Source organism: Serratia sp. 121840015-1 (assembly GCF_053627655.1).
Window position 1 is genome coordinate 2,531,215 of sequence record NZ_JBSEYF010000001.1, and the last position, 54,175, is coordinate 2,585,389.

Below are 54,175 nucleotides of genomic sequence, written 5' to 3' on the forward strand. Positions count from 1 at the left end.
ATCTCGATATAGGGCACGTCAAGCCGCTCCGCCAGTTGACGCGCCAGGGTGCTTTTACCGCTGCCGCTGGTGCCGACGACGTTAATTTTCATCACTCGCCACTCATAGAGAGGGGATAATCTCCCTACTGTAACTGCATCAATTACGGCTATCAATCTGAATAGGCTTAAAATTAACACCGCGATAACAAAGTGGATATTCTTCTGAGGCCGGCATGCTCAATGAAAATAAAATAACAGGGATAAACCGTCACTGCGGTAAATAATAAACCTGCAACAAAAAATAAAAAAACCAATAAAAATCAATTTCATTAATCAAAAACAAAAGCCACATTAAAATATTGCCATTAGGCTAATCCTATTTGTGCAATAGCCATTTTCGTACGGCAAAAATAAATACCCCTGCTATAATTGATCCCGTAACGAAATAGGACAACGACTAATCAAGAGGATATCTGATATGAGTACCGCTAAACTGGTGAAAACGAAATCTTCTGATCTGCTGTATACCCGTAACGATCTGGACGAAAAAGTCAAACTGGCCGCCATCAAGGCGCTGAACCATCAGGTCGTGCAATTTATCGATCTTTCGCTGATCACCAAACAGGCGCACTGGAACATGCGCGGCGCGAACTTCATCGCGGTCCATGAAATGCTGGACGGCTTCCGCACCGCCATCATCGAGCATCAGGACACCTTCGCCGAGCGCGTGGTGCAGTTGGGCGGCGTCGCACTGGGCACTGTACAGGTGGTCAACGATCGCACGCCGCTGAAAAGCTATCCGACCAATATCCACAGCGTGCAGGAGCACCTGAAAGCGCTGGCCGATCGCTACGGCGCGGTAGCGAATGACATCCGTAAGGCGATTACCGAAGTGGAAGACGAAGACACCGCCGACATGTTCACCGCCGCCTCGCGCGATCTGGACAAGTTCCTGTGGTTCATCGAATCCAATATCGAATAACGCGAAAGCGTTGCCGAGCGCCCGTCGTTCCGGGCAGAACAGGCTGGGCTTTGCCCGGCCTGTTTTCTTTTGCGCGACCGTTGCATTGTACGAAAAACGCCCCATATTAAACGGTAGGGTTCCCTTGTCAGGAGGTTATGATGGCCAGCGGCTGGGCGGCGGACGGCGCCGTACAAGATCAGATTGACTCCACCGTCGACGATGCGGTGCAGCGCGCGCGTGAAGCGCTCGGGCACGGCGAGAGCGAACGCTATTGCCAGGAATGCGGAGAGGCGATCCCCGAGGCGCGCCGCAAGGCGCTAACGGGCGTACGTTTTTGCCTCGCCTGCCAGACCGAACAAGACAAAAAACACGCGGCCGCCAGCCTGTACAACCGGCGCGGCAGCAAAGACAGCCAGTTGCGCTAGCATTATCTGCTCACCCTTTTGCACCCTCGCGGCCCCGCTTGCACCGTCAGTGCATCATGAAAGTTAGAGTTAGTTATCAATATTGAAGCAAAAACGTTAAAGAACGGTTGTTTCACAGCCAAAATTTGGTTAATGATAGCCCCGTGCACCAAGATAATTCTTACGCACCATTTTGGTGCCTCACCTTGGTGCATAACCATAACAATTCGCCTTTCCGGCACAACATCACGCACTAACTCTTTGTTTTTATAGTGGTTGAAAACATGGCACGATTTTTTCATGGCACCAACTGCAATATAAAAAATGGGTAATCCGCAACCTGTACAGGAATTCCTCTCATGAAGTCGATTTTTAAAGTCTCCCTGGCCGCACTCTCTCTGGCCTTTGCCGTAAGTTCCCACGCAGCAGACAAACTGGTGGTCGCCACCGACACCGCTTTCGTTCCTTTTGAGTTCAAACAAGGCGACAAATACGTCGGCTTCGACATCGACCTGTGGGCCGCCGTCGCCAAAGAGCTGAAGCTGGACTACACCCTGAAACCGATGGACTTCGGCGGCATCATTCCGGCGCTGCAGACCAAAAACGTCGATCTGGCGCTGGCCGGCATCACCATCACCGATGAGCGCAAAAAGGCCATCGACTTCTCCGACGGCTACTACAAGAGCGGCCTGCTGGTGATGGTCAACGCCGACAACAACAGCGTGAAAAGCATCGACGATCTGAACGGCAAAGTGGTGGCGGTGAAGAGCGGCACCGGCTCGGTGGATTACGCCAAGCAGCACATCAAAACCAAGGATCTGCGCCAGTTCCCTAACATCGACAACGCCTACATGGAACTGGGCACCAAGCGCGCCGATGCGGTGCTGCACGACACGCCAAACATCCTATACTTCATTAAGACGGCCGGCGCCGGCAAGTTCAAAACCGTAGGCGATTCGCTGGAAGCACAGCAGTATGGCATCGCCTTCCCTAAAGGCAGCGACGAGCTGCGCGAGAAGGTGAACGGTGCGCTGAAAACCCTGCGCGCGAACGGCACCTATAACGAGATCTACAAGAAGTGGTTCGGCACCGAACCTAAGTAAGCTGTGAATTTGGCAAGCTATTAACTTAAGCACAGGGGGTCGCTTAACCCCCTGCGCTTCGTTGTATCTGATACCCACGTTTGGGATCACCGGGAGAAATATCATGCAGTTCGACTGGAGCGCCATCTGGCCCGCCATTCCTATCTTGTTAGAGGGCGCCAAAATGACCCTGTGGATTTCGGTCCTCGGTCTGATTGGCGGCCTGATCATCGGCCTCGTCGCCGGCTTTGCCCGCACCTACGGCGGTTGGATCGCCAACCACATCGCGTTGGTGTTTATCGAAGTAATTCGCGGCACGCCGATCGTGGTACAGGTGATGTTCATCTACTTCGCCCTGCCGATGGCATTTAGCGACTTGCGCATCGATCCGTTCACCGCGGCGGTGGTAACCATCATGATCAACTCCGGCGCCTACATCGCGGAAATCACCCGCGGCGCGGTGCTGTCGATTCATAACGGTTTCCGCGAGGCCGGCCTGGCGCTCGGCCTGTCGCGCCGCGAAACCATCCGCTACGTCATTATGCCGCTGGCGCTGCGCCGCATGCTGCCGCCGCTGGGCAACCAGTGGATCATCAGCATCAAAGACACCTCGCTGTTCATCGTGATCGGCGTGGCGGAGCTGACCCGTCAGGGTCAGGAAATTATTGCCGGTAACTTCCGCGCGCTGGAAATCTGGAGCGCCGTGGCGGTTATCTATCTGATTATTACCCTGGTGCTGAGCTTCGTGCTGCGTCGTCTGGAAAGAAGGATGAAAATCCTGTGATTGAATTTAAAAACGTCTCCAAGCATTTTGGCCAAACCCAGGTGCTGCACAACATCGATTTGAAGATCGACAAAGGCGAAGTGGTGGTGATCATCGGGCCGTCGGGCTCCGGTAAATCCACCCTGCTGCGCTGCATCAACAAGTTGGAAGAAGTCACCAGCGGCGATCTGATCGTCGACGGCCTGAAAGCCAACGATCCGAAAGTTGACGATCGGTTGATCCGCCAGGAAGCCGGCATGGTGTTCCAGCAGTTCTACCTGTTCCCGCACCTGACGGCGCTGGAAAACGTCGCCTTCGGCCCGATCCGCGTGCGCGGCGCGAAGAAGTCCGATGCGGAAAAGCTGGCGCGCGAGCTGCTGGCCAAGGTCGGTCTGGCGGAGCGTGCCCACCACTACCCGTCCGAACTGTCGGGCGGCCAGCAGCAACGCGTGGCCATTGCGCGCGCGCTGGCGGTGAAGCCGAAAATGATGCTGTTCGACGAGCCGACCTCCGCGCTCGATCCGGAGCTGCGCCATGAAGTGCTGAAGGTAATGCAGGATCTGGCCGAGGAAGGCATGACGATGGTCATCGTCACCCACGAAGTCGGCTTTGCCGAAAAAGTGGCGTCGCGCCTGATCTTTATCGATAAGGGCCGGATTGCCGAAGATGGCAACCCGCACGATCTGATCAACCATCCGCCAAGCCCGCGTCTGCAGGAGTTCCTGCAGCACGTGTCCTGATCCCGGCGGTTTAACGGCGGGCGCGCCACGCGCCCGCCGCTTTCATTCCGCACGCTCTCCCACGCCCCAGCGCGCCATCTTTCCTACTATATTGATTGTTTTTCATCGTATTGCTTTTACATCCGCCGATCACAGAACGCCAAAGAGAGGAACAATGCCGCCAAACGCAGACTCCCGACGAGGTTCTCATCTGCGAGAACACCTGCTTTTCCTGCTGCTGTTGCTGACCCTGAACGTCTTCGCACCACCGGCCCTGGCGCAAAACGCGCCGCCCACGCCCGCCGACAAGAGCGAGCAGCAGAAAGCCGCCTACGCCGCGCTGGCCGATCTGCTGCAGGACGACAAAGCGCGCGCGGAACTCATCAACCACCTGAAACAGGCCGCCGGCGACGCCCCCGCCACCGCCCCGGCAACGCCGGTGGAATCAACGCCGGCGACCCTGAGCGACAGCCTGAACTCGCTGGCGCAGGAAGGCATCGGCACCTTTAACCAGAAGCTCGGCGCGCTGCAAAAGCTGATCGATTCCGGCCCGAAGCGCGTTTTCAATCCCGCCGGCTTTTTCCGCGCGCTGGGCTACTTTCTGCTGACGGTGGCGGTCACCTTTGCGCTGTTCCACCTGATCCGGCGACTGATCGCGCCGCTGTACAAGCGCATGGGCAGTTGGGGGCACAACGCCCGGCTGCAGCGTGGCCCGTGGTATAAACGCCCCGCCGCCATTCTCGGCGCTTTCGCCGTCGATCTGCTGGTGCTGCTGCTGGCGCTGGCGGCGGGCAACCTGTTCGCCCGCCACGTCCACGCCGACAGCGCCACCATTCTGCGGTTGCAGACCCTGTTTCTCAGCGCCTTCGCGGTGATTGAGTTCTTCAAGGCGGTGCTGCGGCTGATTTTCGCCCCCAACTTCGACTACCTGCGCCCCTTCCCCTTCAGCGACCCGAGCGCGCGCTACTGGAACTCGCGCCTCGCCTGGCTCAGCGGGCTGATCGGCTACGGCCTGATGGTGGTGGTGCCGGTGGTGGCGGTGCAGATCAGCTACCCGGCCGCCGCCGCCGTCAACCTGGTGGTCATGCTGGCGCTGACGCTGTATGCCATCTGGCTGATCCTGCACAACCGCAAGCCGATACAGCAACAGATCAACCTGCTGGCCGAACGGTCGATGGCGTTTTTCAGCGTGATCCTGCGCGGCCTGGGGCATATCTGGCACCTGCTGGCGATCGCCTATTTTCTGGTGTTGTTCGTGCTGTCCCAGTTCGACATCGGCAACAGCCTGCGCTTTATGATGAGCGCCACGGTGAAAAGCCTGCTGGTGGTCGGCGTCGGCGCTCTGCTGTCCGGCATGCTGACCCGCTGGATTTTCCGCCGCATTTCGCTGCCGACCGACGTCAATCTGCGCTATCCGATGCTTGAGCGGCGCATCAACTCCTATATTCCCAACGGGTTGAAGATACTGCGGGTGATGGTGGTGCTGGCGGTGACGCTGTTCCTGCTTGACGCCTGGCACCTGATTAATCTGTACCAGTGGGCAGGCAGTGAAAATGGCCAGCGGACGCTCGGCGGGCTGGTGCATATCCTGCTGATCCTGCTGATCGCCGTCTTCAGCTGGACGCTGATGGCCAGCATCATCGAGCACCGTCTGGCGTTGGAGCTCAGCAACGGCGTGCGGCCGAGCGCGCGCGAACGCACGCTGCTGACGCTGTTTCGCAACGTGCTGGCTATCGTGATCAGCACCATTACAGTGATGATCGTGCTGTCGCAGGTGGGGCTGAACATCGCGCCGCTGCTGGCGGGCGCCGGCGCGCTGGGGCTGGCTATCAGCTTCGGCGCCCAGACGCTGGTGAAAGACGTGATTACCGGCGTATTCATCCAGTTCGAAAACGGCATGAATACCGGCGAATACGTCACCGTCAGCGGCATCACCGGCACCGTGGAGCGCATGACCATTCGCTCGATCGGCCTGCGCGACGACTACGGCGTCTACCACATCGTGCCGTACTCCTCGATCACTACGCTGGCCAACTATGCGCGTGAGTTCGGGGTGTATCGCGCCAACTACACCGTCAGCCGCGACGAGGATATCGATCGGGTCAATGAGGTGCTGCATCAGGCCGTCGCGGCGCTGAAGCAGGATGAGCAGGTGAAGCATTTCCTGATTGGCGAGCCGGTCTTCAACGGCGTGGTGGCGCTGGGCGACCGCTCGTTCACCACCCGCGTGACGGTGCGCACGCAGGCGCTGAAACAGTGGGTGGTGCAATACGCCCTCGATCGGCTGGTGAAAATCCATTTCGATCGGGCCGGCATCGGCATGCCTCAGCAGGCGATGCAGATCTCCCGCGCGCCGCAGCCGCACGAAGAACAGGCACCGCCCGCGGCTCCCGGCAGTTAGCGCCCGCGCCCGCAGGGCTGAGCGGCCAGGAAGGCCGCCACGTCCTGTCGGTAGGCGTCGTATTGCACCGAGCGCGGCGCAAACAGGCCCACCACGTTGATCAGCCACGGATGGCGGGCGAACAGCGGTTTGATCATCACGTGGTCGGCTTCGTCGATGCGCGTTACCGTCAGCAGCGAGGCCGGGATCGTTTGCCGATACACGCGCTCGGTTTCGTCCGCGTCCACGTTGACGTCGCGCCCGCCCAGGATCAGGTGCACCGGCGTGTTGAAATTCCGCAATCCCGCCGTCGCGTCGCTGGCCATGTTGGCGCGGATAAAGCGCCAGCGGTCGGCGCCCAATGCGGCGGCGGCGCCATACTCGCGGCGGTACTGCGCGTAGCCGTCCGGTTGTTCGAGCAGCGTCTGAATGTGGCGCCAATGCGCCTCGCGCGCCTGGATTTGTGCTTCATCATCCCCCGCGGCCGCCATCGCCGCCCGGGTGTTATAGCGCCCCTGCCGCAGCCAGTTGATCGCCGGCGCCAGCGCCAGCGTGAAGGCGATGTCGGGGCGTAAACGCGCCACCTCCGGCATCACCCACCCCGCCTGGCTGGTACCCCATAGCCCCACGCAGCGCGCATCGAAGCGCCCGTCCCGCCGGGCCCAGTCGATGATATCGGCGGTTTCCCGCGCGCGATCCGCCATGGTCTGATGCAGCCAGTTGCCGCCCGAGCCGCCAACGCCCAGCTTATCGAAGGATAAAACCGCGTAGCCCTGCTGCGCCATCGCCTCCCAAATGCCGTAATAGCCTTCGTCGCGGCTGGCGTTAGCCGGCCCATCGCCGTGCACGAACACCACCACGCCGGGCTTGACCGGCGCATGCTGCGGCAACACCAGCGTGCCGGTCAGCCGGTTGCCGCCGGCGGTCACCGTGACCGGTTCGGTGACGAAGCGAAAGTCGTTGACGAAAATGACCCACCCGAGCGCCAGCAGAAACAGCACCACACTGCACAGTCCTATTTTGCGCACGTCGCCTCCCCGCAGAGTCTCTCCATCAACACCCAGTCGGCCTGACCGAACAGCCATCCCAACGCAGCGTAATGCTCTTCTCGCCGCACCTGAAAACCACAGCGCCGATACAGGCGCAGCGCATCCACGTTGCGCCGGCTGACGTGCAGGCTCAGGCGCCGCCCCGAACCCTGCCCGGCAGCGTAGTCGTTCATCCACTGCAGCAGCCGCTTGCCCACCCCTTTGCCGCGCTGATTCTCGGCCACCGCCAGGTAAGAGAGATACAGTTCATCGGCCGCCGGGGTGTGCCGCAACACCGCCATTTGCAGATACATGCGCCAAACGTTCAGCCAACCATAGCGGCGGCACAGCCGCCAAATCGGCAAGGCATGCGGACGCCGCCCGGCGTTGTTCTCGCCAGCGGCCGCATTGAGGGCAAAGGCCGCCACCACCTGTTCACCCTGCTTCACCACGAAGCTGCGCTCCCGGCTGCCGCCTTGCTTCCAACGCCACAGCCGATAGAACAGACGCCACTGAAGGCGGGGGCTCAGACGGCGCGCGCGCTGAAACTTGTCGCAGAACGCGGCGTAGATCAGCGCCGCCGTTTGCAGGCGGTCAGCATCGTGGTACGGCTCAATGTGCAGCATATCCACCTCGACTAGGGATGCCGGTAGAGCAGCTGTTCCAACAGCCGCACCGGCGTGGTCTCCTCCGGCGCGGACGACGCAAAGATCGCCTGCCGCCAGGCCTGACTTTCGATCACGTCCAACACCAGCTGCGCAAGCGGTAACGGCGCTATCGCCGGTGCAATCTCACCGGTTTGCTGAGCTTCGGCGATAACCGTCGCCAGCGCCTCAATCAGCTGCCGCTGGTTGGCGCCGAACGGCTCGGCCAACGCCGGGTTGCGCGCCACCTCCGCCACGATCTCCGCCGACAGCTGCACATTGGCCGGCTCAGCGACAAAAGCGTGATAGGCGGTAAAAAAGGCCGACAGCGCCTGCTTCGGCCGCTTTCTCTCGGCCCGCAATCCGGCGGCAAACTCGGTGAATACGCCGTTTTCCAGCAGCGCAATCTCGCCGATCAACGCCTCCTTGCCGGTAAAGTGGTTATAGAGGTTGCCGACGCTGACGCCCGCCGCCTGCGCGATATCCCGCATGCTGGTCTGGTGAAATCCCTTATGGGTAAAGCTGTGCAGCGCGGCCTTGACAATCTTTTCTCGATTTCCCATCGACAACTCCCGAAACGGTGAAGGGGGGCGCCTGGCGCCATCGAATAAACATTAATGAACGAACGTTCGTTCACATTTAAGGATAGCATAGGCCGGTAAAATTGAACCACGGCTCAACGGCGTGTGAATCGGCGGGAAGATAAAAACGCCGCCCCTGTTTTCGGCGGGCGGCGTGGTGAAAACTCAGTGCAGCGCGTCGCCCTGCTTCACCGACGTAAACGCCTGCATCAGTTTCACGACGTCGTGCATGCCGATGTTGACCTGGTTGATCACTTCCCCGGCATCGTGGGTCAGCGCCACGCCGCCGCCGGCCTGCTCTACGCAGGTTGCCATGCCGGCAATCGCCGCCGCCACGCCTTGCTGGATAGACTTGGTCATGCGCTCAATCTCGGTCGCCGCCTTACGCGACTGTTCCGCCAGCGTGCGCACTTCGTTGGCGACCACCGCAAAACCGCGCCCGTGCTCACCGGCATGGGCGGCTTCGATCGAGGCGTTAATCGCCAGCAGGTTGGTTTGGGAGGCGATTTTACGAATGGCTTCGACGATGGTGCCGATCTGCTGAGAACACTTACCGAGCTCGGTGACCACGTCCGAGGTTTCGCGCGCCGCCGCTTCGACCTGCTGCATGCCTTTCACCGCCTGCTGCACGATGATCGCGCCCTGCGCCGCCTGCCGATCGGTATCGAGCGACAGATGATGCGCGTTACGCACCATCTCTTCTTCGTGCTGCTGCTGTTGCATCAGCCGGGTGATGTCCTGGGCAATCTTCACCACTTTCACCACCTGGCCTTCGTTGTCGAGGATCGGGTTATAGCTGGCCTCCAGCCATACCCGTTCGCCGCGCCGGTTGAGACGCTCAAAACGCCCGGTAATGAACTCGCCGCGCGCCAGGCGCTGCCAATGCCGCCGATAATCGTCGGAAGCGGCGAACTCCGGCGGGCACAGCACCGCATGCGACTGCCCGCACGCCTCTTCCAGCCGATAGCCCATCAGCGCCAGCATATTGTCGTTGGCGCTGACAATGGTGCCCTGCGGCGTGAAAGCGATCATCGCCATCGAGCGATTCAGCGCCGCCAGCAGGCTGCGGTGTTCCTGCGCCTGGGTCACTCGCTCGGTCACTTCGCTGGCGATCTTGACGATTTCCACCACCTTACCCTGTTTATTCAGCACCGGCGCGTAGGTGCCCTGCAGCCATACCGCCTCGCCGTTTTTCGCGATGCGCTTTATGGTGTCCGTGATGGGTTGCCCCTTATTCAGCGTCTCCCAATGCTTGCGATATAACGGGCTGGCGACATAGTTCGGATCGCAGAAAATACGGTGATGCCGGCCAATCACGTCATCGCGTTGAAATCCCAGCGTGCTGAGGAAAAGATCGTTGGCGCGCAATACCGTGCCGTCGGGCGAGAAGACGATCATCGGAACGGCGTGTTCTATCGCGCTCAGCTCGGCGCCTTTGTGGGTAGTTAACTGACTGAATCGTAACAGCATAAGGTGTAGTCCTTGTGGCAGAAGATGGCGCTTTTCTTATTTTTGCCTGGCCACATGCCGCGCCCACACGCAGACGTGCCATCGCGGAAGGAACGGGCAGCGCCGTTCCTTCTGGTTATTGCTATTAACCGGATTAAATTTATTTATTCAGTAAAGTAATTATTAGAATTTAAATAAACTAACAGCCTAAGATTTTTATTACTAAACCCGTATTGAGAATAACGTAAGTGATGAAAATTGAAAGGTAAAATGCGGATTTTTGTCGGCGCCGGCAGGATAAGCGGCGCCGGAAGGGTTAGCGCCAGCGTTCGGCTGCCCAGGCGGCCTGTTGCTCGGCGTCGTGGAAGGTCCAGGCGACGAAGCGGCTGATCTTCTGCCCTTGCGCCATCTCGATGGTGCGTACCTCGGCCGCGCCCGCCACGTTCAACGCATGGTAGATGGCCGGCAGCGTGGTGTTTTTCGAGATGAGTGAGGTGAACCACAGGCAGTTGTTGGCCTTGCCGACGCTCTCTTCCACCATCTTGCGCACGAAGGCCTCTTCGCCGCCTTCGCACCACAGCTCGTTGTTCTTGCCGCCGAAGTTTTGCACCGGCTTGGCGGCCACTTCCCCTTTGCCCAATTTGTGCAGCTTGCGGCGGGTGCTGGCGCGCGCTTCCTGCTCGGACGCATGGAACGGCGGGTTGCACAGGGTGGCGTCGAATTTCTCGGCCGCGCCGATGATGCCGCTAAAAATCAGCTCAGGCTGTTTTTGCAGCCGCAGACGCACGCTGTTACGCAGCGTCGGGTTCATCTCGACGATCATCTTGGCCGAGTTGAGCGACACCGGATCGATTTCAGACCCGGTGAAACGCCAGCCGTATTCGCGCAGGCCGACGATCGGGTAGATGCAGTTGGCGCCGACGCCGACGTCGAGGATCGCCACACCCTTGCCGCGCGGGATCTCGCCGCCGTTGCTGGTCGCCAGCAGATCCGCTAGGTGGTGCAGATAATCGGCGCGGCCGGGGATCGGCGGGCACAGGTAGTCCGCCGGAATATCCCAGTGTTCAATGCCGTAAAAGTGTTGCAGCAACGCACGGTTGAGCATTTTCACCGCCGCCGGATCGGCGAAGTCCACCGAGACATCGCCCCAGGCGTTCGGCTTCACGAACGGCGCCAGCGCCGGGCAGCTGGCGATCAGCGCCGGGAAGTCGTAGCGCGAACGATGACGGTTGCGCGGATGCAGGCCGCTTTTCTGCTGCGGGAAGGTTTTCTTTTTTTCCACCGTGACGGGCTCTCTTGAAGGTATTTCCGATGCGTAAGATAACACATCCCGCCCGCAATGGCGCAGCGGCGGGAAACCCGGCACAATGAAAGCTTCATCGATTGCCACAGGGTCCCCCATGAGCCGTGAATCTCGTTATTATTATGAACCCGCCGCCGGCCACGGCCTGCCGCACGATCCGCTGAACGCCATCGTCGGCCCGCGCCCCATCGGCTGGATCTCTTCCCGCAGCGCCGCCGGCTTGCGCAATCTGGCGCCCTACAGCTTTTTCAACTGCTTCAACTATCGCCCGCCCATCATCGGTTTCGCCAGCACCGGCTGGAAAGACAGCGTGGCGAATATCGTGGAAACAGGCGAGTTCGTTTGGAATCTGGCGACGCGCCCGCTGGCGGAAGCGATGAACAACAGCGCCATCAACCTGCCGCGCGGCGAGGATGAATTCGCCTTCGCCGGCGTCACGCCGCTGCCCGGACGCCGGGTCAAAGCCGAGCGCGTGGCCGAAAGCCCGGTGAACTTCGAATGCCGCCTGACCCAGTGCATTCAGCTGCAAACCGCCGCCGGTGAACAGGTGGAAACCTGGCTGGTATTGGGCGAGGTGGTGGCGGTGCACCTCGATCCGGCGCTGCTGGACGAACACGGCGTCTACCAGACCGCCGCCGCCGAACCGATCCTGCGCGCCGGCGGCCCGACCGCCTACTATGGCATTTCCGAACAGCACCGTTTCGATCTGGCGCGCCCGACGCGCTGATCGTCTCCCCCCGTTTAGGCAGAAGATGAACGGGGGAGTAAACAATCAAAAAATCTGAACAAAACCATCAACACTCTCCGATTTCATCCCGCCTGTCACTGCGCAATAATCTTCCCATCGAAAGGCAACCCCCTTTCTCCCTAATTCACTTTGACAGGAATGACGAACATGAAAACCATCAAAAATTTTGCTGCTGCTATCGCCCTGGCCACCGTTTCTTTCACCACTTTCGCCGCTGAGCACGTCAGCGCCCAGGATGCCGCCCAATTCGAAAAAGCCGGCGTGATCGTCGCCAGCGGCGCGACCGACCTGAGCAGCCTGAAGTCGCAGCTGGCCGCCAAAGCCGATGCGGCAGGCGCCAAGGCCTTCACCATCACCTCCACCAGCGGTAACAACCTGATGCACGCCACCGCGGTTATCTACAAATAATCACCGCCCCAGACGTCAAAAAGCCCGCCGGCTATCACCCCGGCGGGCTTTTTTTATGTTCAAGTGCATTAGCGCTGAATGGGTACGACAGCGAGTTTCTTACCGTCTGTTTTGTCAGCAACCAATGTAAATTCAGTCCAATATTTGCGCGGCGCCTCATTTGACGCATTGCCGACCGTCGCAATCTCAACCGAATAGCTATGCCCAATCTGGAACCCGTCGAAAGCCACCGCCAAGCATTCGCCTGGCATGACCGCTATCGGTTGCTGACCTGGCGCAACAGAAGTGGACCATTCCGCCTTCCCGCCGGCCCCCGGTTGATAAATTCCGATGCCCACCAGCTCGCGTTTTCCGGCAATATCGTCCGGCACGCTAATGCATACGCGATTGTTTTTAACGCTGACGTTTGCCGGATAGAAGCAGGGGCGCCCCTGCACACAGCCGCTCAGTAATACCAACGCCACTAAAAAAGTCAGTTTTTTCATTTCATTGCCTTAGGGTTACGCGGCTCTTGGATGAACAACCGTAACACGGTTTCATCGTTAGCGCCGAACAGGCAAGACAGCGAGTTTCTAACCGTCCGCTTCTTCAGCACCCCACGCGTAAACGAACCGGACAATGCTGCCGAAAACGGGTAGAAACCCCGTATTTAATGGGGTTTGCAGGGGAGATGAGCACACATTTTTTTACCACCCCATTGCTGGACTAACGGGAGAGGATGATTATCATGTTACGCAGACTACAGATGCAGAGAGCGTTGTATGCAACATATTATTGAAGGTTTCCTCAGTTTCCAGAAAGAGATTTTCCCGCAGCGTAAGGAACTCTTTCGCAGCCTGGCCTCCAGCCAAAATCCTAAAGCGCTGTTTATTTCCTGTTCTGACAGCCGCCTGGTGCCCGAGCTGGTGACGCAGCAAGAGCCTGGGCAACTGTTCGTTATCCGCAACGCCGGTAACATCGTCCCTTCCTTTGGCCCGGAGCCGGGTGGGGTTTCTGCGACTATCGAATACGCGGTGGTAGCGCTGGGCGTGACTGATATCGTGATTTGTGGCCACTCGAACTGTGGCGCCATGAAGGCTATCGCGTCCTGCCAATGCCTCGACCCTATGCCTGCCGTTGCCCACTGGCTGCACTACGCGGATGCGGCCAAAGCGGTGGTCGAGAAGAAAACCTGGAATAGCGAAACAGACAAAGTTAACGCTATGGTGGAAGAGAACGTTATCGCCCAGCTAAATAATATCAAAACCCACCCTTCTGTTGCGGTGGGTCTGCGCAACAGCGGGCTGCGCCTGCACGGCTGGGTGTACGACATCGAAAGCGGCGAAATTCGTACGCTGGATAGAAACACCAAGAGCTTCGTGTCCCTGGCCGATAATCCCGACGTCTATTTCGAATAAAATAACGCCCGGTTTTAATCATTAAATAAAATCCACGCGGCCGCGTGGATTTTATTGTCAGCCTTAAACCAAACGCGCCTCTATCGCCGCGGCGAAGTCGCGGCACATCCGTTCGTCACCGTCGGCGTTATCCGCCAATACCGTCTCGCCGTCCACCACCCGAATGTGCGCCTCCAAATCGAAATCCGCCGGCGGCTGCGGTCGCGCGGCGGCGGCGGCCATGGTCTGCTGCGCCTCGCGCCACGCCTGCGCCACCGTCTGGTTACAGGCCTGCGCCAGAGAGTCCGGGTTGAACCCTTCGCCGGTCAGGCTGCGCAGCGTGTCGTCATGGCTGACGCTGTTGCCCGGCAGCCAATAGTGTTGCACCAGATCCGGGCCAATGGCCGGGTTGTCCGTCAGGTAACCGTCGCGCTGCAGGAAGAACTGGCGGGTTTGTTCCACCGCCATCATCGCCAGCAGATAGCCCTGGTAAGAGCAGGCAGACTCCAGCGACAGCAGATGCGGGATCGCCAGCGTCGGGCGCGGGCTGCCGCTGATGCCGAGGATCTTTTGCTCGACCTCGCGCGCCAGCGCGGTGATGGCTTCCGGCGTGCGCTGCTCATCATCCCACTGATACAGCGCCCACTCGAAGTACGGCACCAGCAGGATATGGCGTTCGTTAAACGCGCGCATCGGCTGGCGCGCCGCGATGCCGGCTTCGATCAGCGCATCGGGCACCGCTTCGCCGGCGGCGTTTTTCGCATAGCGTTTCAGCCAGTCGGCGTCGTCCAGCAGGCTGTCGCAGAACATCGACTGGGTTTCGGCATAGGCCATCGAGGTCGGTGGGAACTCCTGCGAGAAGCACGGCGCATTCTGGCGAATGTTGGCGAAGTGCGCCGCATGGCCGCCCTCGTGGAATAGGGTGTTGAGCCCGTAAGCCCCGCTGCCCACCTGCCCCGGCTGCGCCAGGCTGGTGAAGTTGATGCGCGCCGGCACCCATTCCCCCTGGCGCACAAACGGCGGCACCGGGCCGTGCATAAAGCCGTTCTCATACTTGCCTTTGCGCACCAGCAGATCGAGGTTCATCTCGGCGCCGCCAAAGCCGATGTGCAGGCGTTTGAAGCTGTCGACCCAGCGTTCCAGCGAACGAGAAAACGGGAAGTAAGGATCCAGTTGACGGGTGACGTCGCCGGCGCTGGCGAAGCGCACGTTCCACGGCTCCAGCGCCTGGCTGCCCTTGTCGGCCGCCAGCTGTTGCAGGCTGCGCGCGTTGGCCTCGCGGGTTTCCCGCTCGAAGCGATCCAGAATGGCGAACAGCTGCTCCGGCGTCATGCGCTCGGTTTTGTTCACCTTGTAGTCGAAATAGTTGCGATAACCCATCTGGCGCGCAAAGCGGTTGCGCAGGCCAATCAGCTCCGGCAGGCCGTTATGCAGCAGCCATTGCTCCAGATCGCGCAGCGCCTGCTGCGAGCTGCGGCGGTAGTCTTCGTTCGGGTTGGTCGCCTGGTTGGTCAACAGTTCGCCGAGCGAGGCTGCCACCCGCTGGCCCTCGGCGTTCAGGTGCGTGACCTGATAGCCCTTGCGGCGCGAGTAGAGATCGGATTCGGAGTGGATGATCTGATCCAACAACGCCTGCGCCTGCGGATCTTCAATGGCGTTACAGTCGAAGAAACGCAGCCAGCCTTGCAGGCCGTGGATCAGCGCATCGCGCTGCGCCTCCTGCGGCAGCGTTTCCACTCCGGCCAGCAGATTGCGGATCTCGGCCAGCCGGCGCGGTTCGGCGATAAAGCGCTTATAGGCGCTTTCCGCGGCGGAAAAGCGCGCCGACACGTCTTCACCGCCGGTGCCCATGTAGTTTTGCCAGAACAGCTCTTCTTTGGCGCGGTGTACGTCGAGGTAATCCTGGTTCAATTGATTGAAGTAATCGAGAGCCTGTTGCATAACCGTCCTTCTCAGCCGATGAGGAAATATCCCAGTATAGTCGCGCTCAGGCCTGATGCAGGCGCTGCAGCCCCTGTTCCAGCGTCTCGCTCTCGCCGGCGGCCACCAGGCAACAGGCGATCTGCCGCTGGATGGCCTGCGGGATCGCCACCTCGCCCGCCAGGCAGCGCTCGGTCCAGCGCGCGGTGGTTTCCGCGTCTTTCGCCGCCGGCAACGTCGGCGTTTCATCCTGCAGGGTGCGCTCCAGCAATACCCGCTGTTCGCCGCCGGCAATATAATGAATCTGCGGGCAACGCAGCGGGTTGGCGTAGGCTTCGCCTTCGGTGCCGTGCATCAACAGCCCGCGGGCGCCGATCTGGCGGAAAAACGACGCCACCCGGCCGACATACTCCGGGTGTGAGACGCTGGCGAGGCGCAGCGCATCCTGTTCGCCGAACGGCGTCGCCAGCTTGGCCAGCGTATGGGCGCTGTTGCGCACCCCCATGCGCCAACGCAACCCGAGCTGCCGCGCCAGCGGCGCCGACAGCGTGGAAACCGGCATGAATACCGCCTCGCCGTTATCGAGACGCTGCTGGGCGTGAGCGGCCTGTTCCGACCACGGCAGCCCCAGGGCGCGGAAAATCTCGGCGCTGGTCACGCGGGTACTGTCGTCCAGCACGCCATGCACCACCACCGGCAGGCCCACTTTCGCGAGCAGCAGCGCCAGCAGCGGCGTCAGGTTGGCCTGCTTGCGCGCGCCATTGTAGCTCGGCAGCACCACCGGCAATGGCCGCCCCTGCGGCGCCTGCAGCAGCAACACCTGCTGCTGCATCGCCTGGTAGAAGCCCAGCATCTCCTCTTCGGCCTCACCCTTGATGCGCAGCGCGATCAGAATGCCGCCCAGCTCCAGCTCGGGGACCGCCCCGGCCAGCATCGCCTGATACAGCTCAAAAGCGGTCTGCCGGTCCAGGTCGCGCGCATGATTTTTGCCGCGGCCTATTTCTTTGATAATTTTGGTGTAATCCATCCGAAGGTTCCCCTTGCTCACTCTTCGGTTAGCATACCCTATCCGCGCCGCCGCTCAACCTCCGCCGCCAGCCGCCGCTGCGTTTCATCCCCTTCGCGCAGCCCGGCGATCACCCCATCGGCATCGTCGGCGCTGCGGTTTTGGCTCATCTTCCATTTGCCTTCGCGCCGGGTGACGGCGATCTCGATACCGACAATGCCTTTTAGCTGCGCGGCGATGTAGTTGGCCGGCGCGTCGTCGAGCTGCCAGGGTGCCGGGCGGCGCCCTTCCTGTTGCGCCGTCAGGTCGATCAGCTGGCGGCGCAGCCAGGCCGGGTCGTCCATTACCGTCGGCACGCCATACAGTTGCACCATGCTGTAATTCCAGGTCGGCACCACTTTGCCGGTCTGGCGCTTGCTTGGGTACCAGCCGGGCGACACATAACCTTCCAAACCCTGAAAAATCACCAGGCATTCCGCCGCCTGCTGCAGCCGCCGCCAGTGCTCGTTGGCGCGCGACAGGTGCGCCCGCAGCCGGATCTGCCCCTGTTCGACATCGGCCAGAAACGGCAGCGGATCGGCCGTCAATCCCTGCTCGCCGTGGCTGACCAATAGCCCCAACGGGTGGGCGCGCACCAGCGCCAGTTGGGCATCCAGATCGTCTTCGCGAAATGCGGCGGGTTGAAACATCAGTGTGGCTCCTTACGCTCTCTCATGATGACCACAGTAAAGCACCCGCCGGCGGCCTACTTAAGATCCGCTTTCTGACTATTTCGAGTGATCCGGTTTAACAAGATCAGGGCAATGCCCATCGCCAACAGATTAAATACCATGGCGCCGGCAAAGGCCTGCGCATAGCGTTCCGCCGCGCCGCCGTTCGCCAGCAGCGGCACGAAGCCGACGCCGCTGACCACGATGCCCAGCGCGCCTCCCACCTGCTGCACGGTGGCAACCAGGCCCGCCGCCATGCCCGCCTGCCGCTCCTGCGCCAAACCGAGCACCAAATTCAGCAGCGGCGTCATGCTCAGCGCCTGGCCGAATCCCAGCACCACCAACCCCGGCAGCAGCCGCAGCGGATGCGCCAGTGCCGCGCCCCACAGCGCCTGGGCCATTAACAGCGCCAACCCGGCGGCGTAAATCGCTACGCCCACGCTCAGTACGCCATTGCCCCAACGCAGCGCCAGCCGGGGCGCCAGCATCGACGCCAGCATAAAGGCCGCGCTGGCCGGGGCGAACAGGCTGCCCGCCTGAAAAGGCGTAAGCCCCGCCCCCGCCTGCAGCAGCAGCGCGAAGCACAAGAAAAACGAGGAGGCGGTGGCATAAATCGCCAGCACCACCGCCATGCCCGGCGCGAAGCCTGCCTGGCGTAACAGCGCCGGATCGAGCACCGCATCACCGCCGCGCCGCGCCAGACGGCGCTCCCACCGCAGGAAGCCCCACAGCGTCACCATCGCCAACGCCAGCATCGGCGCTATCCACCACGGCCAGCCGCGCGCCGGCCCTTCCAGCAGCGGCAGCAGCAACAGCGACAGGCCGATCGCCGCCAGCCACAGGCCTACGCCGTCCAGCCGCTGCGCCTGCGCCACCCGCGATTCGGGAATGCGCCGCGCCGCCCACAGCGCCAGCGCGCCGATCGGCAAATTGATCAAAAAGATCATGCGCCAGCCGCTGCCGAACAGGTTGGCCTCGATGATAAACCCGCCGAGGATCTGGCCGAAGATCGCCGCCAATCCCAGCATCATGCCCAGCCAGGCAAAGGCGCGCCGCCGCTGTTGCGGCGCGTACAGCACCCGCATCAAGGCGTAGATCTGCGGGAACAGCAGCGCCGCCGCCGCCCCCTGCAGGATACGCGCCGCGATCAGCAGGTTGAGCGATCCCGCCAGCCCGCACAGCAGAGAGCTCAGCGCAAATCCCAACATGCCGAGGCTGAACAGACGCCGGCGCCCGAAACGATCGCCCAGACGCCCGCCGGCGATCAGCAGCACCCCAAACGCCAGTTCATAACCGGCGACGATCAAACCGACACCGGCGAAATCGGCGGCGAACTGCCGCTGGATCACCGGCGCCGCCACGTTGACCACAAACAGATCGAACACAGTGACAAAACCGCCCAACAACAGCACCGGCAGGCCGGGCAATGCCCGCCGTTCACGAGACAATGAATGTTCCATACCACCTCCAGCGATTATGATGGCCGCAGTATGGAACAGGGTTTAAACTGTTACTATATAGCCATTTATACTATTACTAACAGCAACAGGACGGCCGCCATGCCCCCACGTACCCTCGAGCGCACCCGCCACGAACTGGCGGATTTTCTACGTCAAAAGCGAGAACAGCTGTCGCCGGAGGCGGTCGGTTTGCCGAGCGGCAGCCGCCGCCGCACGCCGGGATTGCGGCGCGAGGAGGTCGCGGCGCTGGCCGGCGTCGGCCTCACCTGGTACACCTGGCTGGAACAAGGCAGGGAAATCAATGCGTCGGTGGCATTTTTGGAGAACCTGGCGCGGGTGCTGCAGCTCGACGCCGCCGGCCGCTACCACCTGTTTTTATTGGCGCATCAGCGGCCGCCGGTGCCGGTCGGCCATCAGTGGTGCCAGGTCTCACTGCTGGTGCAGCGGCTGCTGGACGACCTTGTGCTGCGGCCGGCCTACGTCATGAACCTGAGTTGGGACATCATCGCCTGGAACCCAGCGGCGCAGCGGCTGTTCGCCATCGGTGAACGCCCGGCGGAAGAGCGCAACATGTTGTGGATGCTGTTTGCCGATCCGCAGCTCAATGAACGCCTGTTGGAGTGGGAGGCGCAGGCACCGCAAATCCTGGCCAGCTTCCGCCGCGACTATGCCCGCGCGCCGGAGGATGAGGTAATGCGCCAACGGGTACAGGCGCTGGAGCGGGTATCGCCGCCGTTCCGCCGGCTCTGGCGGCAGCACGATATCCACGGGCGCTGCCAGGGGCGGCGTAGCTTCACCCTCCCGGAGATCGGCCCGGTCACCTTTGACCACGCCTCTTTCATCGTCGACGAAGAGAATCACCTGCGGCTGGTGATGTACAGCGCGCTGCCGGACGAACCGGCCAGCGCGGCATTTGAAGCGCTGCTGCGCGAGGGTTAGCGGCGGCTGTCGAAAATGAGCTTGCAGGCCAGCCCAGCGAATACCCCGCTCAGCAGGTAGTTCGGCCAGCGGGCGCTGAAGCGGCGGCCGGCGAAGCGGCTTTTCATGCCGCTGACCGCCAGGATCACCCCGCCGTTAATCAGCAACCCCACCAGATTCAGCACCGTCGCCAGCGCCAGCATCTGCACCACCACCGAGCCTGAACGCGGATCGATAAACTGCGGGAACAGCGCCAGCACGAACAGCGCCATTTTCGGGTTGAGGATGTTGGTGAACAGCCCCTGGCGGAAGATGCGCGCCGTCGGCACCGCCTGCAACCCGGCGGAAGCCTGCAAACTGCTGCCGGATCGCAGCGTTTTCCACGCCAGATAAAGCAGATAGGCAGCGCCCAGCATTCTTACCGCGTCGTAGGCCAGCGGCACGGCGACGAACAGTTGCGACAACCCCAGCGCCGCCGCCAACGCATGGCAATACGTGCCGAGCTGAATGCCCGCCAGCGAAGCGAAACCGGCGCGCCGCCCCTGGCTGACGCTGCGCGAAGCGATCAACAGCATATCCGGGCCGGGGGTCAGCGCCAGCGCCACGCAGGCACCGGAAAACAACAACAGCGTTGCGGCATCAATCATGAATCACCTGATAAGAAGAGGGACGGGAATGGAGCGTCCATCATAGCGACGCCGACGTGACTTGTCAGCGTCGCTCGCGTCAGATCACCCACAGATCGAGATACTCGTTGACCGGCATCTGCGCCAGCCGCTGCCGGTCCAGCGACACCTCGAGAATACGCTGCTGCTGCAGCGCCGGGAACTGGCGCGCCAGGTTGGTTTTGAACTTCTCGATCAGCAGTGGGATGCCCTCTTCGCGCCGCCGTGCATGGCCGATAGGATACTCCACCGCCACCTCATCCAGGCGGCTGCCGTCGGCGAACTCCACCGTCAGCGCATTGGCGATCGAGCGTTTTTCCGGATCGTGATAATCGCGGGTGAAGGCGGGATCTTCATGGCAGCGGATCTTGCCGCGCAACGCGTCGATGCGCGGATCCTCGGCCACCCGATCCTCGTAGTCCGCCGCCGTCAGCCGGCCGAACAGCAGCGGGATCGCCACCATATACTGAATGCAGTGATCGCGATCCGCCGGGTTATCCAATGGCCCCTGCTTGTCGATAATACGCAGGCAAGCCTCGTGAGTGCGGATGCTCACCCTGGCGATGTCGGCGGCGGTTTTACCGGCGGCCTGCATCAAGCGGTGCAGCGTCATGGCCGCCTCCACGGCGGTCTGGGCATGGAACTCCGCGGGGAACGAAATTTTAAACAGCACGTTCTCCATCACGTACGCGCCGTACGGCCGCTGGAAGCGGAAAGGCTTGCCGTTGAATGAAACGTCGTAAAACCCCCAGGTCGGGGCCGTCAGCGCCGAGGGGTAGCCCATCTCGCCGGTGGCGGCCATCAGCGCCAGCCGCACCGCGCGGGCGGTCGCATCCCCCGCCGCCCAGGATTTGCGGGTGCCGGCGTTCGGCGCGTGGCGATAGGTACGCAGCGACTGCCCGTCCACCCACGCCAGCGACACCGCATTCAGGATCTCCGCCCGGCTCAGGCCGAGCAGCTGCGCCACCACCGCAGTAGACGCCACCTTCACCAGCAGCACGTGATCCAACCCCACCCGGTTGAAGGCGTTTTCCAGCGCCAGACAGCCCTGGATCTCATGCGCCTTGATCATGGCGATCAACACCTGCCGCATGGTCAGCGGCGCCTTACCTGCCGCCACCGCCTGGCGCGAGAGCCAGTCGGCCACCGCCAGGATCCCGCCCAGGTTATCCGACGGGTGGCCCCACTCCGCCGCCAGCCAGGTGTCGTTGAAGTCGAGCCAGCGGATCATGGTGCCGATATTGAACGCCGCCTGCACCGGATCCAGCTGGAAGCGGGTGCCCGGCACCCGGCTGCCGCTCAGCACCTCGGCGCCCGGCACCACCGGCCCCATCAGTTTCTTGCAGGCCGGATAGCTCAGCGCCTCCAGCCCGCAGCCGAGGGTATCGAGCAGGCAATAATGGGCGGTGCGGTACGCCGCCGGGGTATCGACGGCCTCTTTCATCACATAATCGACGATATCGACCATTTCGCGATCGAACGGCGGACGGCGGGTATTGGCAGACTCAAGCATCATGATTCCCAAAGGCTCCATAGTGAATAACGATCGGCGCTCAGCGCTGATCCAGCGGTACGAACGCCCGCGCTTCCGGCCCGGTATAGTTGGCGGACGGGCGAATGATTTTGTTGTCCTGCCGTTGCTCGATGATGTGCGCCGACCAACCGCTCACCCGCGCCATGACAAACAGCGGCGTGAACATTTCGGTGGGCACCCCCAGCTGGTGATAAGACACCGCCGAGAACCAGTCGAGGTTGGGGAACATCTTTTTGGTGTCGCGCATCACGCTTTCCAGCCGATCGGCGATGTCATACAGCTTCATCGCCCCCGCTTCCTGCGACAGGCGCAGCGCGATCTCTTTGATCACCTGATGGCGCGGATCGGAGACGGTGTACACCGGGTGCCCGAAGCCGATCACCACCTCTTTGTTGTCGATGCGACGGCGAATGTCGGCTTCCGCTTCGTCCGGCGTTTCATAGCGTTGCTGGATCTCCAGCGACACCTCGTTGGCGCCGCCGTGTTTCGGCCCGCGCAGCGCGCCAATGGCGCCGACGATCGCCGAATAGACGTCGGAGCCGGTGCCGGCGATCACCCGGCCGGCGAAGGTCGAGGCGTTGAACTCATGCTCGGCGTACAGGATCAAGGAAGCGTGCATCGCCTGTTCCCAGCTGGCGGAAGGCGCTTCGCCGTGCAGCAGGTGCAGGAAGTGGCCGCCGATGGAATCGTCGTCGGTCTCCGGCTGAATGCGCTCGCCGTTGTGGCTGTAGTGATACCAATACAGCAGCATCGATCCCAGCGAGGCCAGCAGCCGATCGGCAATGTCGCGCGCGCCGGCCGCGCCGTGCTGCTCTTTTTCCGGCAGCGTGCAGCCTAGGGCCGAGACGCCGGTGCGCATCACGTCCATCGGGTGAGACGCCGCAGGCAATGCCTCAAGCACCGTTCGCACGCTGGCGGGCAGGCCGCGCAGCGCTTTGAGACGGTGTTTGTAGGCCTGCAGCTCATCGCGGTTGGGCAATTTGCCGTGGATCAGCAGGTGGGCAACCTCTTCAAACTCGCAGTGGCGCGCGAGATCGAGAATGTCGTAACCACGGTAGTGCAGATCGTTGCCGCTGCGCCCTACGGAGCACAGCGCGGTATTCCCGGCGGGCACGCCGGATAACGCCACGGATTTTTTCGGCTTATCGCCAGTCGGGCTTTGCGGGGGGATCGCTTGGCTCATACTGTCCTCGTTTGGCTTCTGCGTGAATGGCGCTTATTCGTCGCGCTGGCGAGCGAACAGAGCGTCGAGTTTCTCTTCGAACAAATAGTAGTTGATGCTTTCGTACAGCTCGTTGCGGGTCTGCATGGTGTCGATGACGCTTTTCTGCGTGCCCTCCTCGCGCAAAGCGCGGTACACCCGTTCCGCCGCGCGGTTCATCGCCCGGAAGGCCGACAGCGGATACAGCGCCATATCCACCTGGGCGCTGCGCAGTTCGTCGGTGGTAAACAGCGGCGTCGCGCCGAATTCGGTAATGTTGGCCAGGATTGGCACCTGCGTCGCCTCGGCAAAGCGGCGGTACATGCCCAGCTCGGTGATCGCTTCCGGGAACAGCATGTCGGCCCCGGCCGCCACGTAAGCCTGAGCGCGCTCGATGGCCACCTCCAGCCCCTCCACCGCCAGCGCGTCGGTGCGCGCCATGATCACGAAGTCCGGATCGCTGCGCGCATCCACCGCCGCCTTGATGCGATCCACCATCTCTTCGGTGGAGACGATGGCCTTATTGGGGCGATGGCCGCAGCGCTTGGCGCCGACCTGATCTTCGATATGCAGCGCCGCCGCCCCGGCCTTGCTCACCGAACGCACCGTGCGGGCGACGTTGAACGCCGAAGCGCCGAAACCGCTGTCCACATCCACCAGCAGCGGCAGCGGGCAAACGTCGGTGATGCGGCGAATGTCGGTCAGCACATCGTCCAGGGTCGAAATACCCAGATCCGGCAGCCCCAGCGAACCGGCCGCCACGCCGCCGCCGGAAAGGTAGATGGCCTGGAATCCGGCCCGCTGGGCCAGCAGCGCATGGTTGGCGTTGATCGCGCCGGCGATTTGCAGGGGTTTTTCTTTACTCAGGGCCTGACGAAAGGCGAGCCCGGGTGAGCGCAGCGTCATGACGTTTTCTCCGATTAGCCAGATGAAACAGACAGAGCAAGGGGCGGGCCAGGTTGTACTTCGGTGAGGGGAAAAATTAAACACGATAAAAATAAGTGAGTTACAACACCTTCAGCGCCATTAGCCTGGCAAAGGGGTAAAAAACGTTTCAGTTAACGTTTCAATCGTTGTTTCACACAGTAAATTTGAAACATCACTGAAACCGGGCTACACCTAATGCAGCCACTTCCATTCGGTAACCCACCATGAGCGATCACGTCACGCCGGACAAACCGGTGATCTGGACCGTCTCCATCACCCGCCTGTTCGATCTGTTCCGGGACATCAGCCTCGAGTTCGACCATCTGGCGACCATCATCCCGATCCGCCTCGGCTTTGAGGAGGCGGTGCAGCACATCCGCGCCCGACTGGCGACCGAGCCTTGCGACGCCATCATCGCCGCCGGCTCCAACGGCGCCTACCTGAAAAGCCGCCTGTCGGTGCCGGTCATCCTGGTCAAGCCCGGCGGTTTCGATCTGCTGCAGGCGCTGAGCAAGGCGCGCAGAACCGCCGATCGGATCGGCGTCATCACCTATAAGACCCCTCTGCCCGCGCTGCTGGAGTTCCAGCAAACCTTCGATCTGCCGCTGGAGCAGCGCAGCTACGGCACCGAAGAGGATGCCCGCGGCCAGATCGCCGAGCTGAAAGCCGCCGGCATTCAGGCGGTGGTCGGCGCCGGCCTCATCAGCGATCTGGCGGAAGAGGCCGGGCTCACCGCCATTTTTCTCTATTCCGCCGCCACCCTGCGCGCCGCCTTCAGCGATGCGCTGGACGTGACGCGCCTGATGCGGGGCGGCAGCAAACGCGGTGGCGATTACGCCACGCGCAATACCCTGCAACCGCGCTACGGGCTGGGCGATTTGCAGGGCGAGTCCCCGCAGATGGAGCAGATGCGACGCACCATCATGCTGTACGCCCGCTCGCCGGCGGCGGTATTAATTGAAGGAGAAACCGGCACCGGCAAGGAGCTGGCGGCGCAGGCGATCCACCGGGAATACTTTTCCCGGCGCGGCGCACCGGCCAGGGGCGCGACGCCGCCGTTCGTCGCCATCAACTGCGGCGCCATCGCCGAATCGCTGCTGGAGGCGGAGCTGTTCGGCTATGAGGAAGGCGCCTTTACCGGCTCACGGCGCGGCGGCCGACGCGGGCTGCTGGAAACCGCCAACGGCGGCACCCTGTTTCTGGATGAGATCGGCGAAATGCCGCTGCACCTGCAAACCCGGCTGCTGCGCGCGCTGGAAGAGAAGGCCGTCACCCGAGTCGGCGGGCAGCAGCCGGTGGCGGTCGACTTTCGCGTCATCAGCGCCACCCACAACCACCTGGAGCAGGCGATTCAACGGGGCGACTTTCGCGCCGATCTGTTCTACCGCCTGAGCGCCCTGCGGCTGCAGCTGCCGCCGCTGCGGGCGCGCGGCGACGATATCGCGATGCTGGCGGAACACTTTCTGAAACGGTCACTGGCGGCGCTCGACGTGCCGCTGACGGAGCCGCTGCGCGCCGCCATGGCCGGCTGTTACGCCGCGCTGAATCATTACGCCTGGCCCGGCAACCTGCGCGAACTGCGCAACATGATGGAGCGGGTGGCGCTGATGCTGAGCACCGGCGCCGCGCCGAGCGGCGAGACGCTGCGCTGGCTGCTGCCGGAGCTGGCGACGGGCACGCCGCCCGAGACGCCGCCAGCGCCCGTCTCCGCCCACGAAGCGCTGGCGCGATGTGGGGGCGACCACGCCGCCGCCGCCCGGTTGCTCGGGATCAGCCGCACCACTTTATGGCGCCGGCTGAAAAAAACGAACTGAGCATCAGCCGGCGCGCCGGCCGTCCGAGGCCGGCAGCAGCCGCGCTCGCCGCTCGCCCAGCAGGTTCATGCCCGCCGCCGCCAGCAGAATGATCGCCGCGCCCAGCAGCTGCCACGCCGACAGGCGGTGGCCAAACGCCAGGCGATCCACCAGCATGGCGGCGACCGGGTAGATGAACGACAGTGAGCCGATCAGGTTGGTCGGCAGCTTCTGCAGGGCGCCGTACATCAACACATACATCAGGCCGGTGTGCAGCACGCCGAGCGTCGCCAGCATTCCCCACTGCCCAACGCTGGCCGAAACGTGGAAATCCACCAGCGGCAACAGCATCACCGCCCCCACCGCCACCTGGATCAGCGCAATAAGATGCGGCGGCGTGCCCTTCAGCCGCTTGGCCGCCAGCGCCATCAGGGCGTAGAAAAACGCCGCCCCGAGCGCCAGCGCGATGCCCGCCAAATAATGACTCTGTTCCCCCGCCTGCCGCGGCTGCGCCAGCACCACCAGCATCATGCCGCCGAACGCCAGCCCCAGCCACAGCAGCTTGCGGGCGGTCAGCCGCTCCCCCAGAAACAGCGCCCCCAGCCCCACCAGTATAAACGGCTGGGTGTTGTACACCGCCGTGGCGATGGAGATAGAGGCATAGGAATAGGCGGCAAACAGCAGCAGCCAGTTGATCACCAGCGCGACGCCGCCGGCGATCGCCAGCAGCAGCGTGGCGCGCGTCAGCGCATCGCGCCGCAGCTGCCCCAGCGCGCCGCACACCGCCAGCAGCACCAGCGCCCCCACCGCGCAGCGCCAAAACACCACGTTGACCACCGGCTGGCCGGACATCAGCACAAACCAGCCGATGGAGCCGGAAATCAGCATCGCCGCCGTCATCTCCAGCGAGCCGCGTTTTAACTCTGCATTCATTCTGCGTTCCTCCAAACTTGCCCAGAGGCATAGCTTGCGGCTTCGCGGGACGGCTTTCCATAGCATAAAAAAGGCAGATATGCTTAACTGCCTTTTTCTCGTAGCTATAATAAAGAAAATACCTAACGGAGGCGTTATGGATGATATCGATCGCCAGATCCTGACTCTTTTGGCGCAGGACGCACGCGCGTCGTTGAAGACGCTGAGCGCGCAGGTGGGGCTGTCATCGCCGAGCACGTCGGAAAGGCTGCGGCGGCTTGAGGAAAGCGGCGTGATCCAGGGCTATACCCTGAACGTCAATCTGCAGGCGGTGGGCTACGCCTTCGAGTCACTGGTGCGTATCAAGCCGCTGCCGGGCATGCTGAAGAAGGTTGAACAGCTGATTCAGGCGATCCCGGAAGTGGTCGAGTGCGATAAGGTGACCGGCGAAGACTGCTTTATCGTGCGGCTGGTGGCGCACTCGATGGAACAGCTCGACCACACCCTCGATCGGCTGGCCGAGCATGCGCAGAGCAACACCTCGATCGTGAAAACCACGCCGGTCAAACGCCGCCTGCCGCCGCTGCTCTGATTAACGCCGCCGCTTGCGGGCAAACGGGTTGCCGCGCTTCTTCTCTTTTTTGGCCGCGTCGGCGGCGGATTTCAGCGCCGCCAGATGCGCCTTGTCGGCCTCCGGCACCGCGCGCTGTTCGATCGGGAACACCGGCAGCGACGCCAACAGCCGCGAACCGTAGTTTTTGGTCAACAGCCGGCGATCGTAGATCACGATCTCGCCGTAGCATTGGTTGCTGCGGATCAGGCGGCCGACCTGCTGGATCAGGTTGAACGAGGCGCTCGGCAGGCTCTGCACTTCGAAAGGATAGCGCTTCAGCGATTTCAGCCACTCGCCTTCGGTAATGATCACCGGGCTGTCGATCGGCGGGAACGCAATTTTGTGAATGTGTACCTGGGTCAGCAGCTCGCCTTTCAGATCCAACCCTTCGGCGAACGATTGCAGCCCCACCAGCACGCTGGCGACGCCCTTCTCCACCCGCTTGCGGTGCTCTTCCACCAGCCGGTAGCGCGGCTGGTCGCCCTGCACCAGCAGCATCAGCCGCAGATCGGTCACGTAGCTGAGGAAAGTCTGCATCGCCCGGTGGCTGCTGAATAGGATCAGCATGCCTTTGTGTTTGCCGCTCGCTTGCTCGGCGCGGAAACATCGCGCCATCTCCTCAAGGTGCTCCGCCTCGTTGGCGAGCGCCGGTTCGTAGCGCATTTGCGGAATGACAATCTTGCCCTGTTCGACATGATTGAACGGCGAAGAGAGCGTTTCGAAGCGATCGCCGGCCTTCTCGCTCAACCCGCTCATCTCCTGCAAACGCGCGAAGCTGTTCAGCGAACGCAGCGTGGCCGAGGTGACCACCACGTGCGGCACCTTGCGCCACAGCAGCTTCTCCAGCTGGTCGCTGACGCGGATGCCGACGCAGTGCAGGTAGAGATGGGTAACGTTATCGCGCAGCTCGCGCGTGACCCATTTGGAGATCGGCGCGTTGGACGACTTGTCGAGCGCCGCCAGCCGCCACAGCTTGCTCATCGCTTCCAGATAGCCCAGCGTGCGGCTCATCTGAATGATCGACCGGTGCAGGCGCACGATGTCATGCTTGCCGGTCTGCTCGGTGAGATCGTTAAGCACGAACTCCGCCAGCCCGCGCAGCGCATCGGTCAGTTTGAACAGCCGCGCGCAACTCTCCACCATCTCCGCCGGCAGCTCGCCCATTTCAAAACGGTGCTCGGCTGCCACGCTGTCGCCGGGCAGGTAGGCGCTGACCTGATGCTCGAAGATCTGCACCAGCTCGCGCAGCTCCTCACAATGGTTCTTCAGCCGCTCGCTGTTGGCCAGCCCCGGCGGATTCTTCGGCCGGTACTGCGTCATGCACTGCTCGACCTGCCGCACGATCATGTCCAGCTGCAGGTTGGTCGACAGCGCGGTAATTTCCCCGTCGATCTCCAACGCGTCGCGCGCCACCTCAGGCAAATGGTGGCCTTCGTCCAACACCAGCAGCAGCTCTTTCGGGTTCGGCAGCACCGACTCCGTCTCCAGTGCCGCCATCACCAGAGCGTGATTAGCCACCACCACGTCGGCGCTCTCGATCTCTTTGCGGGCAATATAGAACGGGCATTCGCGAATGTAGTGGCAGTTGCGACCCAGGCAGTTGGCCTTGTCGGTGCTCAGCTTGGCCCACAGCGGATCGTCGATGCTTTGTTGATAGTGATCGCGCAGCCCATCCCACTCGAAGCGAGCCAGCGCCTTGGTCAGCTTCTGGCACAGCGCCTGCTCTTCGCCGCTGGACGGCGCCAGCTCGTCGTCGAGGAACAGCGTCAGATCGCCCTGTTGACTGACGTCGGTGCTCATCGCCGCCAGGTTGCGCGGGCACACGTAGCGCCCACGGCCAAAGGCGCCGGTAAATTTCAGATCGGGGATAATCTTCTTCAGCAGCGGCAAATCTTTGCTGTAGATCTGGTCCTGCAGCGCCACGTTGGCGGTGCTGACCACCAGCGGTTTGCTCTCCGCCCGCCCGACGGCGATGCCCGGGATCAGGTAAGACAGCGTTTTACCGACGCCGGTCGGCGCCTCGATCGCCAGATGGCGCGGGTAGTCACCGGCCAGCGTCTTCGCCACCTCGGCGATCATCTGGCGCTGGGGCGCGCGGGAAATAAAATCCGGTATTTGCTGCTGCAGGGCTTTGTACCACTGGCCAATCTGATCTTTAACTGCGGAGGAGAGCGCCATTCAACTCTTATCTAAACGAAATGATGGCGCTATTGTCCCACAGACCGCCCGCGGCGTCAGCCCGAGTTACGTCTGCGGATCGATCATCGAGGCGCGCCCGGCGCTGAACGACCACTCGTCCAACTGGGTGGTGGTGATCACCACCATCACATCCTCGGGGCGCAGCCGCAGGTTTTCCGCCAGCAGCGCCGCCAGCCGCCCGTAGAAACGCCGCTTGGTGTCGGTGTCGCGCGGCCGCCCGGCGGTGATATAAAACAGCACGAAATCCGCGCTGCGCGGCCCGCCGAGATAGTCGCGATCGTAGATAAGCTCACCGGGGCGGTATTGATCGATCACCTGAAATTTATCCGTCGGCGGCACCTCAAAGGCCTCCACCAGCGCCTGATGCAGGCTGTCGGACAGGGTTTGCAGATAGTCGGCGGACTTGCCCTGAAGCAGGGCGATACGGCTAAACGGCATGATTGGCCTCCTGTTCCAGCTCGCGCAGGCGCGCCACGGCCGACGCCGCCGCGGGCCAGCCGGCGTAGAACGCCAGATGGGTGATGAGCTCGGCCAGCTGCTGACGCGTCACGCCGTTGCGCTGCGCCAGCTGCAGGTGAAACGGCAGCTGTTCCACGCGGTTGAGCGCCACCAGCGCGGCGACGGTAATCAGGCTGCGCTCGCGCGGGCTCAGCGCCGGCCGCTGCCAAATATCGTCAAACAACACTCGGTCGCTGAGCTGCGCCAGCTTGGGGGCAATATCGCCGAACGCCTGTTGCCCGGCCTGGGATTCTGATGGCATCACACTCTCCTGTCAGTTGCGGATAGCCTTACGCTACCCGCCGCCGCAGCGAGTGAAAATCGGGATTTTCGGCAGTCTCGGTTCAGAAAAACGGGAGGGTTCCCCGCCGGGCGGCGGGGAGGATTCAGGATTCCAGCGGGGCAACGCCGTCGAACTGCGCGCTCAGCAGCGCATTCAGCTCCGGCCGCTGTTCCACCCGTTCAGCGATGGCGTACAGCCGCGGACAGTGTTGCCGGAACCACGCGCGGCCCGGCCGCCAGTGGCACATCACCGCCACGTACAGATCCAACGCGCTGAAGCTCTTGCCGAGAAACCACGGGCCCGCTGCGCCGGCGGCGGCGTTCAGCTGCTGCAATAAACGCTCGCGATAAGCCATTACCGCGTTTTTCAGCTGTTCCGCCCCCGCCGCCTGCGGCTGCCAGCGCTGCGGATGGTCGGCATAGGTGAAGGTGGGGTAAATCTCCGCGTTGATGAACAGCAGCCAGCGCAGAAAACGCGGCAACAGCGGCGAACCGCCGGGCGGCGCCAGCTCGGCATGCGGTGCGCGATCGTGCAGCAGCAGAATAATCGCCGCACTCTCCGTCATCACTTCGTCATTGGGCAACACCAAGGTGGGCACCTGACCCAGCGGGTTCAGCGCCAGCAGGCGATCGCGCTCCGGGCCGTCCTGCGTGTAGTCCACTTCCTCATAGCCCCAGGGGAAAGCGGTCAACGCCAATGCGGCGGCCACGATCGTCGAGCCGCAGCCCTGCGTACCGAACAAAGTATAAGTATCGTGCATGATTCCTCCCGCAGCGGAACAAGGTATCGGTAACTGTAGACCAGCCGCCGACCGTCGGCTGAAGAAAAAATTCACCCTTTGCGCGACTTTTTTAATCGTTCGACATGAAAATGAATTTTTTGTCATAAATAGATCACATTACTACGGTAAAAATTCTCCGCCGCAAACAATCAGGCGGCACAGTAAAACAGCAATGCAACTGATGATAAGCGTCTTTCAATCGAATAAAGCAGGGTAACTCATGAAACGTAATCTTCTGGCCGTTATTATTCCGGCACTTTTACTTGCGCAAGCGGCACAGGCAGCAGAAATCTACAATAAAGACGGCAACAAACTCGATTTTTACGGTCGTGTGAAAGCCCTGCATTATTTCTCCGATGATGCCGGCAACGACGGTGATAAAACCTACGTCCGTATCGGCTTTAAAGGCGCGACCCAGATTAATGACATGCTGACCGGTTACGGCCAGTGGGAATATCAGATCGCCGCCAACCATTCTGAATCCGACGGCACCAAAGACACTAAAACGCGTCTGGGCTTCGCCGGTCTGAAATATAAAGACTTCGGCTCTTTCGATTACGGTCGCAACTACGGCATTATTTACGACGTCGGCGCCTGGACGGATATGCTGCCTGAATTCGGCGACGATGCTTACGTCAAGACCGACAACTTCATGAACGGCCGCACCAACGGCGTTGCCACCTACCGTAATAACAACTTCTTCGGTCTGGTTGACGGCCTGAAATTCGCCGTGCAGTACCAGGGCAAGAACGAAAACGACGGCCGCTCCGCCAGCAAGGCGAACGGCGACGGTTGGGGCCTTTCCTCCAGCTATGAAATTATCGACGGCCTGAGCGTGGGCGCCGCCTATGCCTCTTCCAACCGTACCGCCAGCCAGAAAGCGGGCACCTTCGGCAAAGGCGACAAGGCCGATATCTGGGCCGCCGGCATGAAATACGACAACAACGATGTCTACCTGGCTGCCACCTACTCGGAAAGCCGCAACATCGCGCCTATTTCCGGCACGGCCACCATCAATAACCGTTCCACCTCCGTCAGCGGCTTCGCCAATAAAGCGGAAGGCCTGGAACTGGTTGCGCAATATCAGTTCGATTTCGGTCTGCGCCCATCGCTGGGCTACGTTCAGCAGAAAGGCAAAGATATTGAAGGCATCGGCGATGCCGACCTGGTGAAATATATCGATGTCGGCGCGTACTACTATTTCAACAAGAACATGTCGACCTATGTCGATTATAAAATCAACCAGCTCGACAGCAATAACAAGCTGGGTCTGAAAGACGACAACGTGATTGCCGTCGCCCTGACCTACCAGTTCTGATGTGATGAATGAATAACCACCACTGCAAACTTTAGCGTCACTTGATACCCAGAGTTTTATTTCGCCGGGCGGCTGCGTCCGGCTTTTTTGTTTTTATTTTCCCGCCAACGAATGCCCCCGCTTGCCTTGCAAAACAAACGGGTCTACATGTATAGCTTTCCCCCCGAGCGGAATCAGCCATGCATAACGACGGACGCTTCGACTACCACAACGCCCTGCGCTACAGCAGCGACGAGCTGGCAAACATCCTCAACCACTGTTTTGAAAACTACATCGTGCGCTTCGTGCTCGACGGGCCGACCTTCGCCGCCCGCTTCGGCGCTGAGGATCTCAGCCTGAACGACAGCCTGATCGTCACCCACCGCCATGAACCGGTGGCGGTGGCGCTGATCGCCCGCCGCGGCCGGCACAGCCGGGTTGCGGCCTTTTCCGTGCGCCCGGAGATGCGCGGCCAGGGGCTGGGCAAGGCGCTGATGCAGCGGCTGGTGGCGGATGCCCGCCACCGCGGCGACCGACGGCTGTCGCTGGAAGTGATCGAAGGCAACGAAGCCGCGCTGGCGTTGTATCATCGCGCCGGGCTGCGCATCGTGCGCACCCTGACCGGCCATCAGGCGCCGGCGGAAGCGTCGCCAGGCACGGCGGCGCTGCAGGCAGTCGATCCGCTGACCGTCAGCCATCGCCTGACGGCGGAAGGCGCCACCGACCTGCCCTGGCTGATCGCCCCCGAATCGCTGTTCAAGCTGCCGGGCAAACCGCAGGCCTATACGCTCAATCGTCAAGCCTACGCCGTGGTGATGCCCGGCGCCGAGCACTGCTGGCTGCGCCTGATCTACGTGCCGCCGCAGCACCGCGGCCAGGGGCATGCGCGCGCCTTGCTGGCCGCCCTGCAAACGCGGTTCGCCCCTTTGCCGCTGACCGCCAACGTCTTTGTGCCCGAGGTGGCGGCCCCCTTCTTTACGCATCTTGGCTGGCGGCAGGATCCCCTGCGCCAGTTCGAGATGGATATGCTGCTGGACAGCCCACAAGAATAAAACCGAGAGAGATAACGATGGCAGGAAAACAGGCAAGGAAACTCACCCTCGGCGCGGCGGTCGGCGTCGCGCTGCTGACGTTGGCCGGTTGCGCGCAGCCGCCGCACACCGACGCCCAGGCCCAGCAACGGCTGGCGGATCAGTCGGTGCTGGCGGTGAACTGGTTCCAAAAGTCCGGCGAATACCAGGCGTTGGCGCATCAGGCGTTCAACAGCGCGCAGCGCGCCTTCGATCAGGCCAAGGCCGCGCCGGGCCGTAAAAAGGCGGTGGTGGTCGATCTGGATGAAACCATGCTGGACAACAGCGCCTACTCCGGCTGGCAGGCGCAGCAGGGCCAGCCGTACGACGGCGCCACCTGGGCCCAATGGACGCAGGCCGAACAGGCCGGCGCGGTGCCGGGCGCGGTGTCGTTTGCCCGTTACGTTAATACCCATCAGGGGACGATGTTCTACGTATCGAACCGCAAGCAGAGCGAGTACGCCGCCACGGTGGCCAACATGCAGAAGCTCGGTTTCACCGGCATGTCGGAAAAGACCGTGCTGCTCAGCACCGACACCTCCAATAAGCAGGCGCGCTTCGACGCCATCAAACAAGCCGGCTATGACATCGTGGTGTACGCGGGCGATAACCTGAACGACTTCGGCGCCGCGACTTACCACCAGGACAATGCGCAGCGCCGGGCATTCGTCAGCGAGAACCAGGGCAAGTTCGGCACCGAATACATCGTGCTGCCCAACCCGATGTACGGCGATTGGGAAAGCGGGCTGGCCCGCGATTACAACAAGCTGACGCCGCAGCAGAAGCTGCAGGTGCGCCAACAGGCGATCAAAGCCTGGCGCGGGCGCTAAGCCTCACAGCAGTTTGTACATATAGCAGGTGGCCTCCAGCGCCCCGCCGTCGCTGGCGCGGGCGTATTGCGGGATGTCACCTGCCGCTTCGAACCCCAATTGGCGGTACAACCCCTGCGCCGCACTGCCTCTCAGGGTATCCAGCACCAACAGGCTGCGGCGATGACGCGCCGCCAGCGCCTGCACTTCCTGCATCAACAGCCGCGCGACGCCCTGCCGCCGCGCCTGCGGGTGCACCATCAGCTTGACCACTTCCGCCCGGTGGCGGCCATTGTCCGGCATCGCCAACAGCAGCTGCACGGTGCCGACCGGCCGCCCGTTCGCGAGCGCCACCAGCATCGCGCGCTCGCCCCGCGCCAGGGCCGGCAGCAGCCCCTGCCAAAACGCCCGCGCCTGTTCCAGCGTAAAAGGCATGACAAAACCGATGCTGGCGCCGTGCGCCACGCTGGCGTGCAGCATTTCGGCCAGGTCGGCCATGGCGTTGTGCGCCGCGTCGGCGTCCCACTGTTGTAATTCAATCATGGCTATGGCCTGCAGATAACGAGCGTGTAATGGGCCGGCTCATCGCCGGGGACATGGAAACGGGAAGCGCCGAACAGGCGGTAGCGCAGACAATCGCCGGGCGACAGCCGGAAAACACGCCCTTCCAGCGTCAGCTCCAGCTGCCCGGACAGCAGCCAGAGGTGATGCTCCAGCGCCGGAATCGACGGCAGGTCGTAATCGATCTGCGCGCCGGCATCGAGCCGGGCTTCGATAAATTCGGCCTTATACAGCGCGGCAGGCGGGGAAACGGAGCGACGGTGAAAACCGCTGGCGCGATCGACCCATACCGGCTGTTGCGGCGGCCGCAGCAGCTCCGGCGGTTCGTCTTCGATTTCGCTCAGCAGGCGCGACATGGTCAACCCGTAGGCGGCGCACAGCCGGTTCAGCAGCGACGCCGTCGGGCTGGTTTCGGTGCGCTCCACCCGCGAGAGCGTCGCCCGGCTCAGGCCGGTGCGTTGCGCCAGCTCCTCCAGCGACCACCCCTGCTGCTGGCGCAAATCCGCCAACCGCTGCGCCAACTTCAGGTCGGCCGTCTCCAAACCGTTATCCATCGCTCACACTCCGCCGAAAAATCCCATATAAGAGAAATAATCTCAAATTAGAGATATGGCAAGCGAATTTTAAAAAATGCCGCGCAGCGCGATAAATATCAGCAGGCTCAGCAACACCACCGCCAGCATGTTGCGCAGAAAGAACGCCAATATCACGGCAAACACCGCCCCCCACAGGTAAGGGTTATCCGGCGCGGCGCGCAGCTGGTCGCCGCTGAAGGCGATAATCGGCCCGCAAATTGCCGTCAGCACCGCCGGCACGGAAAAGCTCAGCAGCGTTTTAACGCGCGGCGATAACCGCAGTGGCAATCCCGGCGCCAAAAAGCAGTAGCGGTTGAAGAACACCACCAGCCCCATCAAGACTATCGTCAGCCAGATCATCGGCGCCCCCCGCTGCACAGCAGCCCGACCAGCATCGCCGCCACGGTAGCGATCACCAGTGCGCCCGGCGTCTGGAAATAGTGCAACACAATGGAAAGCAGCAGCGCGGTCAGCACGCAGGCCAACACCGGCAGGCTGCGCACCAGCGGCACCACGATGGCGATAAAGGTGGCGGCGATGGAAAAATCCAGCCCATAACCGTCCAGATCCCCGGCGCTGCCGGCGGCTACGATGCCGAGCAGCGTGGAGAGAAACCAGCACAGGTAAAAGGTCAGCCCGGCGCCCAGCGCATACCAGCGGTCGAAACGCGCCGGCGCCTGTTCGCCGGTCAGCGCAAACAGTTCATCGGTGAGCAAGAATCCCAGGGCCAGCCGCCAGCGTAACGGCAGCGGCGCAATGCGCTCCCGCAGCCGCAGCGCATAGAGAAAATGCTGGGCGGTGACGAAAAAGGTCGACAGCAGGATCGCCAGCAGCCCGGCGCCACCCTTGATCATGCCCATCGCCACCAGCTGCGCCGCCCCGGCGAACACGATAGCCGACATGCCCAGCCCCTGCGCCGGCGTCAGGCCGTTTTGCAGGGCCATCGAGCCCGCCAGTATGCCCCACGGCACCACCGCCAGGCACAGCGGCAAGATCGCCACTCCCCCCTGCAGCGCGGGGCGCAGGCGGGCAGACGGCGGCGTGATGAGGGGGATTGAATCAGTCATGGGCTTCTCCTTTGATTGAAGAAGCCAGCTTACGGCGCAGGCGCACACGGGTATTGCACCCGATTGCCAGGTTATTTCAGCGATTTGACGTAGTCGCCCGGCGTGATGCCCATCGACTTGCGAAAATGGCGGTGGAAATGGCTTTGATCGTGAAAACCGCAGCTCAGTGCGCTGTCCAGCACGCTGCTGCCGGCCTTCAGCATGCCGCGCGCTTTACGCAGCCGCGCCTGAATTTGATAGGCGTGCGGCGGCAGACCGGTGGCCTGCTGAAACTGCCGCAGCAGGTAATAAGGGCTGAGCGCCACTCGCTCCGCCAGCTCCAGCAGCGAAATGTCCGCCTCGGGGAAATCGTCGAGAAAGGCTTTCACCCGCGCCACCTGGCTTTGCGCCCGGCTCTGCGGCGTGGGATCGATGCGGCTTTTGCCGTGCCGCAGCATCAGCCAGGTCAGCGCCGAGAACACCATGGTCTCTTTCATCAGCCGGTTCTCATCGCTGCGCAGCAGGCTGAACGCCATCCGCAGCTGGCCGGCCAGGCCGACGTCGTGCACCACCGGGTTGGGGAAATAAGGCGTCGCGCCGGCGCCGGTTTTCAGATCGCGCGACAAAAACGCCAGCAGCTCCGGCGTCGGGTACATCGCCTGATACGACCATCCCTCTTCGGTGGCGGAGCTGCCGGTGTGGATGTCGTCGGCGTTGACCAGAATGATGCTGCCCAGCGGCGCCACGTGTTCGCCACCGGTGCGGTAGAAACGCTGGGCGCCGTCGTCGATGACGCCCACGCAGAAGCCTTCATGGCTGTGGCGCGAGAAGGTTTGGCGGCGGTAGGTGGCCTGCAGCACTTCCAGCCCGCCGAGATCGTCGACGTGCATGAAATGGGCCTGTTCCCGGGATGCTTTGCGCGCTGCGCCTTCCACCTTCATCTTGCCTACCTCCGCTGAATGAGCGCCATTCTAGCACTCACGCGAGGGCGGGGTTTGTACAAAATTGCCCGTCTCGGCGCCCGGCGGCGCGATCGCCGCGCAGCGCCAGGCGCTGAACACCGCCAGCAGCGGCGCCAGCGCGAACGCCAGGAACAGCCAACGCGCCGCCGACGCCGCGCCCACCGCCCCGCCCGGATCGTTCAGCCCCGCCAGATTGGCCGTCATCCCGGCCAGCGCCGCCCCGAACGCGGTGGCGAACAGCTGCACCGTGGTAATGGAAGCGCCGGCGATGTCTTTGTCCGCCTCAGGCGCCACCTGCAAAATGCGCGTCAGCAGGTGCGGCCAGCCGAAACCGATGCCGAATCCCACCAGCAACAGCGCAATGACGATCGGCGCCAGCGCCTGCCAGTGGCCACCGGACGGCACCGGCATCAGGATCGCCAGCGCCAGCAGCCCCACCAGCACAAACAGCGGCCCGCTGACGATCGCCCGGCGAATACCCGCCCCGCGCCAGCCGGAGCTGAGGATCTCGGACAGCGTCCAGCCGGCGGCCATGGCAGCGGCGATATAGCCGGAGATCAGCGGCGACTGGCCGTGCAGCAGCTGCAGGAAATACGGCACGAAGATCTCGCTGGTCATGCCGATCACCAGCAACGCGGTCGTGATGTAGAGCGCCGCCAACGATGAACCGCGCCGCAGTGCGCCGTGCGGTAACAGACGGGCCCTCGAGTGCGCTTCACGCTTCAGCAGCCAGGCCATCAGCAGCAGCGAGAGCGCGATGCCCGCCAGGTTGATCCAGGCGCTGTGTGCCAGGCTGCCGGCGGACACCACCAGCACCGCCACGGTCAGCAGCAGCAGCTGGGCGGCCGGCAACGGCGCGGCCGCCTGCTGCGCTTTGCCCTTGGGCAGGATCAGGAAGGTAAACGCGGCGTACAGCGCCATGATCGGCAGCAGAATGCCGAAGGCCCAACGCCAGGCGTGCAGCTCGGCGAAAATGCCGCCCACCGCCGGCCCCACCAGGGTGGCGATGCCCCACATCGCCGAGATGAGCGCCATGGCGCGCGGCCACAATCGCTGCTCGAACACCAGGTTGATCATCGCGTAGGAGAGCGCAAAGATCAGCCCGCCGCCGAAGCCTTGCACCGTGCGGCCGATCAGCATCACCGGCATGCTCGGCGCCAGCGCACACAGCGCCGCCCCGGCGATGAAGAACAGCGAAGCCACCAGATAGGCGCTGCGCGCGCCGTAGCCGCTGAGCAAGCGGGCCGACAGCGCGGAGCCGAGGATCGACGCCACCACGAACAGCGTGGTGTTCCAGGCGTAGAGATCCAGCCCGCCGATATCCTGCACCACCGAGGGCAGAATGGTGGTGGCGACCAGAATATTAATGGCATGCAGCGCTACGCCGAGCGAAAGCGCGATCGCACTGGCCGCATTTTTGCCGGAGAAAAGGTCGCTCCAGCGGCTATCGTCATGGGTTATCACGGTTGTCGTCCTGTTTTCAGAGGAATGGCATTGAGTTGGTCATGAGATTGCGTTAAATTTAACAAGAGATATCTTGGAATAAGTTAGGGCGAGGCGGAGAAATATGTCAAGAATAAACTTGGAAAATAGCGGCAGCACCGCACAATCGGTCAGTGACCGCTTGCTGACGCTATTGAAAACCCGCGGCCCGCAGCAAGCTTCTGACGCAGGAAAGGTGCTCGGCACCACCGGTGAGGCAGCCCGCCAGCAGTTCGTCAAGCTGGCGAAAGAGGGGCTGGTCGAAGCGGTGGCGGAAACGCGCGGCGTGGGCCGCCCGGTGCAGCTGTGGCATTTGACCTCGGCCGGCAACGCACGCTTTCCCGACACCCATGCGGATCTGACGGTGCAGCTGCTGCGCACCGTGCGCGACAAGCTGGGCGAACAGGCGCTCGACGTGCTGATCGAGACCCGCGAGCAGGAAAACCGCATCAACTACAAGCAGGCGATGATCGGCGCCGCCGATCTGCAGGAGCGCGTGGCGCGCCTGACCGAGATCCGTTGCCGCGAAGGCTATATGGCCGAATGGCGCCAGGAAGAGGACGGTACCTATCTGCTGGTGGAAAATCACTGCCCGATCTGCGCCGCCGCCACCGTCTGCCAGGGCTTCTGCCGGGCGGAGTTGAGTATCTTCACCGAAGTGCTGCAGGCGCAGGTAGAGCGCGCCGAACACATTCTGGCCGGCTCGCGGCGCTGCGCCTACCGCATTTCGCTCCTGTAACACCGGTTTTTGCCCACGTTTTCAACCGGTACAGATTATTCTGCTTGTGCACCCCGCACCTTCCCTTCTAAGGTTGAATTAACGAACATTCAGGCAAACAGCGGGCCTCGCGCCCGCCCTGAGAAATCCGCCGGCGCCTAGCGCGCTAGCGGCAGAGTAACCCCACGGGAGTTGAACGATGAAGAAGCCGCATGCCGGATTCTGGCTGGCGACGCTGGGACTGGGCGTCTGCTGGCTGCTGGCGCTGCTGACTCGCGATCGGCTCAACGGCATACTGCTGGCCGGCGCGGCGCTGGCGCTGATTTTTACCCCCGCCGCCCGCCGTAAAGGCGCGGCCCTGGCCGCCTTGGGCGGCATCGGCATGGATGGGCTTTGGAGCTACAGCGGCGTGCTGCACTACAGCGGGCAACACGGCCTGCCGCTCTGGGCCATCGCGCTTTGGATCGGTTTCGGCTGCTGGTGGTATTGGCTGCTGGACGTGGTCAGAGCGGCCCCCTGGCCGCTGGCGGTGCTGGGCGCCGCCGTCGGCCCCTTCGCCTACGCCGTATCCTGGAAGCTAGACGCCTTGCTGCCCGGCGTGCCGCCGGAGTTCATGCTGCTGCTGCTGGCCGTCGGCTGGTCGATTTATCTGCCGGCCGTCAGCTGGCTGCAGTGGAAACGACGGGACAGCTGAACGGCGGGCAGCGGCCGGGAAAAATAATGCCGAAGGCCATTGCTTATCGGTTGCCCGATCGGGTTTACTGAGCGTTCTAATAATAATCATCCCTGCAAAATACAATCCTATGCTTAGCCAACCAAGCCGTAGCGTCCTGCCGTTGATCGGGGCGTTGTTCACGTTATATATCGTTTGGGGTTCCACCTATTTCGTCATTCGCCTCGGCGTCGCGCAGTGGCCGCCGCTGATGATGGCCGGCATTCGCTTTCTGACCGCCGGCATCGTGCTGTTCAGCTTTCTGGCCTGGCGCGGCCACGCGCTGCCGACGCCGAAGCAGTGGCTGGCCGCCGGCGTCATCGGCATTCTGCTGCTGGCGGTGGGCAACGGCCTGGTGACGGTAGCGGAGCACCAACACGTGCCGTCCGGCATCGCCGCGGTGATGGTGGCGACGGTGCCGCTGTTCACCCTCTGCTTCAGCCTGCTGTGGGGCATGCGCAACACCAAACTGGAATGGGCCGGCATCGCGCTCGGGCTGGTGGGCATCGTGCTGCTCAACACCGGCAACAACCTGGCGGGCAACCCGACCGGCGCGCTGCTCATTTTGCTGGCGTCGGCCAGCTGGGCCTTCGGCTCGGTATTGGGATCGCGCATCTCGCTGCCGGCCGGGCCGATGGCCGGCGCGGCGGAGATGCTGGTCGCCGGCGTGGTGTTATTGGTCGCCAGCCAGCTGAGCGGCGAACACCTGACTCAGATGCCGAGCACCAGCGGCTTTCTGGCGCTGGGGTACCTGATCGTCTTCGGTTCGATGCTGGCGATCAGCGCCTATATGTTTTTGTTGAAGAACGTGCGCCCGGCGGTCGCCACCAGCTACGCCTACGTCAACCCGGTGGTGGCGGTGCTGCTCGGCATCGGCTTTGCCGGCGAATCGCTGGCGCCGCGCGAGTGGCTGGCGCTGGCGATCATCGTGGCGGCGGTGGTGCTGGTGACGCTGGGGAAATACCTGTTCGCCCGCCCGGCCCGCGTGCAGGCCATCGACAGCGAACGGTAGCGATCGCAAAAGGCGGTCTGTGGGCCGCCGTTAAAAACGATTCTTGTTTCACCCGGTGAAGGGGCTATAATTCCCGCTGTTCCAAGCAACCTGCGAAATTATTCCTATGCTGAAAAAAGCGTTCGTCATCGTCATCGCCCTGTGCGCCTTCGGTTCTTTGGGCGGCGTATTTCTCGCCGGGCTGAACATCTACACCCGTTCTACTACCCCGCACGAAGAAAGCGCGCCTGCCGGGGATGCCGCCGCCACGCCGGCGCAAACCGAAACCCTTCAGGCCAAGTGATCGTCCATCCAACGCTGGCAGCGCTGCTGTAAAAAGCGCTGCAGCTGCCTGACGCGTTCCGACACCTGCGAGCGATGCGGGCAGACCAGATTGATCGGCACCGCGTCGCTGCGCCATTCCGGCAGCAGTTGCACCAGCCGCCCGGCGCGAATATCCGCCGCCACGTCGATCGCCGACTTGCGCACCACCCCGTGGCCGGCCAGCGCCCAGCGCCGCGCTACCTCGCCGTCATCGGTAAAATAGCTGCCGTTCAGCGGCACTTCGACCAGCTCCTCACCGCGCCATAGCCGCCATTCCACCTGCCGTTTGCCGCTGGGCTGATACACCAGAATGCTGTGCCGGGCCAGATCGGCCGGCGTTTGCGGCACGCCATGCCGCCGCAGATAATCCGGGCTGGCGCAAATCAGCCGCCGGTGCTGCGGCAAAATAGGCAGCGCCACCAGCGAAGAGTCGGCCAGCGCCCCGAAACGCAACGCCACGTCCACCGGTTCGCGGAACAGATCGGCCTGCCGATCGTTGATCAGGAGCTGCAGCTGAATATGCGGATGCTGTTGCCGGAACTCGTCCAGCCAGCCTAACAGCAGATTACGGCCGAAATCCGACGGCGCTGAAATCTGCAGCACCCCAGACAGCCCCTGATGCTTTTCGCGGATCGCCTGCTCCCCTTCAGCCAACGCGCCCAGCGCCAGGCGCGCGCTGTCGAGATAGCGGGCGCCCTCCTCCGTCAACCGCAGGCTGCGGGTGGAACGCACCAGCAGCCGCGCGCCCAGCTGCTGCTCCAGCCTTTTCACCGCGATGCTGGCCGCCGCCGGCGTTATATCCAGCGCGCGCGCCGCGGCGGAAAAACTGCCGCCGTCCACCGTGCGGACAAACACCTCGAGATCGACAAATGAGGTCATGCGTTTCCCTTCTTGGAGAGCCGGTTTCACGGCGTAACGGGTTGACGATAAAACGCTCAATAGTTATGATTAGATCATAACAAATGGAGCTTTGATCAATGGATGAACACAATGGACTGGACTACATCCTTAGCCTGCACGGCACGCGGGTCAATCGTGAGGATGGCTATTGGTGGAAAATCGAGGCTTGGACGGTGACCCAAACGGCCTTTATCCCTCACGGCATCCGTTATAATTTGACCCTGCATGATAACCACAATACCCGGGTTTTTGGCATAGATAACGCGCATGCCATTAAAACCCCTCGCAAAGGTAAATTTTCAGGCCGCGTCGTTTACGATCACCAACATGACACCCCGACGGACAAAGGCTCACCCTACGAGTTTCATTCCGCCTATCAGTTGGTGGAAGATTTTTTTATCCGGATAGACGAAGTCATACGCAAGAGAGAAAACCGAGGTTGATGATGAAAGCACTGATTGGCGTGATGCCCGAAGAACTGATTCGCAAGCGCATACTGGCGATCGCGAAAGGGGAATACCAGCCGCAGGAACGTGAACCCAAAGTCTGGTTCACGTCGATGATTGCGCTGGCCCAGGTGCTCAGCAACGAGAATATCGCCCTGCTGCGTCTTATCGACACCGCCCGCCCCGAGACCATCAGCCAGCTGGCCGAACTGTCCGGTCGGCAGGTCAGCAACCTGTCAACCACGCTGAAAACGCTGAGCGGGCACGGCCTGGTGGCACTGGAAAAACAGGGGCGCTCGGTAAAGCCCCGAGCGCTGTTTACCGATTTCGAAATTATCGTGGATCAGAAGTTAAATGCCCGCTTTAGCGCTGCGTGATCTTTAAAAGATATTAATAAGTGTTTGTCAGCAAGGCCAATTGTTAGGTCATTTTCAATCAGGAAAGATAGATCCCGTTGAAACTTACCCTAAAAGAGACCTTAACATGACGATTCCCGATTCCCCACTGAAACGACAAAAACTGGTGATCCTGGGCGGCACCAGCGGCATTGGCGCCGCGGTGGCCTACGCGGCGGCGGCGCGCGGCGCTGAAGTGGTGCTGGCTTCGCGCCGCCTGCCCCACGCCAGGGAGAAGAACGACGCGCTGCGCCTGATGCAGGCCGACCTGACCGATGAAGTGTCGCTGCGCGCGCTGTTTGCCGCCGTCGGCGCTTTCGACCATTTGGTGATCACCGCCGGGCCGCTGGTGGAGGCCAAGCCGCTGGCGGAGACTACCCTGGAACGGGCGCAGGCCGACTTCAACGTCAAATTCTGGGGCAGTTTGCGCGCGGTGCAGGCGGCGCTACCGACGCTGGCGCCGCAGGGCTCCATCACCCTGACCTCCGGCCAGCTGTCGCGTAAATACCTCGTCGGTCAGCTGGTCAAAACCGCCATCAACGCCGCGCTGGAAGCGGCCGGCAAGCAGCTGGCGAAGGAGCTGGCGCCGCGGCGGGTGAACGTAGTCAGCCCCGGCATCACCGCCACCGAAGCCTACGACGGCATGAGCGCCGCGCAGCGTCAGGCGCTGTTCGAACGGGTTGGCGGCAGCCTGCCTGTCGGCAGGGTCGGCCAGGCGGCCGACGTCGCGGCGGGTTACCTGCTGGCGATGGAGAACGGCTTCGTGACCGGCAGCGTGATCGACATCGACGGCGGCGGCCTGTTGTAACGGCGGCTAGAGCGCCGTCACGCCCTGCGCGGCGGCCTGCTGTTCCAGCACAGTGATAATCTGGTAGGCCGAACGCGGCACCAGGCTGAAATCGCCGATCAGCAGGCGGTCGCTGACCGCCTCATCCAGCATCGCCCGGGCGCCGGCGCGCAGGATTTCCACCTGTTCCGGCGGCGTACCCGCCGCGGTGATCAGCGGCAGGCCGGGCACCGCCGCCGTGCGGCCGATGATTTTCAGCCCCTCCAACGCCTGCGGCTGCGCGCGACGCAGCAGTTCCATGCTGATCGAATCGATGGCGGCGATATCCGCCTGCCCGCTGCGGATCAGCTTCAGCGACTGATAATGCGCGCCGGAGGCCATCGCCGCACCGAAGAATTTCCCGTCCTGCGCCAACGGCGCGATCAGCGCGCGCAGGCCGTTGTAGCCGGACTGGGAATCGGTGCTGTTATAAGCCACCGTCCGGCCGCGAAAATCCGCCAGCCGTTCGCCGGGATCGCCCGCACGCACCACCAGCCAACTGCGGTAATTCGGCCCGTCGCACCCTTCAACCCGGTAATGGTAGGTGCCGATCAGCTGCACCTGCGACAGGGTGCTGACCAACGGATAACCGCAGGTTTGGCTGAGCAGCAGATCGTCGCGCCGCCAGTGCTGCGCCAGATCGTCCGGCCAGCTGAGCCGCTCCGGCGCCGCCGGCAGCCCCAGCCGCAGCAGCTTGTCGCGCAATACCTGCCAGAAAGATTCGGCCTGCTCCCGGCCAACGCCGTACATCGGTAGAGACACCTGCATCATTTCCCCCTTACCCCGCCGGAGTGGACGCCAGCGTCTGCTGACGCCAGGCGGTGAGATAACGCACCCAACGTTCGAACAGCATATCGGTGATAATAGCCAACAACGCCACCACCGCCGCGCCCTGGATCACATAGGCGGTGTTAAACCCGCTCAGACCGATGATGATCGGCGAGCCGAGGGTTTTGGTGCCGACGGTGGAAGCGATGGCCGCCGTGCCGATGTTGATGATCACCGACGTGCGGATCCCGGCGACGATCACCGGCGCCGCCAGCGGCAATTCGACCCGCCACAGAATTTGCCAGGCGCTCATCCCCACGCCGCGGGCAATCTCGCGCGTGGCGGGCGGCACCGATTCGATGCCCGCCAGCGTGCCCTGCAGGATCGGCAGCAGGCCGTACAGCACCAGCGCAATGATTGCCGGCTGTTCGCTGAAGCCCATCACCGGCACCGCTACCGCCAGCACCGCCACCGGCGGGAAGGTCTGCCCCACCGCCACCACCGTTTCCACCAGCGAACGAAACTCCCGACCGCTGCGCCGGGTGACGGCCACGCCGGCCGCCACGCCGAGAGCCACCGCGATCAGGCTGGAGATCGCCACCAGCGACAGGTGCGCCCCCACCAGCGCGATAAAGCTGTCCTGCTGATAAATGGGCCGCTCCAGATCGGGGAACCAGGCGGAGAACAGGCCGCGCAGATGATCCATGCCGAACACCAGCGCCAACAGCAGCGCCAGCGTCCAGGGCAGCGGATCGCGCAGCAGGCGCCAGATGCGCCCGTTCATGACAGCGCCTGCCCGGCGATCAGATCGTTAAAGTGCAACACCCCCAACGCTTCGCCCCGTTCATCCACCACCGGCAGGCAGTCGCTGCCGCGCGCCACAAACACCGACAGCGCCTCGCGCAGGCTCATGGCGGCGGCGATCGGTTCGCCCTCGGCGGCGCCGGGCCGCACCCGCTCCGCCACCGTTCCCAGCGACAGCAGCTTGATGCCGCGATCGCTGCGCCCGAAGAAATCCCGCACGAAGTCGTTGGCCGGCGCGGTCAGCAGCGCCAGCGGCGTGCCCTGTTGCACCACCCGCCCCTGATCGAGCAGCACCAGGCGATCCGCCAAGCCCAGCGCTTCATCGATGTCGTGCGTCACCAGCACGATGGTGCGGCCGGAGAGCTGATGGATGCGCGCGATCTCCGCCTGCAGCGCCGCACGGGTGACCGGATCCAGCGCGCCGAACGGTTCGTCCATCAGCAACACCTCGGGATCGGCGGCCAGCGCGCGCGCTACCCCCACCCGCTGCTGCTGCCCGCCGGACAGCTGATGCGGGTAGCGGCGGCGAAACAGATCCGGCTCCAGATGCAACAGCTCCAGCAGTTCGGTCACCCGATCGCGAATGCGCACGCGCGGCCATTTCAGCAGCTGCGGCACGGTGGCGATGTTCTCCTCCACCGTCCAGTGCGGGAACAGGCCGATCGACTGGATCGCATAGCCCATGCGCCGCCGCAGATCCTGCGGTTTGAACGACTGGATCTCTTCGCCGGCAAAGAGAATCTTGCCCCGATCGTGTTCGATCAGGCGATTGATCATTTTTAACGTCGTGGACTTGCCGGAACCCGAGGTGCCGATCAACACGGTGAATTCGCCCTCGGCGATGTGCAGCGTGAGATCGTCCACCGCCGGCTTGCCCTGAAAAATTTTGCTGACTTGCTCAAAGTGAATCATCGGCGCGATACGTCCAGGATTGAAACCCAAAATTTAAACAGCGAATCGACGATGACCGCCATCATGACCACCGGGATCACCCCCAGCAAAACCAGATCCAGCGCGCTGCTGAGCAGCCCCTGGAACACGATGGCGCCAAAGCCGCCGGCACCGATCAACGCCGCCACCACCGCCATGCCGACGGTTTGCACCGCCAGGATGCGCACGCCGGTCAGAAACAGCGGCAGCGCCAACGGCAGCTGCACGCGCAGGAAGATCTGCCCGCGCGTCAGCCCCATGCCGGTGGCGGATTCGATCACCCCGGCCGGCACGCTTTGCAGCCCCGCCACCACGCTGCGCACCAGCGGCAACAGCGCGTACAGCACCAGCGCCACGATCGCCGGCGCCATGCCGATGCCGCTGACGCCGTGCTCCGCCAGCCAGGGCACCGCCGTCGCCAGCCCCGCCAATGGCGCGATCAGCAGGCCGAACAGCGCGATGGACGGCACGGTCTGGATAATGTTCAGCGCGGAGAAAATCGGCCGCTGCCAGCGTTCGGAGCGAAAACACAGCACCCCGAGCGGCACGCCGATCGCCAGCGCCGGCGCCATCGTCGCCAGCAGAATGGTCAGGTGCTGCAACAGCGCGGCGTCAAACACCTCCTGGCGATTGTGGTACTCCTTCAGCAGCGACAGCTGATCGAGCTGATGCCCGAACAGCAGCAGCGCCGGCGGCACCAGCACCAGCGCGTTGCCCAGCATGCGCCACAGGTGCGACGCGGTGAGGCGCGCCATGGCGTCGGCGGCGATCAGCAGGCTCAGCGCCATCGTCAGCCAGCATCCGCTGCCCCAGGAGGTGCGCGCCAGGCGCGATCCCTCCTGCGCCAGGCGTTCGGCGGCCTGCCCGCTGATCCAGAATGCCAGCGTCAGCACCCCGCAGGCGGCCAGCGCCGCCAGCAGCGCCCGCCCCCGCGTCGGCGGCAACAGGCTGAGGATCGCCAATGCCGCCAGCGGCAACAGCAGCCACAGCGCCGGGCCGTGCAGCAGGGAGAACAAGGAGAGGCTTTTGCCCGACAACAGGCGATTGGGGGCATAACTGAGGAACGGCAGGCCAAACGCGGCCAGCAGCAACAGCATGAACAGCGTCAACAAGACGCGATGTTTTACGGCAATAGTCAAAGAAACGCTCCGGCTCCCTCGGTTTACCCCCTCTCCCGACGGCAGAGGGGGCACCTCGGCATTATCCCTTAACAAACCCTTTCTCTTTCAGGTAAGCGGCCGCCACCTGTTTGGCGTCCTGGCCTTCCACGGCGATCTGCGCGTTGAGTTTTTGCAGCGTCGGCCCGTCCAGCGAGGCGAATACCGGCTTGAGTAGCTCAGGCAGATTGGCGTGCGCCTTCAACGCCGCTTCGCGCACGATCGGCGCCGGCGCGTAGATCGGCTGTACGCCTTTCGGGTCCGCCAGCGTCTGCAGCCCCAGCGCCGCCACCGGGCCATCGGTGCCGTAGGCCATCGCCGCGTTGACGCCGGAGGTCTGCTCCGCCGCCGCCTTGATGGTCACCGCCGTGTCACCGCCGGCCAGGGACAGCAGCTGATCCTGATTCAGTTTGAAACCGTAGGCGTTCTGGAACGCCGGCAGTGCATCCGGCCGCTCGATAAATTCCGCCGAGGCCGCCAGCTTGAACTTGCCGCCGCCGTTGATCCACTTGCCGAGATCCGACAGCGTTTTCAGATGGTTGGCCTGCGCCACGTCCTGACGAATGGCGATGGTCCAGGTGTTGTTGGCCGGCGCCGCGTCCAGCCAGACGATTTTGTTTTTGTCGTAGTCGAGCTGCTTCACCTTCTCGAAGCCGGCCTGGGCGTTCTTCCACGCCGGATCTTTCTCATCGGAGAAGAAAAACGCGCCGTTGCCGGTGTATTCCGGGTAGATGTCGATCTCGCCGGAGGTGATGGCGCCGCGCAGCACCTTGGTGGTGCCGAGCTGCAGCTTGTTGGTGGTCTTGATGCCGTTGGCTTGCAGCACCTGCACGATGAGGTTGCCGAGCAGCGAACCTTCGGTATCGATCTTGGAGCCGACGCGCACCGAGTCGGCCGCCTGCGCCAGACCGCCGGTGGCCAGCAGGGCCAGCGCGACGGCAAAGGAACGTCCGCGTGATAAGGTGATTGCCATACTTTTCCTCTGGTTATATGTTTTCCGGCTCATGGGCCGGTTAGGTTGGAAAATCCTGAGAAACGCGCTTCCAGCGCGCAATAAATTTTTCCGTCGGCAGGGCATCGCCTTCTCCCTGCGGTTCATCGGCGCGCAACGGATGCACGCCAACGTCGATCGGCGTCAGGGCATAATCGCGCAGCCACTCGCCGTAGCCCTGCGCGACAAATCCCTGGCTGCGCCGCTGATATGTCTCACTCTCCGCCAGATAGACTTCGCGCAAACCGTACCAGGGCAGGCCGGGCAGATCGTGATGCACTAAATGGTAGTTCAGATTGAGAAACAGCAGCCGCCACGGCCAGCCCGCCTCATTAATAATAGAACGTGCCTGCGGTGCGTCCACGGCGCAATGCTCAAAAAACGATCTTACCTTGGTCAGCGCCAGCGCCGGGTAGCTGATGGCCAGCAGGTAAAACACCGCGCCGATACCCTGCGCCTGCAGCCAGTTCAGCAATATCACCAACAGCGACAGGTGCACTCCCCACATCATCCAGGTACGCCACTCCCCAGAGGCAAGCGCTTTCACCGCCCCGGCCAGGGTCGCGGCGATATCCAACGCCGGGCCGAGGAGCACCCGGCCGATCAGCGTATTGCGCACGGCGGTCAGCAGCGGCAACAGGCGGGGATAGCGCCGCCACTGCGCGGCGCTGAAGTAATAGCTTTCGGGATCTTCGTGCGGATCGGTCAGGTGGTCGTTGCGGTGGTGGCGCAGATGCGAATCGCGATACAGCCCATAGGGATACCACACCGCCAGCGGCAACAGGCCGAACAGCTGATTGACGCGCGGCCAGCGCGTCGGATGGCCGTGGATCAGCTCGTGTTGCAACGACAGGTACCAGGTGGTCAGGAGAATCAACAGCGGCGCGCCAAGCCACGGGCCCAGCGTTTGCCATCCCAGCGCCACGCCGAACCAGCCGCCGTACACCGCCGCCATGATCCCCCAGGTGGGCAATTCCATTCGCCAATAGCGGCGCCGATAAAGCTGCCTGATTCGTTCGCGCTGTTCGGGGTGCAAATAGTGGGCATGGGACATGCTGCGGCTCGCGGTGAGAGATTTTCTCCCAGTATCCGCGAGCCGTAGCGGCGTTCAAAATAACGAAAATGGCAAAGCTAAGTGAAAATTCAGCGGGTTGCGTACGCGTAAAAGCGAAAAAACGGGCCGCGCAGGCGGCCCGTCGGTCACATCCCTTCAGGGAACGAAATCGAGCACCACGGCGTTGAACAGCGCGTACTCGGTGGCGGTGGCCATCGGCGGAAACTGCGCGTGCTGCACCGCCGCACTCGCCGCTGAGCACAGAGGCGCGTCGCCTCTTACGATCTTGCTGCTCGCCAGCTTGCCGTCCGGCCGCAGCCGAATGCTGATGGTGCAGCGTTGGCCGCGCGCGCGTTCAGGCAAACGCAGCTCGCGGCTCACCGCGTTATGCACCCGCACCGGATAGCTGAGCGGCACCGTGGCCTGCGCCTCGGCCTGCGGCTCCGGCAACGGGATGCCGGCCTGACGCCCGGCGCCGCAGCCGCTTAACAGCAACAGCGCCAACAGGCTTAGTGTCTTTTTCATTCCCTATGTCCTTATTGGGGGGATTTATCCTTATCGCGTGGCCCTCACTGCGCCGCCGGGTAAGCCTCGCCGTCATCCGCGTAACGCTGCAGCCGTTCGCGCCACCACTTGGCCGCCAGACCGCTGGCGCTTTCCCGCCAGCCGAAATAGGCAACGTCGCTGCAGCGCTCAGATTCCACGCGTTTCGCCACCAGTTCGCCGCTGTTCAGGTAAGGTTCCGCCAGAGAACGCGGCAGATAGCCGCAGCCCAACCCGGCCAACTGCGCCTGCAGCTTGGCGTCGAAGCCGAAGACCGTCAGCGTATCCTGCTCTTCGAGCAGGTTCAGGCTCTGCGGCGCATTGACCCGCGAGGTATCGCGCACCACCACCGCCCGGTGCTGACGGATTTCGTCCTTCGGCAACGGTTCCGGCAGCGTCGCCAGCGGATGCTGCGGCGCGACGGCGAACACGTAATCCAGCTGCCCCAGCCGGCTGAACGCATAGCCCACCCGCGACGGCGGCTCGCAGATGGCGCCGATGATAATGTCGGCGCAGCCATAAACCAGCGATTCCCAGGAGCCGGCCAGCACCTCGTGGCTGAAACGCAGCCGGGTATGATGATGTTGCCGATAGAACTCGTCGATCAGTGGCAACAGGCGGGCGAACGGGAATGAGGCGTCGATCCCGAGCGTGATCTCGCTTTCCCAGCCGTTCTCCACGTAGCGCGCCTGCTGCTCCAGATCCTGCGCCGCCCGCAGCAACACCCGGCCTTTTTCCAGCATCAGCTTGCCGGTATCGGTGAACTTCGCCCGATGGCCGGAGCGGTCCAGCAGGGTGATGTCGAGATCGTTCTCCAGCTTTTGCACCATATAGCTAAGTGCCGAAGGGGTTTTAAACAGTGCGGCGGCCGCGGCGGCGAAAGATCCGTGCCGGTCCAGCGCGTCCAAAATCAGCAGCGCTTCCAGGTTTAATCTCATGCTTTCTCCCGTGTATAAAAAAACTCAACAAGTCGGCAAAAATTCTGCGGTATCTTTGAAATCGCCCTCTGCCTACCATGCGTTTTATCGGCGTTACACTCATCAGATGTTCAACCGAAATATCACTGGGAAGGTAAATTATGTCCAAGTTTCAACTGCTTGATAAAGACAACTCCGCACTGATTTTTATCGATCATCAACCGCAAATGGCCTTCGGCGTGGCTAATATTGATCGTCAGCAACTGAAAAACAACGTTGTTGGCTTGGCGAAGGCGGGCAAGATTTTCAACGTGCCAACCCTTTTCACCTCGGTAGAAACCGAAAGCTTCAGCGGCTATATCTGGCCGGAACTGCTGGCGGTACACCCTGAAATCACCCCGATTGAACGCACCTCGATGAACTCCTGGGAAGACGCGGCCTTCGTTAAAGCCGTGGAAGCTACCGGCCGCAAAAAGCTGGTGATCTCAGCGCTGTGGACCGAAGTGTGTCTGACCTTCCCGGCACTGATGGCGCTGGAAGCCGGCTATGAAGTGTATGTGGTGACCGACACCTCCGGCGGCACCTCCGTCGATGCGCACGAGCGTTCGATCGACCGCATGGTGCAGGCCGGCGCCGTGCCGGTGACCTGGCAGCAAGTGCTGCTGGAGTACCAGCGCGACTGGGCGCGCAAAGATACCTACGACGCGGTGATGGCGCTGGTGCGCGAACACAGCGGCGCGTACGGCATGGGCGTCGACTACGCTTACACCATGGTGCACCACGCACCGGCTCGCACGGTGAAATAATCCCCTTGCCCCGGCCCTGCGCCGGGGTATTTTCAGGAGTCGGTTTTATGGCCCATCCGCAGCATGTCACGCTGGTGATCACCCACCGTTTGGCGCCGGGGAACGAGCAGGCCTATGAGGCCTGGCTGAACCGCATCATGCCCGACGCCGCGGGCTTCACCGGCCATCTGGGTGTCAACGTCATCCGTCCTTCCGGCAGCGAACAGGCCTATACGGTGTTGGTCCGCTTCGACAACCTCGACAACCTGTACCGCTGGATCCACTCGCCGCTGCGCAAGCAATACATCGAAGAAGTCACCCCGCTGCTGCTGGAGAGCGACCATATCGAGATCCGCCCCGGCGCGGAGTTCTGGTTTACCCCGCCCAACCCCGGCGTGCGCCAGCCGCCCCAGTGGAAGCAGTTCATCATCACCCTGCTGGTGATTTTCCCTTCCACCAATCTGGTGCCCTGGTTTTGGGGGTTGGTGCTGCCGCAGCTGGACGGCACGCTGCTCGGCCATTTTCTCAATGACGCCACCGTGGTCGCCCTGGTGGTGTACCTGTGGATGCCTATCGTGACTCGCGTTTTTCATCAATGGCTGACCCGCCGCTAGGCGGTTCGCCGGGAGAATGTTATGAACCACCACGCTTCATTGATCATCACCAACGGCAAGTTTCACACCGTCGATCGCCAAAATCCCACCGCACAGGCGGTCGCCATCCGTGACGGCAAGTTTCTGGCGGTCGGTAGCGAAAGCGAAGTCATGCAGCACGCCGGGCCGGAAACCCAGGTGATCGACCTGCATGGCCATACCGCTATTCCAGGCCTGAACGACTCGCACCTGCACCTGATCCGCGGCGGCCTGAACTATAACCTGGAGCTGCGCTGGGAAGGTGTGCCTTCGCTGGCCGACGCCCTGCGCATGTTGAAAGAACAGGCGCTGCGCACGCCGAACCCGCAGTGGGTACGGGTGGTCGGCGGCTGGACCGAATTCCAGTTCGCCGAGCGCCGCATGCCGACGCTGGACGAGATCAACCAGGCGGCGCCGGACACGCCGGTGTTCATACTGCACCTCTACGATCGCGCGCTGCTCAACCGCGCGGCGCTGAAGGTGGTCGGCTACACCAAAGACACGCCGAACCCGCCGGGCGGCGAGATCCAGCGCGACGCCAACGGCAACCCGACCGGCATGCTGATCGCCAAGCCCAACGCCATGATCCTGTACGCCACGCTGGCGAAAGGGCCGAAGCTACCGCTGGAACAGCAGGTTAATTCCACCCGCCAGTTTATGCGCGAGCTGAACCGTCTGGGCCTCACCAGCGCCATCGACGCCGGCGGCGGCTTCCAGAACTACCCGGAGGATTATCAGGTGATCGCCGAGCTGCACGAGAAAAAGCAGCTGACCCTCCGCATCGCCTATAACCTGTTCACCCAGCGGCCGAAGCAGGAGCTGGAAGACTTCGAGCTGTGGACCGACATGCTCAAGCCGGGTCAGGGTACCGACTTCTATCGCCACAACGGCGCCGGCGAGATGCTGGTGTTCTCCGCCGCCGACTTCGAAGACTTCCTGCAGCCGCGCCCGGATCTGCCGCCGGGCACCGAAGACGAGCTGGAGCGGGTGGTGCGTCATCTGGTCGAGCACCGCTGGCCGTTCCGCCTGCACGCCACCTATGACGAGTCCATCAGCCGCATGCTGGACGTGTTCGAGAAGGTGAACCGCGACATTCCGTTCAACGGGCTGCACTGGCTGTTCGACCACGCCGAAACCATTACCGAGCGCAATATCGAGCGGGTCAAGGCATTGGGCGGCGGCATTGCGGTGCAGCACCGCATGGCGTTCCAGGGCGAGTATTTCGCTGAC

At 62.6% G+C, this 54,175-nt stretch carries 60 protein-coding genes (2 of these 60 running past the window's edge); 25 read left to right on the forward strand and 35 right to left on the reverse strand.

Annotated features, from left to right (window positions below; translation table 11 throughout):
- Positions 1 to 92: the 5' portion of an AAA family ATPase gene (locus ACUXAC_RS12250; RefSeq protein WP_060421270.1), read on the reverse strand. 454 nt of this gene lie to the left of the window's left edge; the window shows 92 of its 546 coding nt (coding positions 1-92); its start codon is at positions 90 to 92; its stop codon lies off the left edge, out of view.
- Positions 93 to 459: 367 nt separating this feature from the next.
- On the opposite strand from ACUXAC_RS12250, the gene dps reads away from it, so the two are divergent.
- The 6 genes from dps to ybiO all read left to right on the forward strand — a co-directional run bounded on the left by dps (position 460) and on the right by ybiO (position 6,314).
- On the forward strand, positions 460 to 963 hold the full coding sequence (dps, locus tag ACUXAC_RS12255) for a DNA starvation/stationary phase protection protein Dps (protein ID WP_004939215.1): 504 nt from the start codon (positions 460 to 462) through the stop codon (positions 961 to 963).
- Between the two features lie 140 nt (positions 964 to 1,103).
- Positions 1,104 to 1,370, forward strand: a complete 267-nt coding sequence (locus ACUXAC_RS12260) for a DksA/TraR family C4-type zinc finger protein (RefSeq protein WP_038880495.1) — start codon at positions 1,104 to 1,106, stop codon at positions 1,368 to 1,370.
- A gap of 338 nt (positions 1,371 to 1,708) precedes the next feature.
- Positions 1,709 to 2,452 (forward strand): glutamine ABC transporter substrate-binding protein GlnH, encoded by a 744-nt coding sequence (gene glnH, locus ACUXAC_RS12265; RefSeq protein WP_038880498.1) that lies wholly within the window; start codon positions 1,709 to 1,711, stop codon positions 2,450 to 2,452.
- Between the two features lie 103 nt (positions 2,453 to 2,555).
- Positions 2,556 to 3,215, forward strand: coding sequence for a glutamine ABC transporter permease GlnP (gene glnP / locus ACUXAC_RS12270; protein ID WP_019454487.1), 660 nt, complete (start codon positions 2,556 to 2,558; stop codon positions 3,213 to 3,215).
- Positions 3,212 to 3,934 (forward strand): glutamine ABC transporter ATP-binding protein GlnQ, encoded by a 723-nt coding sequence (gene glnQ / locus ACUXAC_RS12275; protein WP_004939230.1) that lies wholly within the window; start codon positions 3,212 to 3,214, stop codon positions 3,932 to 3,934. Before glnP ends, glnQ begins: the two co-directional genes overlap by 4 nt.
- Positions 3,935 to 4,088: 154 nt before the next feature.
- A complete protein-coding gene (ybiO, locus tag ACUXAC_RS12280; RefSeq protein ID WP_225529013.1) occupies positions 4,089 to 6,314 on the forward strand; it encodes a mechanosensitive channel protein in 2,226 nt (741 codons plus the stop codon).
- Here ybiO and ACUXAC_RS12285 read toward each other — a convergent pair.
- The 5 genes from ACUXAC_RS12285 to rlmF form a co-directional block, all read right to left on the reverse strand.
- Entirely contained in the window at positions 6,311 to 7,321 is a 1,011-nt protein-coding gene (locus ACUXAC_RS12285; protein WP_421115202.1) for an alpha/beta hydrolase family protein, read from the reverse strand. The two genes, ybiO and ACUXAC_RS12285, sit on opposite strands and share 4 nt — an antisense overlap.
- On the reverse strand, positions 7,309 to 7,947 hold the full coding sequence (locus ACUXAC_RS12290) for a GNAT family N-acetyltransferase (RefSeq protein ID WP_225529015.1): 639 nt from the start codon (positions 7,945 to 7,947) through the stop codon (positions 7,309 to 7,311). Before ACUXAC_RS12290 ends, ACUXAC_RS12285 begins: the two co-directional genes overlap by 13 nt.
- A gap of 11 nt (positions 7,948 to 7,958) precedes the next feature.
- Complete coding sequence (locus tag ACUXAC_RS12295; RefSeq protein WP_087762177.1) at positions 7,959 to 8,528, reverse strand: TetR/AcrR family transcriptional regulator; 570 nt, start codon at positions 8,526 to 8,528, stop codon at positions 7,959 to 7,961.
- A 183-nt stretch (positions 8,529 to 8,711) separates the two neighbouring features.
- Entirely contained in the window at positions 8,712 to 10,016 is a 1,305-nt protein-coding gene (locus ACUXAC_RS12300; RefSeq protein WP_064290256.1) for a methyl-accepting chemotaxis protein, read from the reverse strand.
- A 295-nt stretch (positions 10,017 to 10,311) separates the two neighbouring features.
- Positions 10,312 to 11,277 (reverse strand): 23S rRNA (adenine(1618)-N(6))-methyltransferase RlmF, encoded by a 966-nt coding sequence (rlmF, locus tag ACUXAC_RS12305; RefSeq protein WP_168653910.1) that lies wholly within the window; start codon positions 11,275 to 11,277, stop codon positions 10,312 to 10,314.
- Positions 11,278 to 11,395: 118 nt separating this feature from the next.
- Between rlmF and ACUXAC_RS12310 the strand changes: the two genes are divergently transcribed.
- Together ACUXAC_RS12310 and bhsA are read left to right on the forward strand one after the other, a co-directional pair.
- The gene (locus tag ACUXAC_RS12310) at positions 11,396 to 12,025 is read left to right on the forward strand and encodes a flavin reductase family protein (RefSeq protein WP_049200915.1); all 630 of its coding nucleotides are present in this window, start codon (positions 11,396 to 11,398) and stop codon (positions 12,023 to 12,025) included.
- Positions 12,026 to 12,193: 168 nt separating this feature from the next.
- A complete protein-coding gene (gene bhsA, locus ACUXAC_RS12315; protein WP_033653406.1) occupies positions 12,194 to 12,454 on the forward strand; it encodes a multiple stress resistance protein BhsA in 261 nt (86 codons plus the stop codon).
- 68 nt (positions 12,455 to 12,522) lie between these two features.
- On the opposite strand, the gene ACUXAC_RS12320 is transcribed toward bhsA, so the two are convergent.
- Positions 12,523 to 12,939, reverse strand: coding sequence for a putative T6SS immunity periplasmic lipoprotein (locus ACUXAC_RS12320; RefSeq protein ID WP_454266673.1), 417 nt, complete (start codon positions 12,937 to 12,939; stop codon positions 12,523 to 12,525).
- A 276-nt stretch (positions 12,940 to 13,215) separates the two neighbouring features.
- On the opposite strand from ACUXAC_RS12320, the gene ACUXAC_RS12325 reads away from it, so the two are divergent.
- Entirely contained in the window at positions 13,216 to 13,851 is a 636-nt protein-coding gene (locus ACUXAC_RS12325) for a carbonic anhydrase (protein WP_004939270.1), read from the forward strand.
- Positions 13,852 to 13,914: 63 nt separating this feature from the next.
- Here the strand turns inward: ACUXAC_RS12325 and ACUXAC_RS12330 are convergent, their stop codons facing one another.
- The 4 genes from ACUXAC_RS12330 to ACUXAC_RS12345 are packed head-to-tail and all read right to left on the reverse strand — an operon-like array spanning position 13,915 to position 18,926.
- A complete protein-coding gene (locus ACUXAC_RS12330; protein ID WP_454266674.1) occupies positions 13,915 to 15,771 on the reverse strand; it encodes a M3 family metallopeptidase in 1,857 nt (618 codons plus the stop codon).
- A 46-nt stretch (positions 15,772 to 15,817) separates the two neighbouring features.
- Entirely contained in the window at positions 15,818 to 16,777 is a 960-nt protein-coding gene (gene ybiB, locus ACUXAC_RS12335) for a DNA-binding protein YbiB (RefSeq protein ID WP_060456844.1), read from the reverse strand.
- Between the two features lie 38 nt (positions 16,778 to 16,815).
- Positions 16,816 to 17,445: an FMN-binding negative transcriptional regulator gene (locus tag ACUXAC_RS12340; protein WP_087762172.1), complete on the reverse strand. Its 630-nt coding sequence runs from the start codon at positions 17,443 to 17,445 to the stop codon at positions 16,816 to 16,818.
- A 56-nt stretch (positions 17,446 to 17,501) separates the two neighbouring features.
- Positions 17,502 to 18,926 carry an MFS transporter gene (locus ACUXAC_RS12345; RefSeq protein ID WP_147839564.1) on the reverse strand — a complete coding sequence of 475 codons (1,425 nt, stop codon included), beginning with the start codon at positions 18,924 to 18,926 and terminating at the stop codon, positions 17,502 to 17,504.
- A 99-nt stretch (positions 18,927 to 19,025) separates the two neighbouring features.
- Here ACUXAC_RS12345 and ACUXAC_RS12350 point away from each other — a divergent pair, with 99 nt between their 5' ends.
- On the forward strand, positions 19,026 to 19,865 hold the full coding sequence (locus ACUXAC_RS12350) for a helix-turn-helix transcriptional regulator (protein WP_159317804.1): 840 nt from the start codon (positions 19,026 to 19,028) through the stop codon (positions 19,863 to 19,865).
- Here the strand turns inward: ACUXAC_RS12350 and ACUXAC_RS12355 are convergent.
- The 4 genes from ACUXAC_RS12355 to prpB form a co-directional block, all read right to left on the reverse strand.
- Positions 19,862 to 20,491 (reverse strand): LysE family translocator, encoded by a 630-nt coding sequence (locus tag ACUXAC_RS12355; protein WP_048321374.1) that lies wholly within the window; start codon positions 20,489 to 20,491, stop codon positions 19,862 to 19,864. The genes ACUXAC_RS12350 and ACUXAC_RS12355 overlap by 4 nt on opposite strands.
- 79 nt (positions 20,492 to 20,570) lie before the next feature.
- A complete protein-coding gene (locus ACUXAC_RS12360; protein ID WP_387444503.1) occupies positions 20,571 to 22,022 on the reverse strand; it encodes a bifunctional 2-methylcitrate dehydratase/aconitate hydratase in 1,452 nt (483 codons plus the stop codon).
- 40 nt (positions 22,023 to 22,062) lie between these two features.
- Entirely contained in the window at positions 22,063 to 23,226 is a 1,164-nt protein-coding gene (prpC, locus tag ACUXAC_RS12365; protein WP_049200932.1) for a bifunctional 2-methylcitrate synthase/citrate synthase, read from the reverse strand.
- Between the two features lie 33 nt (positions 23,227 to 23,259).
- Positions 23,260 to 24,150 carry a methylisocitrate lyase gene (gene prpB / locus ACUXAC_RS12370; protein WP_387444348.1) on the reverse strand — a complete coding sequence of 297 codons (891 nt, stop codon included), beginning with the start codon at positions 24,148 to 24,150 and terminating at the stop codon, positions 23,260 to 23,262.
- A 245-nt stretch (positions 24,151 to 24,395) separates the two neighbouring features.
- On the opposite strand from prpB, the gene prpR reads away from it, so the two are divergent.
- The gene (gene prpR / locus ACUXAC_RS12375; RefSeq protein ID WP_387444346.1) at positions 24,396 to 25,985 is read left to right on the forward strand and encodes a propionate catabolism operon regulatory protein PrpR; all 1,590 of its coding nucleotides are present in this window, start codon (positions 24,396 to 24,398) and stop codon (positions 25,983 to 25,985) included.
- Between the two features lie 3 nt (positions 25,986 to 25,988).
- Here prpR and ACUXAC_RS12380 read toward each other — a convergent pair whose 3' ends face one another.
- On the reverse strand, positions 25,989 to 26,897 hold the full coding sequence (locus ACUXAC_RS12380) for a DMT family transporter (RefSeq protein WP_342121214.1): 909 nt from the start codon (positions 26,895 to 26,897) through the stop codon (positions 25,989 to 25,991).
- Positions 26,898 to 27,033: 136 nt separating this feature from the next.
- Between ACUXAC_RS12380 and ACUXAC_RS12385 the strand changes: the two genes are divergently transcribed.
- Entirely contained in the window at positions 27,034 to 27,468 is a 435-nt protein-coding gene (locus tag ACUXAC_RS12385; RefSeq protein ID WP_038880548.1) for an Lrp/AsnC family transcriptional regulator, read from the forward strand.
- On the opposite strand, the gene dinG is transcribed toward ACUXAC_RS12385, so the two are convergent.
- From dinG to ACUXAC_RS12405, 4 genes are all read right to left on the reverse strand, one after another.
- Complete coding sequence (gene dinG / locus ACUXAC_RS12390; protein WP_033637643.1) at positions 27,469 to 29,667, reverse strand: ATP-dependent DNA helicase DinG; 2,199 nt, start codon at positions 29,665 to 29,667, stop codon at positions 27,469 to 27,471.
- A 66-nt stretch (positions 29,668 to 29,733) separates the two neighbouring features.
- Positions 29,734 to 30,126, reverse strand: coding sequence for a tautomerase family protein (locus tag ACUXAC_RS12395; RefSeq protein WP_084826590.1), 393 nt, complete (start codon positions 30,124 to 30,126; stop codon positions 29,734 to 29,736).
- Complete coding sequence (locus ACUXAC_RS12400) at positions 30,116 to 30,448, reverse strand: carboxymuconolactone decarboxylase family protein (protein ID WP_049200944.1); 333 nt, start codon at positions 30,446 to 30,448, stop codon at positions 30,116 to 30,118. Before ACUXAC_RS12400 ends, ACUXAC_RS12395 begins: the two co-directional genes overlap by 11 nt.
- A 124-nt stretch (positions 30,449 to 30,572) precedes the next feature.
- A complete protein-coding gene (locus tag ACUXAC_RS12405) occupies positions 30,573 to 31,229 on the reverse strand; it encodes a glutathione S-transferase family protein (protein ID WP_038880560.1) in 657 nt (218 codons plus the stop codon).
- Between the two features lie 241 nt (positions 31,230 to 31,470).
- On the opposite strand from ACUXAC_RS12405, the gene ompC reads away from it, so the two are divergent.
- The 3 genes from ompC (at position 31,471) to ACUXAC_RS12420 (ending at position 34,447) form a co-directional block, all read left to right on the forward strand.
- Positions 31,471 to 32,568, forward strand: coding sequence for a porin OmpC (gene ompC / locus ACUXAC_RS12410; protein WP_038880563.1), 1,098 nt, complete (start codon positions 31,471 to 31,473; stop codon positions 32,566 to 32,568).
- A 179-nt stretch (positions 32,569 to 32,747) separates the two neighbouring features.
- Positions 32,748 to 33,599 (forward strand): GNAT family N-acetyltransferase, encoded by an 852-nt coding sequence (locus ACUXAC_RS12415; RefSeq protein WP_060440416.1) that lies wholly within the window; start codon positions 32,748 to 32,750, stop codon positions 33,597 to 33,599.
- 17 nt (positions 33,600 to 33,616) lie between these two features.
- Entirely contained in the window at positions 33,617 to 34,447 is an 831-nt protein-coding gene (locus ACUXAC_RS12420) for a 5'-nucleotidase, lipoprotein e(P4) family (protein ID WP_387444340.1), read from the forward strand.
- A 3-nt stretch (positions 34,448 to 34,450) separates the two neighbouring features.
- Here the strand turns inward: ACUXAC_RS12420 and ACUXAC_RS12425 are convergent, their stop codons facing one another.
- From ACUXAC_RS12425 to ACUXAC_RS12450, 6 genes are all read right to left on the reverse strand, one after another.
- Complete coding sequence (locus tag ACUXAC_RS12425; protein WP_100396106.1) at positions 34,451 to 34,969, reverse strand: GNAT family N-acetyltransferase; 519 nt, start codon at positions 34,967 to 34,969, stop codon at positions 34,451 to 34,453.
- 2 nt (positions 34,970 to 34,971) lie between these two features.
- Complete coding sequence (locus tag ACUXAC_RS12430; protein WP_049200951.1) at positions 34,972 to 35,541, reverse strand: helix-turn-helix domain-containing protein; 570 nt, start codon at positions 35,539 to 35,541, stop codon at positions 34,972 to 34,974.
- A 69-nt stretch (positions 35,542 to 35,610) separates the two neighbouring features.
- Positions 35,611 to 35,922, reverse strand: a complete 312-nt coding sequence (locus ACUXAC_RS12435) for an AzlD domain-containing protein (RefSeq protein ID WP_049200952.1) — start codon at positions 35,920 to 35,922, stop codon at positions 35,611 to 35,613.
- A complete protein-coding gene (locus ACUXAC_RS12440) occupies positions 35,919 to 36,629 on the reverse strand; it encodes an AzlC family ABC transporter permease (RefSeq protein WP_213873088.1) in 711 nt (236 codons plus the stop codon). The genes ACUXAC_RS12435 and ACUXAC_RS12440 overlap by 4 nt, the downstream gene beginning before the upstream one ends.
- A 71-nt stretch (positions 36,630 to 36,700) precedes the next feature.
- Entirely contained in the window at positions 36,701 to 37,549 is an 849-nt protein-coding gene (locus tag ACUXAC_RS12445; RefSeq protein WP_049200955.1) for an AraC family transcriptional regulator, read from the reverse strand.
- Between the two features lie 30 nt (positions 37,550 to 37,579).
- The gene (locus ACUXAC_RS12450; RefSeq protein WP_060440421.1) at positions 37,580 to 39,034 is read right to left on the reverse strand and encodes an MFS transporter; all 1,455 of its coding nucleotides are present in this window, start codon (positions 39,032 to 39,034) and stop codon (positions 37,580 to 37,582) included.
- A gap of 103 nt (positions 39,035 to 39,137) precedes the next feature.
- Here ACUXAC_RS12450 and ACUXAC_RS12455 point away from each other — a divergent pair, with 103 nt between their 5' ends.
- The 4 genes from ACUXAC_RS12455 (at position 39,138) to ACUXAC_RS12470 (ending at position 41,777) form a co-directional block, all read left to right on the forward strand.
- Positions 39,138 to 39,791: a helix-turn-helix transcriptional regulator gene (locus ACUXAC_RS12455; RefSeq protein ID WP_060421189.1), complete on the forward strand. Its 654-nt coding sequence runs from the start codon at positions 39,138 to 39,140 to the stop codon at positions 39,789 to 39,791.
- A gap of 178 nt (positions 39,792 to 39,969) precedes the next feature.
- Positions 39,970 to 40,464: a DUF2878 domain-containing protein gene (locus ACUXAC_RS12460; RefSeq protein ID WP_049200960.1), complete on the forward strand. Its 495-nt coding sequence runs from the start codon at positions 39,970 to 39,972 to the stop codon at positions 40,462 to 40,464.
- Between the two features lie 109 nt (positions 40,465 to 40,573).
- The gene (gene yedA / locus ACUXAC_RS12465; protein ID WP_159317797.1) at positions 40,574 to 41,494 is read left to right on the forward strand and encodes a drug/metabolite exporter YedA; all 921 of its coding nucleotides are present in this window, start codon (positions 40,574 to 40,576) and stop codon (positions 41,492 to 41,494) included.
- Positions 41,495 to 41,600: 106 nt separating this feature from the next.
- Positions 41,601 to 41,777 carry a hypothetical protein gene (locus ACUXAC_RS12470; protein ID WP_016928550.1) on the forward strand — a complete coding sequence of 59 codons (177 nt, stop codon included), beginning with the start codon at positions 41,601 to 41,603 and terminating at the stop codon, positions 41,775 to 41,777.
- Here the strand turns inward: ACUXAC_RS12470 and ACUXAC_RS12475 are convergent.
- Complete coding sequence (locus tag ACUXAC_RS12475) at positions 41,765 to 42,676, reverse strand: LysR family transcriptional regulator (RefSeq protein WP_141958466.1); 912 nt, start codon at positions 42,674 to 42,676, stop codon at positions 41,765 to 41,767. The genes ACUXAC_RS12470 and ACUXAC_RS12475 overlap by 13 nt on opposite strands.
- 98 nt (positions 42,677 to 42,774) lie before the next feature.
- On the opposite strand from ACUXAC_RS12475, the gene ACUXAC_RS12480 reads away from it, so the two are divergent.
- From ACUXAC_RS12480 to ACUXAC_RS12490, 3 genes are all read left to right on the forward strand, one after another.
- Positions 42,775 to 43,140 (forward strand): DUF6516 family protein, encoded by a 366-nt coding sequence (locus ACUXAC_RS12480; RefSeq protein WP_197794225.1) that lies wholly within the window; start codon positions 42,775 to 42,777, stop codon positions 43,138 to 43,140.
- 2 nt (positions 43,141 to 43,142) lie between these two features.
- Positions 43,143 to 43,520, forward strand: coding sequence for an HVO_A0114 family putative DNA-binding protein (locus ACUXAC_RS12485; RefSeq protein WP_049201211.1), 378 nt, complete (start codon positions 43,143 to 43,145; stop codon positions 43,518 to 43,520).
- Positions 43,521 to 43,626: 106 nt separating this feature from the next.
- Complete coding sequence (locus ACUXAC_RS12490) at positions 43,627 to 44,346, forward strand: SDR family oxidoreductase (RefSeq protein WP_060421178.1); 720 nt, start codon at positions 43,627 to 43,629, stop codon at positions 44,344 to 44,346.
- Positions 44,347 to 44,352: 6 nt separating this feature from the next.
- Here the strand turns inward: ACUXAC_RS12490 and ACUXAC_RS12495 are convergent, their stop codons facing one another.
- The 8 genes from ACUXAC_RS12495 to ACUXAC_RS12530 form a co-directional block, all read right to left on the reverse strand.
- Positions 44,353 to 45,114, reverse strand: coding sequence for a phosphate/phosphite/phosphonate ABC transporter substrate-binding protein (locus ACUXAC_RS12495; RefSeq protein WP_080432947.1), 762 nt, complete (start codon positions 45,112 to 45,114; stop codon positions 44,353 to 44,355).
- A 28-nt stretch (positions 45,115 to 45,142) separates the two neighbouring features.
- On the reverse strand, positions 45,143 to 45,916 hold the full coding sequence (locus tag ACUXAC_RS12500; protein ID WP_187322145.1) for an ABC transporter permease: 774 nt from the start codon (positions 45,914 to 45,916) through the stop codon (positions 45,143 to 45,145).
- Positions 45,913 to 46,848, reverse strand: a complete 936-nt coding sequence (locus ACUXAC_RS12505) for an ATP-binding cassette domain-containing protein (RefSeq protein ID WP_197835425.1) — start codon at positions 46,846 to 46,848, stop codon at positions 45,913 to 45,915. Before ACUXAC_RS12505 ends, ACUXAC_RS12500 begins: the two co-directional genes overlap by 4 nt.
- Entirely contained in the window at positions 46,845 to 48,005 is a 1,161-nt protein-coding gene (locus ACUXAC_RS12510; RefSeq protein WP_046686654.1) for an ABC transporter permease, read from the reverse strand. The genes ACUXAC_RS12505 and ACUXAC_RS12510 overlap by 4 nt, the downstream gene beginning before the upstream one ends.
- 61 nt (positions 48,006 to 48,066) lie before the next feature.
- Positions 48,067 to 48,996, reverse strand: a complete 930-nt coding sequence (osmF, locus tag ACUXAC_RS12515; RefSeq protein WP_454266675.1) for a glycine betaine ABC transporter substrate-binding protein OsmF — start codon at positions 48,994 to 48,996, stop codon at positions 48,067 to 48,069.
- A gap of 40 nt (positions 48,997 to 49,036) precedes the next feature.
- Entirely contained in the window at positions 49,037 to 50,068 is a 1,032-nt protein-coding gene (locus ACUXAC_RS12520) for a fatty acid desaturase (RefSeq protein WP_454266676.1), read from the reverse strand.
- A 156-nt stretch (positions 50,069 to 50,224) separates the two neighbouring features.
- Positions 50,225 to 50,593, reverse strand: a complete 369-nt coding sequence (locus ACUXAC_RS12525; protein ID WP_100396113.1) for a cell envelope integrity TolA C-terminal domain-containing protein — start codon at positions 50,591 to 50,593, stop codon at positions 50,225 to 50,227.
- A 44-nt stretch (positions 50,594 to 50,637) separates the two neighbouring features.
- Entirely contained in the window at positions 50,638 to 51,549 is a 912-nt protein-coding gene (locus ACUXAC_RS12530; protein WP_049200980.1) for a LysR substrate-binding domain-containing protein, read from the reverse strand.
- A 140-nt stretch (positions 51,550 to 51,689) separates the two neighbouring features.
- Here ACUXAC_RS12530 and ACUXAC_RS12535 point away from each other — a divergent pair, with 140 nt between their 5' ends.
- The 3 genes in view from ACUXAC_RS12535 to ACUXAC_RS12545 are tightly spaced (at most 47 nt apart) and all read left to right on the forward strand, a layout consistent with a single transcriptional unit that may run on beyond the window.
- Positions 51,690 to 52,334, forward strand: a complete 645-nt coding sequence (locus ACUXAC_RS12535; protein ID WP_004939390.1) for a hydrolase — start codon at positions 51,690 to 51,692, stop codon at positions 52,332 to 52,334.
- 47 nt (positions 52,335 to 52,381) lie between these two features.
- Positions 52,382 to 52,927, forward strand: a complete 546-nt coding sequence (locus ACUXAC_RS12540; protein WP_197766632.1) for an antibiotic biosynthesis monooxygenase — start codon at positions 52,382 to 52,384, stop codon at positions 52,925 to 52,927.
- Between the two features lie 21 nt (positions 52,928 to 52,948).
- Positions 52,949 to 54,175: the 5' portion of an amidohydrolase gene (locus ACUXAC_RS12545; protein ID WP_107227380.1), read on the forward strand. The gene runs 645 nt beyond the window's last position; only the first 1,227 of its 1,872 coding nucleotides appear in the window; it begins with the start codon at positions 52,949 to 52,951; the stop codon falls past the right edge of the window.

Bases quoted from the DNA above. Each gene is read 5' to 3' on its own strand.
- dps (WP_004939215.1), top strand. From the start codon at position 460: ATGAGTACCGCTAAACTGGTGAAAACGAAATCTTCTGATCTGCTGTAT.
- ACUXAC_RS12260 (WP_038880495.1), top strand. From the start codon at position 1,104: ATGGCCAGCGGCTGGGCGGCGGACGGCGCCGTACAAGATCAGATTGAC.
- glnH (WP_038880498.1), top strand. From the start codon at position 1,709: ATGAAGTCGATTTTTAAAGTCTCCCTGGCCGCACTCTCTCTGGCCTTT.
- glnP (WP_019454487.1), top strand. From the start codon at position 2,556: ATGCAGTTCGACTGGAGCGCCATCTGGCCCGCCATTCCTATCTTGTTA.
- ybiO (WP_225529013.1), top strand. From the start codon at position 4,089: ATGCCGCCAAACGCAGACTCCCGACGAGGTTCTCATCTGCGAGAACAC.
- ACUXAC_RS12290 (WP_225529015.1), bottom strand. From the start codon at position 7,947: ATGCTGCACATTGAGCCGTACCACGATGCTGACCGCCTGCAAACGGCG.
- ACUXAC_RS12295 (WP_087762177.1), bottom strand. From the start codon at position 8,528: ATGGGAAATCGAGAAAAGATTGTCAAGGCCGCGCTGCACAGCTTTACC.
- ACUXAC_RS12300 (WP_064290256.1), bottom strand. From the start codon at position 10,016: ATGCTGTTACGATTCAGTCAGTTAACTACCCACAAAGGCGCCGAGCTG.
- ACUXAC_RS12310 (WP_049200915.1), top strand. From the start codon at position 11,396: ATGAGCCGTGAATCTCGTTATTATTATGAACCCGCCGCCGGCCACGGC.
- bhsA (WP_033653406.1), top strand. From the start codon at position 12,194: ATGAAAACCATCAAAAATTTTGCTGCTGCTATCGCCCTGGCCACCGTT.
- ACUXAC_RS12320 (WP_454266673.1), bottom strand. From the start codon at position 12,939: ATGAAAAAACTGACTTTTTTAGTGGCGTTGGTATTACTGAGCGGCTGT.
- ACUXAC_RS12325 (WP_004939270.1), top strand. From the start codon at position 13,216: ATGCAACATATTATTGAAGGTTTCCTCAGTTTCCAGAAAGAGATTTTC.
- ACUXAC_RS12330 (WP_454266674.1), bottom strand. From the start codon at position 15,771: ATGCAACAGGCTCTCGATTACTTCAATCAATTGAACCAGGATTACCTC.
- ybiB (WP_060456844.1), bottom strand. From the start codon at position 16,777: ATGGATTACACCAAAATTATCAAAGAAATAGGCCGCGGCAAAAATCAT.
- ACUXAC_RS12340 (WP_087762172.1), bottom strand. From the start codon at position 17,445: ATGTTTCAACCCGCCGCATTTCGCGAAGACGATCTGGATGCCCAACTG.
- ACUXAC_RS12345 (WP_147839564.1), bottom strand. From the start codon at position 18,926: ATGGAACATTCATTGTCTCGTGAACGGCGGGCATTGCCCGGCCTGCCG.
- ACUXAC_RS12350 (WP_159317804.1), top strand. From the start codon at position 19,026: ATGCCCCCACGTACCCTCGAGCGCACCCGCCACGAACTGGCGGATTTT.
- ACUXAC_RS12355 (WP_048321374.1), bottom strand. From the start codon at position 20,491: ATGATTGATGCCGCAACGCTGTTGTTGTTTTCCGGTGCCTGCGTGGCG.
- ACUXAC_RS12360 (WP_387444503.1), bottom strand. From the start codon at position 22,022: ATGCTTGAGTCTGCCAATACCCGCCGTCCGCCGTTCGATCGCGAAATG.
- prpC (WP_049200932.1), bottom strand. From the start codon at position 23,226: ATGAGCCAAGCGATCCCCCCGCAAAGCCCGACTGGCGATAAGCCGAAA.
- prpB (WP_387444348.1), bottom strand. From the start codon at position 24,150: ATGACGCTGCGCTCACCCGGGCTCGCCTTTCGTCAGGCCCTGAGTAAA.
- prpR (WP_387444346.1), top strand. From the start codon at position 24,396: ATGAGCGATCACGTCACGCCGGACAAACCGGTGATCTGGACCGTCTCC.
- ACUXAC_RS12380 (WP_342121214.1), bottom strand. From the start codon at position 26,897: ATGAATGCAGAGTTAAAACGCGGCTCGCTGGAGATGACGGCGGCGATG.
- ACUXAC_RS12385 (WP_038880548.1), top strand. From the start codon at position 27,034: ATGGATGATATCGATCGCCAGATCCTGACTCTTTTGGCGCAGGACGCA.
- dinG (WP_033637643.1), bottom strand. From the start codon at position 29,667: ATGGCGCTCTCCTCCGCAGTTAAAGATCAGATTGGCCAGTGGTACAAA.
- ACUXAC_RS12395 (WP_084826590.1), bottom strand. From the start codon at position 30,126: ATGCCGTTTAGCCGTATCGCCCTGCTTCAGGGCAAGTCCGCCGACTAT.
- ACUXAC_RS12400 (WP_049200944.1), bottom strand. From the start codon at position 30,448: ATGCCATCAGAATCCCAGGCCGGGCAACAGGCGTTCGGCGATATTGCC.
- ACUXAC_RS12405 (WP_038880560.1), bottom strand. From the start codon at position 31,229: ATGCACGATACTTATACTTTGTTCGGTACGCAGGGCTGCGGCTCGACG.
- ompC (WP_038880563.1), top strand. From the start codon at position 31,471: ATGAAACGTAATCTTCTGGCCGTTATTATTCCGGCACTTTTACTTGCG.
- ACUXAC_RS12415 (WP_060440416.1), top strand. From the start codon at position 32,748: ATGCATAACGACGGACGCTTCGACTACCACAACGCCCTGCGCTACAGC.
- ACUXAC_RS12420 (WP_387444340.1), top strand. From the start codon at position 33,617: ATGGCAGGAAAACAGGCAAGGAAACTCACCCTCGGCGCGGCGGTCGGC.
- ACUXAC_RS12425 (WP_100396106.1), bottom strand. From the start codon at position 34,969: ATGATTGAATTACAACAGTGGGACGCCGACGCGGCGCACAACGCCATG.
- ACUXAC_RS12430 (WP_049200951.1), bottom strand. From the start codon at position 35,541: ATGGATAACGGTTTGGAGACGGCCGACCTGAAGTTGGCGCAGCGGTTG.
- ACUXAC_RS12435 (WP_049200952.1), bottom strand. From the start codon at position 35,922: ATGATCTGGCTGACGATAGTCTTGATGGGGCTGGTGGTGTTCTTCAAC.
- ACUXAC_RS12440 (WP_213873088.1), bottom strand. From the start codon at position 36,629: ATGACTGATTCAATCCCCCTCATCACGCCGCCGTCTGCCCGCCTGCGC.
- ACUXAC_RS12445 (WP_049200955.1), bottom strand. From the start codon at position 37,549: ATGAAGGTGGAAGGCGCAGCGCGCAAAGCATCCCGGGAACAGGCCCAT.
- ACUXAC_RS12455 (WP_060421189.1), top strand. From the start codon at position 39,138: ATGTCAAGAATAAACTTGGAAAATAGCGGCAGCACCGCACAATCGGTC.
- ACUXAC_RS12460 (WP_049200960.1), top strand. From the start codon at position 39,970: ATGAAGAAGCCGCATGCCGGATTCTGGCTGGCGACGCTGGGACTGGGC.
- yedA (WP_159317797.1), top strand. From the start codon at position 40,574: ATGCTTAGCCAACCAAGCCGTAGCGTCCTGCCGTTGATCGGGGCGTTG.
- ACUXAC_RS12470 (WP_016928550.1), top strand. From the start codon at position 41,601: ATGCTGAAAAAAGCGTTCGTCATCGTCATCGCCCTGTGCGCCTTCGGT.
- ACUXAC_RS12475 (WP_141958466.1), bottom strand. From the start codon at position 42,676: ATGACCTCATTTGTCGATCTCGAGGTGTTTGTCCGCACGGTGGACGGC.
- ACUXAC_RS12480 (WP_197794225.1), top strand. From the start codon at position 42,775: ATGGATGAACACAATGGACTGGACTACATCCTTAGCCTGCACGGCACG.
- ACUXAC_RS12485 (WP_049201211.1), top strand. From the start codon at position 43,143: ATGAAAGCACTGATTGGCGTGATGCCCGAAGAACTGATTCGCAAGCGC.
- ACUXAC_RS12490 (WP_060421178.1), top strand. From the start codon at position 43,627: ATGACGATTCCCGATTCCCCACTGAAACGACAAAAACTGGTGATCCTG.
- ACUXAC_RS12495 (WP_080432947.1), bottom strand. From the start codon at position 45,114: ATGTACGGCGTTGGCCGGGAGCAGGCCGAATCTTTCTGGCAGGTATTG.
- ACUXAC_RS12500 (WP_187322145.1), bottom strand. From the start codon at position 45,916: ATGAACGGGCGCATCTGGCGCCTGCTGCGCGATCCGCTGCCCTGGACG.
- ACUXAC_RS12505 (WP_197835425.1), bottom strand. From the start codon at position 46,848: ATGATTCACTTTGAGCAAGTCAGCAAAATTTTTCAGGGCAAGCCGGCG.
- osmF (WP_454266675.1), bottom strand. From the start codon at position 48,996: ATGGCAATCACCTTATCACGCGGACGTTCCTTTGCCGTCGCGCTGGCC.
- ACUXAC_RS12520 (WP_454266676.1), bottom strand. From the start codon at position 50,068: ATGTCCCATGCCCACTATTTGCACCCCGAACAGCGCGAACGAATCAGG.
- ACUXAC_RS12525 (WP_100396113.1), bottom strand. From the start codon at position 50,593: ATGAAAAAGACACTAAGCCTGTTGGCGCTGTTGCTGTTAAGCGGCTGC.
- ACUXAC_RS12530 (WP_049200980.1), bottom strand. From the start codon at position 51,549: ATGAGATTAAACCTGGAAGCGCTGCTGATTTTGGACGCGCTGGACCGG.
- ACUXAC_RS12535 (WP_004939390.1), top strand. From the start codon at position 51,690: ATGTCCAAGTTTCAACTGCTTGATAAAGACAACTCCGCACTGATTTTT.
- ACUXAC_RS12540 (WP_197766632.1), top strand. From the start codon at position 52,382: ATGGCCCATCCGCAGCATGTCACGCTGGTGATCACCCACCGTTTGGCG.